The sequence below is a fragment of the Bradyrhizobium sp. USDA 4474 genome (assembly GCF_054057515.1).
In genome coordinates, this window is sequence record NZ_JBSRZJ010000002.1 from 1,244,016 (window position 1) to 1,299,490 (window position 55,475).

Here is a 55,475-nt window from a genome sequence, read left to right on the forward strand (position 1 = left end):
CCACATCAGGCACGAACCTATCCGGTATCGCCGGCGGCACCTGGCTCAGCTCGTCGACCACCTCGCGATGCCGGACCATATGCATGAAGCCGCGCACCGCGTCGTCTTCAGTCGGATAGTTCGGGATGCCAGCGGCGGACAGCGTCGCGATGATGTCCTGATCCGCGCCGACCCAGGCCGCAAGCACCGGCTTGGCCCAACTGCGATGTTTCTCACGATATTTGACAACGAGCTCGGTAACGGTCGCCGCGATCGCGTTGGCCGATGCAATCGCGGTCTGCACGTTGAGCACGAGGATCGCATCATTGCCAGGATCGTCGAGCAGGACCTCCAGTGCCGCAGCATAGCGCGAGGCATCTGCGTCGCCGACGATGTCGACTGGATTGGTGCCGGACCAGGTCGGCGGCAGCACCGCAGCGAGCTTCTCGCGCGTCTCCGGCATCATCGGCGCGGGAATTCCGCCGAGCTCGGCCAGCCGGTCGACCGCCAGGACGCCGATGCCACCGCCATTTGTCAGAATCGCGAGTCGTTTTCCCGCCGGCGCCCCGATCCTGCCGAGCGTCTCGGCACAATCAAACAGCTCGCGCAGATCGGACACCCGAAGAACACCGGCGCGGCGGAAGGCCGCGTCATAGACCGCATCCGCACCGGCGAGCGCGCCCGTATGCGTGGCAGCCACCGTCGCCCCCTGCGTCATGCGCCCCGACTTCACCACGACAACGGGCTTCACACGCGCCGCGGCACGCGCTGCCGACATGAACTTCCGTGCGTCCTTGATGGCCTCGATATAGAGCAGAATCGCACGCGTTTTTTGGTCCATCGCGAAATAGTCGAGCAAATCAGCGATATCGACGTCGATCTGATCGCCGATCGTGACGATGCCGGAGAAGCCGACGCCACGCTGCGCAGCCCAATCCACCATGCCGGCCGCGATCGCGCCCGATTGCGAGATCAGAGCGAGGTTTCCGGCCCTCGGCATGTGCGCGGCGAAACTCGCGTTGAGGCTTGCGCCGGGCATCATGATGCCGAGGCAATTCGGGCCGATCAGCCGCATGCCGTATTTGCGGGCGGTCGCAACGGCGGTCTCCTGGAGCGATCCCGATCCATGGCCGAGTCCCGACGAAACGATCAGGGCCCCGGCCGAGCCAACGCGACCAGCCTGGTCGATGATCGCAGGGACCTCACGCGCCGGCGCAGTAATGACGATCAGCTCGGGCACGAACGGCAGGTTGTCCAGGCTGCTCACTGCCGCGATACCGCCGATCTCGGCATGGCGCGGGTTGACCAAACCGAACGGCCCCTTGAACTCCGCCTTACGAATGTTCTCCAGGACCGCCCGTCCGACGGACACCGGGCGAGCGCTTGCGCCGACGAGTGCGACCGACCGGGGCGACAGCAGGGTTTTCAGGCGGTAGGTCGACATGATCACACCAGTCCGATCGGGCAACGGGGCGACAAAAGCTAACCCAGACCGGGATTGAAACGCACCTAGTGCGACATCATCACCCAGCATGGTGGCTGACCGATGACGGTCTTGGTCACGCCGCCCCAGACGGTCTCGTTCAGGCGCGAATGTCGGTAAGCGCCCATGACGATGGCGTCGACGGCGTGGGCCTCTGCCCAACTCCCCAGTACCTTGCCGATCGAGCTCCCGCTGTCCTTCACGGTTTCGAAGGACGCATAGACCCCGTGTTCCCTCAGGTGATGGACGAGGCTGTCGCCCGATTGCGTGATTGCGTCGCCCTCGTCACCGGCCACCGTGATCACCCGCACCACGGCGGCGGTCTGCAGGATCGGCAGCGCGTCCCCGACCGCGCGTGCGGCGCGCGCCGAATGGTCCCAGGCAATCACGACATTCTCGAACTCCGGCCGCAGCCTCTCCACATGCTGCTCTGGACATAGCAACAGCGGCCGGCCGGACTGGAACAGGAACGTTTCAACGATGTTTTCGGTTCTGCTGTCGTGTGGCCTCACGGGGATCAAACTGAGATCGCTGACGCGTGCCTGCTCCGCCAGGGTCGACGCGATCTGATCCGCCGGCACCTTGCCCGATCGGCCTTGGGCACGAATGCCGGCACGGGAGGTCGCGTTGGTGAATGCATTCACGAGCTGCTGCATATCTCCCGCTTCGCCCATATTGCTGAGTTCGGCAGGCTTGGGGTCATCGGGAAACACGACCGTCGGCCGCACGAAGGCATCGTCTTCGAGCGCGAGCCCCGTGATCCGGGCGCCGAGGTCGGCGGCGACTGCGACGCACTTCTCAATTGCGGCTAGCGTGGGCGCACGCGGCTCGCCAACGAGCGGCAGAAAGACGTCCTTGATGGGCATCGGATTCTCCTCGCACGCCAGAATAGGCCACCTCCGGTCCGGATGCTTGATCCTCCTCAAGCCGGGAAAACTCCGCCTCGCCAGCCCACGACAGCATTTGATGGAAGTCAAGCGGCGGTCACGACTTAGAGGTTACCCTGGCTTGCGGCCGGACCGCTTGGTGCTACCATCTGCAACATGCCGGCAGGGATGACGGACAGTTCTGCGACCCAGGAACGGATCTTCGCGGCTCTGACCGCGCACGCCGGCGTGAAGCGGATCGACACGCACGCGGCTTCGGTCTTCCTCGACGGAAGGCGTGCGCTGAAGATCAAGCGCGCGGTGAAGTATCCATTTCTTGACTATTCGACCCCCGATAAACGCAAGGCGGCCTGCGAGGAGGAAGTCAGGATCAACAGGCCACACGCGCCGGAGATCTATCGTGGCGTCGTCGCCGTCACGGAAGAACCCGACGGGTCCGTGACGATCGACGGCAACGGCCGGCCTATCGAATATGCAGTCGATATGTCGCGTTTCGATGAGAACCGGACGCTCGATCATCTGGCCAAGGCGGGACGGTTCGACGCGGACCTTGCATCGGCGGTCGCCGACGCGATCGTGGCTTCACACGCGGCAGCGTTTCCCATCGACGGCAAAAGATGGGTTGCTTCGATCCTCGCCCTGATCGACGGCAACAGCAATGGCCTGAGAAAGGGCAATCATCTCCCGACTGCGGCGATCGAGCAGCTTGGGCAGGCCTCGCATGCAGCGTTCCTGCGTGTTCGACCTTTGCTTGAAGAGCGCGCCCGCCGGGGTTTCGTGCGCCGTTGCCATGGCGATTTGCATCTTGCGAATATCGTGTTGATCGAGCAGCAGCCCGTGCTGTTCGATGCCATCGAGTTCGACGCAGAGATGGCGACGGTCGACGTGCTGTACGACTTCGCTTTCACGCTGATGGATCTGTTGCGCCACGATCAGCCGCTGGCCGCAAACAGCATGTTCAACCGATACCTTGCCACGACGTCAGTCGACAATCTCGATGCGCTCCGCGCGCTGCCACTTTTCATGTCCATTCGCGCGGCCGTTCGCGCCCAGGTGGCCTTGGCACGGCTGAAGCCAACGCATTCCCAAGATGTCGGCGTTCTTGACCAAGCGCGTCGCTATTTCGACCTTGCCCGGGCGCTGATCCAACCTCCCCGTCCCCATCTTGTCGCGGTGGGCGGCCTGTCGGGTAGCGGCAAGACCGTCTTGGCACGGGCGCTCGCGCCGACCGTAGCACCAGAGCCAGGCGCCGTCGTATTGCGCAGCGACGTCATTCGCAAGCAGTTGTTCGGGGTCCCCGACACAGAGCGGTTGCCGCCGACTGCATACACGCCCGAGCTTGCCGAGCGGGTCTACGCGACTTTGGCCGAACGCGCCCGGCGCGTGCTGGCCCAGGGCCATTCGGCTGTTGCCGAGGGTGTGTTCGCTCGTGATTTTGAGCGGGATGCCTTCGCCGCCCTCGCCCGCGACTGCAACGTGCCTCTCACCGGACTCTTCCTGGTCGCCGATCTGGCAACCCGGCAGGCTCGCATCGGCGGCCGCCGCGGCGACGCTTCGGATGCCACGCAAGAGGTTGCCGCGTTGCAAGAGCGCTACGATATCGGCCATATCGGCTGGGCGACCATCGATGCATCCGGGACACAAGCGCAGACGCTCCAGAGCTGCCGGGATGCAATCGCCAAGGGCAGGTAAGGCAATCTGATTGGCGCGGACAAGGATGGCGCGACCCACCAGGAGTTCGACGGCGACCGCCCGCACCAAGACGGCGGCGAGCCGCAATATGCTGCCCGGCCGCCTCAGCTCGGGCATGGCTTGCGACACCGCCTTTCGAATCATCGCCCGCCGTCACCTCGCCGCCGTCCTCGCCCAGCATGCGGGCACCTGCCGAGGCGATCCCGAAGCGCTGCATCAGATCCGCATCGCACTAACCCATCTGCGGACCGCGATCCGCTTCTTTTTCCCAATGCTCGACGATGCGCTGCGCCCCAAAGTCTGGGCCGAGCTGAAATGGCTGAACAGCCAGCTCGGCATGGTGCGGGATCTCGACGTCGCGATTGAACGCGTGGTGGCCGAAACAGGTGACGAGCTCGCCGTGGTTGCCGAACTGCAGCACTGGGACGACAAACGCGCCGAAAGCCATCGCCTGTTGGCTCGCGCTCTGCAATCGGCGCGCTATCGCCGCCTGGTCGAACAGACCTCGAGCTGGATCGAGAGCGGCCCCTGGTCGACAAGGCGTAGCAAGGAGGCCATCAGACTGCGCCGCTGTCCCCTCGCCGAGCACGCGACGGCGCAGTTGACCGATTGGGAAAAGACGCTGCTCAGAAAGGCCCGGAAACTGCGCAAGCTCGACGTCGGGAAACGGCACAAGTTGCGGATTCTCAACAAGCGGCTGACCTATTCGATCGAGTCGCTGGAGGATTTATTCGCCGACAAGTCGCTGACGAAACAAAAATCGATCCTCAAGCAATTGCGCAGGGCACAAAAATCCCTTGGACAGCTGAACGACGATGCGCGCGGTCAGACGCTGGCCGCTTCACTGAACGAGGCAGTTCCCGGAGCCGGGATTCGCTTCCTCGACCGCAAGCGGGAAAAGAAGCTATTGCGAACGGCTTCGACGGCCTATCGCAAGGTCGAGAAGAGCAAGCCGTTCCGCGTCTCCGACCTGACACCGGATGCGCGAGCAGAGGATTAGGCATTCGCAAGCGCGGCTTGACCTGGGTCAACTTCCACCTTCGCCGCTGATCTAGACCTCGGACATCGATATTCATGCGAACCTGCGGAGTTCTCCCATGCGCGCTCACCAGATCATGACGCGATCGGTCATCTCGGTCACGCCGGACACCAGCATCGTCGAGGCTGCGAACATCATGCTGAAGCGCCACGTCAGCGGCCTCACCGTTGTCGACAACAGCGGCAAGCTGATCGGAGTGGTCTCGGAAGGTGATTTCATCCGGCGCAGCGAAATCGGTACCGGTCGCAAGCATGGCCGCTGGCTGCGCTTCATTCTCGGGTCCGGAAAATCAGCCAGCGATTTCGTCCACGAGCATGGCCGCAAAGTCGCGGAAGTCATGACTGTCTCACCTGTGACCATCACCGAGGATACCGCGCTTCCCGAGATCGTCGATCTCATGGAGCGGAACAACGTGAAACGCCTTCCGGTGGTTCGCGGCGAGAAGATCGTCGGTCTCGTGTCGCGCACCAACCTTCTACAGGCGGTAGCGGGTCTCGCCCGCGACGTGCCGGATCCGACGGCCGACGACGATCACATCCGCAGCCGCATCATCAATGCCATGGAGACATACGACTGGTGTCCGTTCGGGCTGAACGTGATCGTGCGCGACGGCATCGTTCATTTGAACGGTGTCATTACCGAGGAACGGGCGCGGCAGGCCGCGATTGTTGCCGCTGAGAACGTCGAAGGTGTCAAGAAGGTGCACGACCATCTCTGCTGGGTCGACACGATGTCGGGCGTTTATCTGAACTCACCCGAGGACGAGAATCTCTCCAAGGCGAGCTGAGCGCGGCCTAGCGGGGAATGACAGCGGTGGCTTCGATCTCGACGCGCGCCGCTTTCTCGACGAGACGAACGACCTGGACCAGCGCCATCGCGGGATAGTGCGCGCCGAAGACGACGCGGTAGATCCTGCCGAGCTCCTTCAGGTTCGTCAGATACTCCTCCATGTCGACGACATACCAGGTCAGCCGCACGAGATGCTCGGGCCGCGCACCGGCCTCGCCAAGAATCTCGGCGATATTGCTCAAGGCCTGATGCACCTGCGCAACAAAACCGTCCGCAAGACGTTCCTGGGCATCCCAGCCGATCACGCCGCCGGTGACGACAATGCGTCCCTCGGCAGCCATTCCATTGGCATAGCCCTTCGGCATCGGCCAACCGGATGGCTGGAGCACTTGCGCCCTGGGACGGGCGTCATCCTCGGCAGCGGTCTGCAGCACAGCGAGCTGGGGGCCTTTCGGCGTCGTCACGGACAATTCTCGATCCTCATCTCATTCCGCCGCGACGCCTGAGGACGTCACCGCCGCCTGCGCAAATTGCCGCAAGGCGAAGCGCTTCAATTTTCCGGTCTCGGTCTTCGGCAGCTGCGTCACGAACTCGATCGCGCGCGGATATTTATACGGCGCAATCTCACGTTTGACGTGCTCTTGCAACTCGGCTGCGAGCTTTGCGTCCGGCATCACGCCGGCGGCGACGATGACGTAAGCCTTCACGATCATCCCGCGCGCCTCGTCCGGCGCACCGACGACGCCGCACTCGGCGACCGACGGATGCGTGAGCAGGGCTGCTTCCACATCCGTGCCCGCGATATTGTATCCGGATGATACAATCATGTCGTCAGAGCGCGACTGGTACCAGAAATAGCCATCGCCATCCATCAGATAGGTGTCGCCGGTGATATTCCAGCCGTTCTGAACATATTTCCGCTGGCGTTCGTCGGCAAGATAGCGGCAGCCGGTCGGCCCGCGCACCGCGAGCTTCCCCATCGTCCCCGGCGGCAAATCATTGCCCTCATCATCGACGATCTTCGCCTCATAGCCGGGCACCGGCTTGCCGGTCGCGCCCGGACGTATTTCGTCTTCAGTCGCGCTGATGAAGATGTGCAACAACTCTGTCGAGCCGATCCCGTCCATCAACTTGATGCCGGTTGCCTTCAGCCAGGCATCGAATGTCGGCTTAGGCAACGTCTCGCCCGCGGATACGCATTTGCGAAGCGAGGAGATGTCGCGGCCCGCGAGTTTGCTTATCAACGCGCGATATGCAGTCGGTGCCGTGAAGCAGACTGTGGTCCTGTATCGCTCGATAGCGGACAGCATATCGTCCGGGGTCGTCTTCTCCAGCACCACGAAGGAAGCGCCGATGTGCAACGGAAACAGCACGCCGCCAAAGCCGAAGGTGAAGGCCAGGGGCGCGGAGCCAATGAATCGATCCTTCTGCTCGGCTCGCAGAATATTGCGCGCATAACCGTCGCACACCGCCAGCATGTCCCGGTGGAAATGCATGGTGCCCTTTGGATCGCCCGTCGTGCCCGACGTGAACGCGATCAGGCAAACATCGTCCGCGGCGGTATCGACCGCGGTAAACTCCGGACTTGCATCCGCGATCAGCGCCTCGAGCGAATCGGAAGCGCCATTGCCCCAATACACCACGTGCTTGAGACCGGGCGCCGCCAGCTTCGCTCTTTCCATCTCATCGGAGAGTTTTCCGTCGCAGAGCGCGAGCGTGATCTCCGCCTTCAGAATTGGATAGGACAGCTCCTTGGCGCGCAGCAGCGGCATCGTCGCCACGCAGATACCACCGGCCTTGATCACCGCTAAATACGTCGCAACCATCATGGCGCTATTGGCGGAGCGCAGCATCACGCGTCCACCCGTGACGAGACCGAGCTTGCCAACGAGCACATTGGCAATGCGATTCACGAGCTCTTGTAGTTCGCGATAGGTGTAGCTCACGGCGGGACTGATGACGCAAGGCGCGTCGCCGTGGCCCTGCTCGATCCAACGGTCGAGGAAATAGGTCACACAGTTCAGTCGCGGCGGATAGCGGAGTTCCGGCCGCGTGAAGATGAACTCCGGCCAGAGCTCGGGCGGCGGCAGATGTTGCCGCGCAAATGTATCGACATGGGCCGTCGCGGCGTCGCCGTCATGCGAGCCTGAGACTTGCACCTTGGCAGCGTTGGCCATCGCACGCTCCTTTCAGCATGGAAAGCACCCGGCAGCACTCAACGAAAAACATTTTAGGCTTAAAACAATTCGGCGCAATAGCGGATTTGGGCATCCTATGCATTTTCGTCCGGCAAGGTGGAATTGGCGGCCGGGGAACCCGCAACGTCAGGGGCGGCGCCGTGCGGCGGATTTCTGCGCAGACCCCTTGGTCTTGGCCAGGAGCCGCATCAGCTCGCGCACGTCCTTCGGGGTCAAATCGGCGAAGAGATCGGCGATCCAGGTCTCGTGCTCTGCGGCCATTCGGCGGAACTCCGCGCGGCCGACCTTTGTGAGGCGGATCACCTGGACCCGACGGTCGGTCTCCGAGGTACGGCGGTCGAGATGGCCGGATTCCACTAGGCGCTCGACGAGGCCGGTGACGTTGCCGTTGGACACCATCATGCGCTTGGAGACATCCGATAGCGTCATGCCGTCGGGCGCCTTGTCGAGCTGCGCCATCAGGTCGAAACGAGGGAGCGTGACATCAAAGCGCTGCCGCAGGCGACCGCGGACCTCACCCTCGATCAGGGTCGTGCAGGTGAGCAGGCGCAACCACAGCCGAAGTTCTTCGGCGTGGTCCTCAGGCGTTTCGACGGCCTTGGTCTCGGAATCGAGCATCTTGGTGCAATCACTCACGGCCGGCATTGGCGCCGCCCCGGATTCCCTAATGTTTTGAGCTTCAAGTAAATCCGCGCCGGCCGCAAGCCTAAAGCTGTAACAATCGATCGCACAGCGATCTCTTTAAGGTTGAAGCAATTTGGCGCGCCGCTTGCATGCTCCGCTGCGCGCATCAAGGTGACGCCGTGAGCTTGGCTTGCCGCGTGCGCCGTCATCGGCATAATCTTCGATCGGAGTACGCGGCTTGCAACGCAGCTCTGATGTCACGGTGGAGAAATCATGAAAATGCAACGGACCTTGGCTGCGGCCGCCTTGCTGCTCGGTGCCGCGATGAGCCCTGCCCTGGCGCAGGAAAAGATCAAGCTGGGCGTGATCGTGACCCTGTCGGGGCCGGCCGCCGCGCTGGGCCAGCAGGTTCGCGACGGCTTTGCGCTCGCGATGAAGGATCTCGGCAATAAGATGGATGGTCGCGATGTCGAGGTCGTCGTGGTCGATGACGAACTGAAGCCTGACGCGGCGGTAACCAAGGTCAAGGGTCTGCTCGAACGCGACAAGGTCGACTTCGTGGTCGGACCAGTGTTCTCCAACGTCCTTCAGGCCATCCACCGGCCCGTGACCGAGGCGAAGACCTTTCTGATCAGCCCGAATGCCGGCCCGTCGACCTATGCCGGCAAGGACTGCAACCCGTTCTTCTATGTGACATCGTACCAGAACGATCAGGTGCACGAGATCCTTGGCAAAGTGGCGCAGGATCGCGGCTACAAGCGGATGTACCTGATGGTGCCGAACTATCAGGCCGGCAAGGATTCGGTTGCCGGCTTCAAGCTCGACTATAAGGGTGAGATCGTCGAAGAATCCTATATGCCGCTGAACACGCTGGATTTCCAACCGGAGCTGTCGAAGATCTCCGCGCAGAAGCCCGATGCGCTGTTCACGTTCATGCCGGGCGGTCTCGGCGTCAACCTCGTCAAGCAATACAAGCAGGCTGGCCTTGCCGACAGCATTCCGGTGCTTTCGGCTTTCACCGTGGATGAATCGACTCTGCCCGCTCAGCAGGATGCCGCCGTTGGGATGTTCGGCGGCGCGAACTGGGCGCCCAACCTCGACAATCTCCAGAACAAGAAGTTCGTCGCCGCCTACGAGGCCGCCTACAACACTGTGCCCGGCACCTACGCGTTCCAGGCCTATGACGCCGCGATGCTGATCGACAGCGCGGTCAGGGCTGTGAAGGGCGACTTCTCCAACAAGGACGCCGTTGCGGCTGCCCTGAAGAAGGCGGACTTCACATCGCTGCGCGGGTCGTTCAAGTTCAACACCAACGGCTATCCGATCCAGGATTTCTATCTGACCAAGGTCGCCAAGCGTCCGGATGGCAAATTCCAGACCGAGATCGTGCAAAAAGTTTTCGAGAACTACGGCGACCGCTATGCCAAGGACTGTAAGGCAAACTAAGGCTGCGCGCCGCGTGAAGGGAGGACGGCAATGAAGAGCGAGATCACCGGCATCACCCGGGCCAATGAGGGGATCCAGGGCATTTCCTGGAACATTCTCGGCCAGACTTATGTTCCAAAGAGCAACACCGAGAACAGCTTCTCCTGGCACGCGACATTGCCGCCGGGCACGTTCGTGCCCCCGCACATCCATCCCGACCAGGACGAATATCTCTACATGCTGGAGGGGAAGCTCGACTTCGTGCTCGGCAATTCGGAGGCGCAGGCCACGCCTGGCGATTTGATCCGGCTCGGCATGGGCGTGCCGCACGGCATCTTCAACAAATCAGACCAGACCGCGAAAGTGCTGTTCTGGGTATCGCCGACCAAAAAACTGTTCGACCTGTTCTGGGGCCTTCATAACATGAAGGAGCAGAAGCCGGAGGACGTGGTGGCGATGGCCGCCGAGTTCAACATCCACTTCCTGCCGCCGCCTCCCGGCGCCGGCTAGCGGATGCTTTAGGCCCGCACCGCGGCTAGGCCCGGCACCGCAGCGAACCCAGCCTTCGTGGCATAGCCACGCACGATCGCCTCGCGCTGGGAATAGCTCAAGACGTTGTCGATGTTGTCAAAGCCGTCGGGCGCAAGTTGCTCGACGGCGTCAATGACGCCTTCGGGGCCGCCACGGCGGTTGGAGCGGACGATATCCGCAGTCATCGGCAGGCGCTTCTTCTCATACTCGACCAAGGCCTGCCGCGGATGCTCGGCACGCACCAGGGTATCCGCAAGACAGCGCGCATCGAGGATCGCCTGCGAGGCGCCGTTGGAGCCAACCGGATACATGGGATGTGCGGCATCGCCAAGCAGCGTAACGCGGCCGGACGACCAATAGGGCAAGGGATCGCGGTCGCAGGTCGGATATTCATAAAATTCGGGCGTTGCCGAGATCAGGCTTCTTACATCGATGTAGGGCACCGAGAAGCGTGCGACATGCGGCATCAACTCCTCGCGCCGGCCCGGCCGCGACCAGTCTTCCTTCCGTGGCGGCGGGGCATTGCCCTCTCCCACTTTCACCAGCACCGCCCAGTTGGTCAGACGGCTCGCCGTGCTCGAACCCTCGGCGATCGGATAGATCACCACCTTGGCATTGAGACCACCGGCGACGATCATCGATTTGCCGGTCAGGAACAGCGGCCAGTCGCGCGCACCGCGCCATAGCATCAGGCCGTTCCAGCACGGCGGCCCCTCGTTCGGGAACAGAGTGTCGCGGACACGTGAGTGGATGCCGTCGGCGCCAATCAGGATATCGCCGCGCGCGGTGTGGATGTGCGAGCCGACCCGATCGAAGAAGTAGGCCGTGACACCGGCTTCGTCCTGCGTGAACGCGCCGAGCCGGCAGCCCGTGTGGATGGCATCTGCGCCGAGCCGCTCCTCGACGGCGCGATGAATCACACCCTGAAGACGGCCGCGGTGAATCGAGAATTGCGGCACGTCGTGGCCCGCGTCCACGCCGCGGGCTTCGCGCCAGACCTCCTGGCCGAGGCGATTGAGATAGTAGAGCTGATCGGTGCGGATTGCGACGTCGTCGAGCTTTTGCAGCAGACCAAGACTGGCAAGCTCACGCATGGCGTGCGGCAGCGTGTTGATACCGACGCCAAGCTCGCGGATCGTATCCGACTGCTCGAAAATCTCGCAGCCGATGCCGCGGGCCCGCAGCATCAACGCCGTGGTGAGACCACCGATACCGCCACCGACGATAATCGCCTTCATCGCCCTCAACTCCACTCAATACACAGGCAACGGGGGTTAACGTGGCACGGGCGCTCACTCCGCCGCAAGCGGCTTTATCGCCTCCGCTTTGAGCTCGGCCCGGGTCTTGGGCTTAGCCTTAATTCGAAGCTCCTCGAGATCCTGCCGATCGCGTACGCTATTGCGGAAAATCTGGTCCTTCCCGGGCAGATATTGCGGCGGGCAGAACGCGTCGGTTGCGCCATACCAGGCCGCCGCCTTCATGGTAAAGAAGGGGTCGACCAGATGCGGCCGCCCGAGCGCGACAAGGTCCGCCCGGCCGGCGGCCAAAATGGTGTTGGCCTGGTCCGCCGTCGTGATGTTGCCGACGCACATGGTGGCCACGCGCGCTTCGTTGCGGACCTGCTCAGAGAATGGCGTCTGGAACATGCGGCCGTAGAACGGCTGGGCGTCGCGAACCGTCTGACCCGTCGAGACGTCGATCAGGTCGACACCGGCCTCGGCGAAGGCCCGTGCGATGGCCACGGCATCGTCGCCGGTAATGCCGCCATCTGCCCAGTCAGTCGCGGAAATACGCACGGACATCGGCTTGTGCTTCGGCCAGGCGGCCCGCAATGCTTCAAAGATCTCAAGCGGGAAGCGCAGGCGATTTTGAAGCGAGCCGCCATATTCGTCGGTACGGGTGTTTGTCAGCGGCGAGATAAAGCTCGCGAGCAGATACCCATGGGCGCAGTGCAGCTCGAGCATGTCAAAGCCGCAACGCTCGCCGCGCGCGGCAGCAGAGACGAACGACTCTCTTACTGCATTCATACCCGCGCGATCGAGCTCTCGGGGGACCTGGCTGTCGGGGAAATAGGGCAGCGGCGATGCTGAAACCACGTCCCAGCCACCTTCGTCCAGTGGGCGGTCGATACCGTCCCACATCAGCTTGGTCGCGCCCTTGCGGCCGGCGTGACCGAGCTGCAGGCAAATTCTTGCGGCCGAGTTGCCATGAACGAAATCAACGATACGCCGCCACGCGGTCTCCTGCTCATCATTCCAGAGGCCCGCGCAGCCGGGCGTGATACGGGCCTCGCGGTTGACGCAGGTCATCTCCGTGAAGATCAGGCCGGCGCCGCCGATCGCGCGCGAACCGTAGTGCACGAGGTGAAAATCACCCGGGACGCCCTCCTTCGCCGAATACATGCACATCGGCGACATCACAGCGCGGTTGGCGATCTCCATATCGCGCAAGCGAAAGGGCTGGAACAGCGGCACCATGGGCTTGTCGATGCTGACATCGAAGCCATTGCTGCGCACCTGCTTGGCGAAGGATTTCTCGACTTCGGCCACGAAATCGGGCGCGCGGAGTTTTAGATTGTCATAGGTGATCGCCTTCGAGCGCGTCATCACGCCGAACGCGAATTGCACGGGATCGAAATCCCAGAAGCGATCGACATGCTCGAACCAGACCAACGAGACGTCGGCGGCGTGCTGCGTCTTCTCGACTTCCTCGCGGCGGCCGTGCTCATAAACATCCAGCGCGGCCTTGATGTTGGGCGCCTTCGCCATGGCCTCAGCCAGTGCAATCGCATCTTCCATTGCCAGCTTGGTACCCGAACCGATCGAGAAATGCGCGCTCGCCTTGGCGTCACCGAGCAGCACCATATTGTCCTTGACCCAGCGTTTGCTGCGGATCATGGGGAAGTTGCGCCACATCGAGCGGTTGGTGAGCAGCTTATGCCCATCGAGGAACCAGCCGAAGATCTCGGCCATCCGTGCCGCGGACTGGGTTTCGTTGAGGCCCGTCAGGCCCGCGCGCTCGAACGTCTCCGGATCGGTCTCGAAGATCCAGGTCGAGTGACCGGCTTCATACTGATAGGCGTGGGCGATGAATGGCCCCCACTTCGTCTCCTGGAAGATGAAGGTGAAGGCATCGAGTGGCCTGGTCGAGCCCATCCATGCGAACTTGTTGGTCCGAAGGTCGACCTCCGGCTGAAACTGATCAGCATGCTTCTCGCGGAATCGGCTGTTGACGCCATCGGCCAGCAGTATGAGATCGGCATCGGCAAAGCGCGATTCGTCGTCGATATCCACTTCGAAATGGAGGCTGACGCCGAGTTCGCGGGCTCGCTCCTGCAGGATCAGCAGCAGTTTTTGCCGCGAGCAACCGCAAAAACCGTTGCCGCCGACCCGATGCACCGTGCCGCGAAAATGCACGGCGATATCATCCCAATAGGCGAACTCCTGGGTGATCCGGCGATAGCTCGGAAGATCGTGCTTTTCAAAGTTGTCCAACGTGGCATCCGAGAACACCACGCCGAAGCCGAAAGTGTCGTCGGCGCGATTGCGCTCATATACTGTGATGTCGGCGCTCGGGCGCTGCTTCTTCAGCAGGATCGCAGAATAGAGACCCGCAGGTCCGCCACCGATGATCGCGACTTTCATGGGAGCCTCGCCAATTCAACCGGCCACGAAACTATTTTAAGCCTAAAATAATTCCTGGCAAGCCCCCGTTCGAGGCCTTTCGGCGGGAAAAGGCTGCTCAGTCGCCCCTGAAGACCGGCTTGACCTTGTTGGCGAAAGCCTCAAAAGCGCGCTCGAAATCGGCCGTCGTCATGCACAGGGCCTGGGCAACCGCCTCTGCTTCGATCGCCTCTTCCACCGACATCGCCCATTCCATCGCCAGCATCCGCTTGGTCATGGTATTGCCGAAGGTCGGCCCCTCCGCCACTTGCTTGGCCAGCAGCTGCGCCTGGAGCAGCACCTGCTCCGGTGTGACGATCCGGCTGAAGAAGCCCCAGCGCTCGCCCTCGTCCGTGGTCATGAACCGGCCGGTGTAAAGAAGCTCCGAGGCACGGGACTGACCGATGATCCGCGGCAGGATCGCGCAGGCGCCCATGTCACAGCCGCCAAGACCCACCTTGTTGAACAGAAACGCTACCTTAGCGCCGGACGCCGCAAGCCGCATGTCGGATGCCATGGCGATGATCGCGCCGGCGCCGGCGCAAATGCCCTCGACCGCAGCCACGATCGGCTGTGGGCAGGCCCGCATCGCTTTGACGAGGTCACCTGTCATCCGCGTGAACGCGGTCAACCCCTTGGTGTCCATCTTCACCAGCGGGCCGATGATCTCAAAAACGTCACCGCCGGACGAGAAATTGCCGCCGGCCCCGGTGATGACGATCGATTTGACCGCGTCGTCAAACGCACAAGCGCGGAAGAAATCCGTCAGTTCGCGATAGCTCTCGAACGTCAGCGGATTCTTTCGTTCCGGACGGTTGAGCGTCACGGTGGCAACGCCGCCGACCACGGCCAGCAGGAAGTGCTGTGGGGAATAGTCCGCGAGCGGCACGGTTACGGGATTAGCTGGTCTACTCATGCGATCTCCTTAGCTTCCTTTCCGCCTGCGCCACGCACGCTAGATTTCGCCACCGGCCACCGCAATCGCCTGCCCTGTGATCGCACTGGCGTTCTCACTACACAACCAAAGAACGGCATTCGCGACTTCCTGCGGCGCAATCAGCCGCCCCTGCGGATTGTGCTTGGCGAGCTCGGCGATCGCCTGTTCCCGGGTTCGCCCGGTCTTCTTCATGATGTTGTCGATGCTACCGGCAACCAGGTCGGTGTCAGTGAAGCCTGGACACACCGCGTTGACGGTCACGTTGCTGCCAGCCAGCTCCAGGGCAAGCGAACGCACCAGACCGACAACGGCGTGCTTGGCCGCCGCATACGCGCTAACATAAGCATAACCTTTGAGCCCGGCCGTCGATGCAACCGCAATGACGCGCCCATAGGGCCGATTCTTCATCCCTGGAAGCACCGCCTGGACGGCATGGACCACCCCCATGAAATTGACGTCCATCATGCGTGCAAAAAGAGCACTGTCCGATTTCGCGAACGGCGCAGATTCAGCACTGCCCGCGTTGGCGATCAGGATATCGATCGGCTTTCGCGCATGCGCGGCCGCGATCGCCGCCTTTAGCGCAGCTTCGTCCGAGACGTCGGCGAGGGCCGCAAAGTGCGCAGCACCTACGCTCACCGCCTGTTCGAGTGTAGCGGCATTCCGGCCAAGCACCGTTACGGTAGCGCCCGCGCCGACGAGAGCCGCAGCAATCGCGCGGCCGATGCCGCGACCGCCACCGGTCACCAGCGCGTGCGGCGAAAGCGGCAATCCGGACATGCGCTTGCTCCTGTGATCTGCTGATCGTCGTTCCGATATATTTTAACCTTCAAGCTTTTGCAACGAAAGCGCAGATCGACGCCGCGAGCGCCTGCCACCGCGGAGCGGCCCGAAAATTGCTTTAAGTATAAAATTATCTCTTCCCATCCCCTACAGGCCTGTTAGCATTGCTGGACCAAGCAAAAGGATGTCGCGTGTCGCAGCCTGCGCCAATGATAACAAGGGATGGACGTTTCGCCTATGAAGCCGCGGGCGAGCCGGGTGCGACGCCCCTGATTTTTCTGCATGGCATCGGCGGCGCGGCGCGGGCCTGGCGGCAGCAGCTTGCCACGTTCGGCAACCGCTTCCGCACCATCGCCTGGGACATGCCTGGCTATGGCGGTTCGGCACCGCTCGTCAGCGTCAGCATCGCTACCCTGGCAGATGCGCTTCAGCAATTCATCGCGCAGATCGGCGCGATAAAACCCATTCTGGTCGGTCATTCGATCGGCGGCATGATCGTCCAGAAATGGCTGGTGCAATCACCTAAGCTGGCGCGCGCGATCGTCCTCGCACAGACCAGCCCGGCCTTCGGCAAAGCCGACGGCGACTGGCAGAAATCGTTCATCGCGGCGCGGCTAGGCCCGCTCGATCGCGGCGAGACCATGAAGTCGCTGGCTCCATCGCTTGTGCAAGAGCTTGTCGGTGACGATCCGGACCCAAACGGGATGGAGCTTGCGCGCGAGTGCATGGAAAGCGTGCCCGAAGCCAGTTATCGCGCCATGATGCTCGCCCTGATCGGGTTCGACCAGCGCAGCACGCTCAAGGATATTTCCGTCCCGACGCTGCTAGTGTCCGGCTCGAAGGACAACAATGCGCCTGCGTCGATGATGGCCAAGACCGCGACTTACATTCCAGCGGCCGAATATGTGGAACTCCCCGGCGTCGGTCATCTTGCCAATTTAGAGCGACCCGATGCCTTCGGCCGAGCTCTCGATCGGTTCCTGGACTCTGTCGCTGCAAAACACGGGTGACCGCGCAATGACCATGCAAGTCCGCAAGAACATCGGCGCAACCGACAAGGTCGCGCTTGATGCGCCGATCTTCGATCCCGTGGCGTTCCGCCTGAGCGACGAGCAAGCCGGCATCATCGCGCGAGCGCGGGAGATCGGCCAGCGCGTGTTCGCCGGCCGCGCGGCGGTATACGATCGCGAGGCGATCTTTCCGACCGAGAATTATCGCGACCTGCATCGCGTCGGCCTGCTCGGCATCGCCATACCCAAAAAGCACGGCGGACTGGGAGCGAACTACCAGACCTACGCTCTCGCGGCTGCGGAGATCGGCCGTTACTGCGGCGCGACTGCGCTGACCTGGAACATGCATGTCTGCTCGACACTGTGGTCGGGGCCGTTGGCTGATGATCTCGACATGGACGCGGAGACGCGCGCGGAACACGAAAAGCGGCGGGCCGTCCACTACAGGCATATCGTCGAAGACGGAGCGATCTACTCGCAGCCGTTCTCCGAAGGCGGTGCGGCAGCCGCCGGCGGCGTTGCTTTCGGCACGGAAGCAAAGCCCGTCGAAGGCGGCTGGATCGTCAACGGCAAGAAAATTTTTGCGTCACTGTCCGGCCACGCGGATTATTACGGCGTTCTCTGCACGGAGATCGAGGAGGGCGAGAAAGCCTCGCGCCGCAACACGCTTTACCTCGCCATTCCCGCGAAGTCGCAGGGCGTCTCGGTCATCGGTGATTGGGACCCGCTAGGGATGCGCGGAACAGTCTCACGCACGCTGCTGTTCAAGGATGTGTTTGTTCCGGATGATTCTGCGCTGATGCCGCGCGGCGTCTACTTTCAGGCGGCGATGCGCTGGCCACATATGTTCCTGACGCTGTCGCCCACCTATATGGGGCTAGCGCAAGCTTCTTACGATTTCACGGTAAGCTATCTGCGTGGCGAGGTGCCGGGCATGCCGCCGGTCAAGCGGCGGATGTACCCCACCAAGCAGATCGCGGTCGCCCAGATGCAGATCAAGCTTGAGCAGATCAAGGCGATCTGGTTCCAGGCCGTCACGGAGGCGCGGGCCAATCCAAGCAAGGAGCAGGTGCTGCGCGCCTATGCCGCGCAATATTCGGTGATGGAGGGCGCCAACGAGCTTGCCGCGCTTGCGATCCGCACCTGCGGGGGGCAGGCCATGCTGCGGTCGCTGCCGCTGGAACGCATCTATCGCGACAGCCGGTGTGGCTCGCTGATGCTGCCCTGGACGGCCGAGCTCTGCCTCGACCGCATCGGTCGGGAGGCGCTGTACGACGCCGGCGAAACGGACGACTGACGGTGGATCTCTGCAGTCTGATCGATCGCAATGCGGCGTTTTCGCCAGACAAGACGGCCATTGCCTTCGAGGGGGAACGGCTGAGCTACGCCGCGTTCGCCGATCGCATCAAACGCACTGCAACAGCGTTGAAGCAGGAGTTTGGTGTCGGACGCGGTGACCGCGTCGCGATCCTGAGCCTGAATCGGCCGGACTACCTGGTCCTGCTCTACGCGTGTGCGCGGCTCGGCGCAATGCTGGTGCCACTGAATTGGCGGTTGGCGGTCCCCGAGCAGCTCTTCATCCTCACTGATGCCAGCGCCAACGTACTGCTGCTGGAGCAGGCCTTTGAGGGAGTTCTTCCCGAACTCGCGCCAGGGACTGTCGTCATCGGCCTGGATTTCGCACCACCGCGCGGCATAACCTTCGAAAGCCTGCTGGCGCGCAAGGGAAGCAGCGGACGCAATCCGCACACCGATCTCTCCTGTCCACTGCTGATCGTCTACACGTCCGGCACGACGGGACGGCCGAAAGGCGCGGTGCTGCGCCAGGAGGCGCTGTTCTGGAACGGCGTCATGAGCCAGCACATGCACAACATGACGTCCGACGATCATGTGCTGACGGTGTTGCCGTTCTTCCATGTCGGCGGGCTCAACATCCAGACGACCGCCGCACTCCAGCTTGGCGCGACCGTCACGATCCACGCCCGTTTTACGCCTGATACGGCGCTCGCCGCCATCGAGCGGGAACGGCCAACCTTGACGGTCATGGTGCCGGCAATGATCCAGGCGGTCAGCGAGCATCCCGCCTGGCCAGCGACGGATCTCTCCTCGGTCAAAGCGGTGACCACCGGTTCGACCATCGTACCGCTGCACCTGATCGATCGTTGCGTCGCGCGCGACGTGCCGGTATTGCAGGTTTATGGCTCGACGGAAACCTGCCCGATCGCCATCTATACTCGCCTCGGCACCGACCTCTCACCGTCGGGATCGACTGGACTTGCCGGTCTCTGCTGCGAAGCGAAGGTGATAGATCAGGAGGGCAACGAACTGCCGGCGGGCACGCCTGGCGAGATTGCAGTGCGAGGGCCCAATGTCTTCTTCGAATATTGGGGCAACGCGGATGCAACGCGCGATGCGCTGCACGACGGCTGGTATCGCACCGGTGATATCGGCCTGTGCGACGCGGACGGCTATTTCTGGGTCCGGGACCGCAAGAAGAATATGATCATTTCCGGCGGCGAGAACGTCTATCCGGCCGAGGTCGAGCGCGTCCTGCTCGAACATCCCGACGTCAGCGAATGCGCCGTCATCGGCCGGCCAGACCCGCGCTGGGACGAGGTCCCGATCGCCTATGTCATCCGGCGATCCGGCTGCCGTCTCGAAGCCGACGAACTGAGAGCGCACCTTCAGGCGCAGCTCGCCCGGTACAAGATTCCACGCGATATCATCTTCGTCACCGACCTGCCACGCACTGCGCTGGGCAAGGTCCAGCATTTCCTGCTGAAGCAACTTGACTCGCAATCGCGCGCGCAAGGAGAAGCATCTTGAAGATTGCGGTCCTGGGTGGAGGAAACGGATCATTCGCGGCAGCGGGCGATTTTGCGCTGTCCGGGCATGAAGTCCGGCTTTGGCGCCGTGACGCTGAGCAGGTCGAAGCACACCGTGCCGCCGGCTCGCGCATCTTGGTGAAGGATCACAATGGTCGCCACGACGTGAAGCTGAGGTTGGTGACAACCGACATCGCGGAAGCGGTCAACGGGGTCGAACTCATCCTGTGCCCGGCCCCCGCGTTCGCTCAATCGGACATCGCCCGCCTCCTCGCCCCCCATCTGCAGGACGGACAGGTCGTTTTCCTACCGCCGGCCACATTCGGCTCGCTCATCTTCGCGCAAGCCGCGCGGGACGCCGGCAATCGCGCAAAAGTGAGCTTCGCTGAAACCGGGACGCTGCCCTGGCTCACCCGCAAACACGGGCCATTCGAGGTCGCAATCACCATCCGGGCCAAGCGGCTGCCGGTCGGCGTGTTCCCGCTCGATCAGGCAGCACATGCGCTTGAGGTGATCGGACGTGCTTTTCCCGGAGTGATCGAGCCATGCGGTGACGCGCTGTCCGGCGCGCTAATGAATGCGGGCTGCATCATTCATCCACCGCTGATCGTGATGAACGCGGGCCCGATCGAGCATTTCGAAAGGTGGGACATTCACAAGGAGGGCACGCAGGCTTCGATCCGCCGGGTTACGGACGCGCTCGATGCCGAACGGATCGCCGTACGCACAGCGCTCGGCTACGGCGCACCGCATTTTCCACTCGCCCATCACTACGCGACGGAAGGCGAGATCTGGATGTATGGTCGCGGCTCGCATGATCGCCTGACCGACTCCGGCGACTGGCGGGAGCGGCTCGTGCTGACCGAGCACCGCTACATGCTCGAGGATCTGCGACTTGGGTTGTCGCTGCTGGTGTCCGTCGCCAGGCTAGCGGGCGTGGCCACGCCGCTGGCCAATGCTTTCCTGGCCATCGGTGGCGCAATCTGCGGCGATGATTTTGCGCAAGGCGGCCGCACGTTGGAGACGCTGGGGCTTGGGAAGCTTCAAAAGGCCGAATTGCAGAAGCTGCTTCGGGTGGGATTCTGATCGATGACCCGCCGCGCCAACATCGCCTGTCTCGGGGCCGGTCGCATGGGCCGCGGCATCGCCGTCGCGTTCGCCTATGCAGGGCACGCGGTCACCATGATTGATATCAAGCCCCGTTCAGCAGAGGATTTTGCAAGGCTGGAAGCTGACGCACTCGGCGAAGTCAGAAGGACCTTCGCCAGCCTGTCCAAGCTGGGACTGCTGACCGCGACCGATGTTGATCCCCTGATCGCGCGGGTTTCGGTGGTTTCGGCCGGCCAAAGCGGCGCTGCCCTGACCGAAGCTGGAATAGTCTTCGAGGGCGTTCCTGAGGTGGTCGAACTCAAGCGCGAGGTGCTTGGGGCGGCTTCTGAACAGATCGGCCCCGACACGATCATTGCATCGACCACGTCGACCATCCTCGTCGACGATCTCTCCGACGCAATCGTAAACCCTCGCCGCTTCCTCAATGTGCACTGGCTCAACCCGGCCTATCTGATCCCGCTCGTGGAGGTGTCGCCCGGCAAGCTCACCGATCCTGCCATAGTCGACGAGGTCAAGGCGCTGCTCGAAGACATCGGCAAGGTGCCGGTGGTCTGCGCGGCAACGCCCGGCTTCATCGTTCCACGCATCCAGGCGCTGGCGATGAACGAAGCCGCGCGCATGGTCGAGGAAGGCGTCGCCAGTGCGGAAGAGATCGACAAGGCGATCCGCTACGGCTTCGGCTTCCGCTACGCCGTGCTGGGGCTGCTCGAGTTCATCGATTGGGGCGGCGGGGATATCCTCTACTACGCTAGCAGATATCTGGAGGGCGCACTCGGGAGCGATCGCTATCGCGCGCCGGAGGTGATCTCCCGCAACATGCACGAAGGCCGGATCGGCCTGCGCACGGGGGCCGGGTTTCTCGACTATTCAGGCCTCGACGTCGACGCCTATCGTGTAAAGCGCCTCCAGGCCATGGTCGACCTGCTTCGGCACTTCGACCTCGCTCGTCCGCCGGTGCTCGACCGCAACTAGCCGAAAACATCCTGGAGCACACCGTCTCGAACCACGGCAACCCCATCGAGCTCGATGGTTGTCCCCATCATCGGCAGATCGAAGTGGCCAGCTGTATAGCGACCAGCGAATTCGTTGGCTCCGGTCGAGAACAGGAAATTGCCGGAGACGGCTCGGATCTCCGTGCCGTTGGTGTCGCGCTGGTCGTACATCGACAACGCCTCGTAGCGCGCGCCCGGATTCATGCCAAAGCCGACATGTGACACGGCATAGGCCTCCCGGTCGCCCCAGGCGGCGAGATAGGCACGCATCATCGCGGCATCCGCCCCCTCGCCTTCGAGCTCGGCAACATAGTCATTCTTCAAGGTCATCTTCACCGGCGAGGTCAGATAGCGCTTGAAGGTGAGATTGATATCGCCTGGCGCCATCACCAGCGTGCCGTTGATCGTCCCGCTCTTCGGGAAGCTGACGACGATGCCGCCCGGCCAATGCGCCAGCGTGCCGGGCTTGTCCGTCCACCCCCACACGCCCACCGTCGAAGCGCCCACCATGTCGACGTCGAGCGCCGTGCCAGCCTTCGAGGTAACCCGCATCCGCTTGGTGCCGCGCAGCATCTTCGCAGCCGCACGAACGCGCTTCTCGAGCGCGGGATCCGGCACCATCCGCTCCAGCGCTTCTGGATGCTCGTTGGAGATCACGAGGATGCGCGCACCGGCCTTCAAAATCTCGGGCGTCTCCACCGCATGCATCAGGCCCTCAATCGTGCAGTCCACCACGAACCCAGCCTGCTGAAGCGCGCTTATCACCGGGCCGACTCTTTGGATCGCTTCGCTGGCCCCGGTTGAGCGGATTGGAACGATGTTGCGGTTGCGCGGCGTTGGCATGACGACGTGAAACGGTTTCGCGCCCATTCGCAGCAGGGCCAGCTCTGCGAGATGCACATTCAACGCACGCGACTGCGTCTCCGAGAGGATGGCCGCGGTATCGCCGGCCCTGACGGCGCAACGCTCAAATATCTCGCAAAACGCGTCAATCCATTTTGCCTCGATGCGATCAGCCAGCATGATTCACTCCTGGTCTTCTGGTTTTTTTCAGGTCACGCGTCGGGGAAACCTCGTAGCAGGTACGACCGCACGGCGCCCAACAGGCCATTCAGAATCAACCCCAGCAGCGAGATCGCAATCAGCGGCACGAACATGTCGACGGCCTGGAAGGTCCGAGCCGCTGTTACCAGCGCATGTCCCAACCCGTCCGTCGACGTGATCATCTCGGCCAGAAACACCACGATGCAGGAAATGACAAGGCCAATCCGGCAACCGGTCAGGATCGACGGCATCGCCGCCGGCAATACGACCTTGAACAGGATCTCATAGCGCGGCGTTCCCGCCGCCATGGCAGACCAGACCAGCTTTTGCTCCACCGTCGAGGCCCCGTAATAAGTGGATAACAAAATGGGAAAGAGCGCGTCCGCGGCCACCAGCGTGATCTTCGATCCGTGGCCGAATCCAAGCAACAGCAGCAGTGCCGGATAGAGCGCGACCTTCGGTAATGGTGCCAGCACACGCACGATCGGCCGGACCACCGCATTGATTACGGGACTGGCCGCGGCCGCAAGGCCGATGCTGACACCAACGATGACTGCGATTGCAAAACCGGCAAACAGCCGGATCAGCGTGGCTACGATTTCCTCCTGAAACGTCCATGTCACGAGCTGCTGCAGCAGCCGGCTGAAGACGAGGCCCGGCGGAGGCAGCAAAACCATCGGCGCGACACCGAACGACACCAAGCCTTGCCACAGCGCAATCACCAGCACGATCGGCGCAAGCCCAAAGATGACGTTTGCTGAGAGATAACGGGGCATCATGAGAAGCTCATCGGCATGTCGAACTGAGGCTCGGACCAGCGCACGAGCCTCGCGCGGACGCGTTCAAAAACCGCATCGAGGCAGATGCCCATCGCACCGACGATGATAATCATCGCGTAGACCGTGTCGTATTGGCCCATATCAAGCGCATTGAACAGGATGTTCCCTGCTCCTGATTGGCGTGCGATCATCTCGCTGGTGATCATGGTGATCAGCGCCAGCACCAAGCCAGTGCGGCAACCGGTCAGGATCTCCGGAAGCGCCGCAGGCAGCACGATCCTGATGAGGCGTTGCAGGGGCGAGAGTCCCATCGCCGCGCCCGACCATAGCATCTTCTCTTCGACGGCTTTGGCGCCCTCGAAACTGTGATAGATCACGGGAAGACTGACGCCCAGGAAGATCACCAGCGTCTTTGTGATGTCACCGACACCGAGCCATAGCATGATGATCGGCATCAGCGCCGCTTTTGGCACCGGATAAATCACCATCAGAAGAGGGTTGAAGAAGGCCGCAACCGCGCGGCTACGCCCCATCAACAAGCCCAGCGGAATCGAGACCAGCACCGCTATACCGAACCCGACCGTCATGCGACGGAGCGAAGCGAGGATGTTGATCAAAGATTCCTTGTCCCCAAGGATATCCGGGATTGCGCGGAGCGCATCGGTCGCAGTTGGAAAGCTGTCGCTCTTCAGCGCAAGCGATGCAACCTGCCAAATTGCCAGCAATCCGATGCAGGCCAGCACGGGAGCAGTTCGCTTCACCAGGGCAGCCGGCGAGATCATACGGGCGACCCGGCTTCGTCGCTTTCGTCGAACATGCGCTCGATGTCGACGACGTATTTCTGGTAGCCCGGATCGAGCAAAAGCTCGTTGCGGCGCCGCGGTCGCGGCAGGTCGATATCGATGACCTCCCTGATACGGCCGGGAGAGTTCGACATCATCACGACCTTGTCTGAAAGGAAGACGGCTTCATCGACCGAATGGGTGACGAACAGGACCGTCTTGCGGTCACGCTCCCAGATGTTCAAGAGATCGTTCTGGAGACGCGTCCGGGTGTGAGCATCGAGTGCACCGAACGGCTCGTCCATCAACAAGACTTCGGGATGGTAGGCGAGCGTCCGGGCCAGGGCGACGCGCTGCTTCATGCCCCCCGACAACTCCTTCGGATAGAAGTTCTCATAACCCTTGAGGCCGACCATCTCGATCAGCGCGCGGCTCTCCGCTTCCGCTTCGGTGGCTCGCACGCCTCGCTGGCGCGGGCCATACATGACGTTGCCGAGCACGGTCTTCCACGGAAACAGCGCGAACTCCTGGAATACCGGCCCTCGATCCGGACCAGGGCCCGTGATCGCCTGTCCCTTCATCCTTGCCGCGCCTCTGGTTGGACTGACAAAGCCACCGACGATGTAAAGCAATGTCGACTTACCGCAGCCGGACGGACCGAGAATGGAAACGAACGCGCCCTCCTCGATCGTCAAGGAGATCTCCGATAGTGCCAAATGCTCCTTCCGCGCCGAGGTCTGGAAAACCTGCGAGACGCGGTCGATCTCGAGGATCGCAGAAGCCGGCTTTTGTGATGTCGCCGGTCTCACCCATCCGCTCGAAGGCATTATCTTCATCCCGCCTCTCGCTTCGCTCACGCGCGCAACGCTCAATCGAACCACGGCCACTGGGCCGGCCCCTCGTGAGTGACTGCTCCGCCGGGTGCCTGACCGACCAGGCGCGCATACTTTGCGAGCGCACCTGCACGATGACGCGGCGGCCGTTGCTTCCAATCGCGTCGGCGTCCAGCGAGTTCCTGCTCATTGATCAGCAGGTCCATGCGGCGACCGGCAGCATCGATCCGGATTCTGTCGCCGTCGCGAACGAGCGCCAGCGGACCGCCGACAAATGCTTCCGGGGATACGTAGCCGATGCACATACCGCGGGTGGCGCCCGAGAACCGGCCGTCAGTGATGAGGGCAACCTTCTCACCCATGCCTTGACCGTAAATGAGCGCGGTGACGCCGAGCATCTCACGCATGCCGGGACCACCGACCGGCCCTTCATTGCGGATCACCAGCACTTCGCCGGCCTTGTAGCTGCGGTCCCGAACAGCCGCCACACAGGCCTCCTCATCCTCGAAGACTCTCGCCACCCCCTCGAAAAGCAGGCTCTTCAAACCCGCAACCTTGATGACCGCGCCGTCGGGACAGAGATTGCCCTTCAGCACAGCAACACCCCCATCGGGCATGATCGGCGCGCGGGCGGCATAAACCACTTCACCATCGGGCGCATTGGCCGCGCCATATTCTTCGGCGAGCGTACGGCCGGTGATGGTCAGGCAGCCGCCATCGATATGGTCGCTTTGGATCAACTCGCGGATCACAACGGCAGCGCCACCGATGTCGTAGACATCCTTGGCCGTGTACTTCCCGCCCGGCCGCAGGTTCCCGATCAGCGGCGTCCTGGCAAAGACTTGGCCGACATCATCGATCGTGAATGCAATGCCCGCCTCGTTCGCGATCGCCGGCAGATGCAGTGCGGCATTCGTCGATCCGCCCGTCGCGGCAACGATCGCCGCGCCGTTTTCCAGGGATTTCCGAGTCACGATGTCGCGCGGCAGCGGCCCGCCTCGCTCGAGCATCTCAATGATCAGACGCCCGGCTCGGCGCGAGATCTGCGCGCGCTCGGCATAGACTCCGGGCACCATCGAGACGTTGGCAATCGTCAGTCCCATCGCTTCCGATACCATCCCCATCGTGTTCGCGGTGAATTGGCCGGCGCAGGCACCCACGGTCGGCAAGCAGGCGCGCTCGATCCGCTCAAGCGTCGCAGCGTCGATCTCTCCGGTCATGAAGCTGCCGACGGCCTCGTAGGAATCGAGAACGGTCAGCGTCCGTCCGTCCACGCGGCCGGGCAGCGAGCTCCCGCCATAGATGAAGATGGAAGGCACGTTGCAGCGAACCATGCCCATCATCACGCCCGGGAGCGTCTTGTCGCATCCGCCGTACCCGATCAGCGCATCATAGGCGAGACCATGAACGACGGCCTCGATGGAGTCGGCGATCAGCTCACGCGAAAACAGGGAAAACTTCATCCCCTCATGATTCATGCTGATGCCGTCGGACACCGAAACAGTCGAGAACTCCCGGGGCGTTCCGCCGGCTTCCTCTATACCGAGCTTGGCGGCAGCCACCTGGAAATCATGGGTCATGTTGCAGGGCGTCTGTTCGCCCTTCATGCTGACGATGCCCACCATCGGCTTGGCGATCGCCGCGTCGTCCAGGCCCATCGCGCGCATGAAAGCGCGATGGGGGGCCCGGTCGAGGCCGTCAGTTGTGATTCGTGATCGCAGCTTCTTCATGCCTGCATCATCTTCATGCAATGTCCCGCTGCGGGGACATTTGCGACCTCATTGATCCGGGAAACCGTCCGTCGCTATTGCAGCGGTGCGACGATTGTCGGATGCTTGAACTGGGCCACGTCCAGCTTCGGCAGCATCCCCGTGTCCGCATAGATATCGAGCATCTTCTGGATTGCAGGGAAATTCGGCGCCGCACCGGGATCGCGACCGAAATCATTGTCCTTGAGCAGATAGGTATCGAGCACCGGAACGGGCGCCTTCAGCACCTCGGACACCACCTTCAGGGTCTCTTCGCGGTTTGCGAGTGCCTTCTTCATGCCCGACGTGATGTCGCGGACATAGGCCTTGACCAGGTCCGGGTTCTTGTCGACGAAATCGGCACGACAGGCTTCCAGAATGTGCACGATGTTCGGCATCGCCTGCGACAGCGAGAACAGTTTTCTGATGCCGCCCTTCGCCTCCGCGCGTGCCGCAAACGGCTGGTTCATGTTGACCGCATCGACCCGCCCCTGGCGCAGCGCATCCTCAGAGACGGCAAAACCGACTTCGACCAGCTTTATGTCCTTGGCGGGATCGACGCCGTTCTGCTTCAAGAGCAGATTGAACGGACCCTGCGTGCCGCCGCCGATCACCGAAATGCCAACCGTCTTGCCCTTGAGATCGGCGATCGTCTTGATCGGCGAGTCGTCCTTGACCGCCCAATAGACCGAGAAACCGCCGGGCTTCTCGAAGACGTGCTGCGCCACGATGTAAGCCTTGAGGTTGCCACCGACCACACCGTTGGCAAGCGACAGCGGCGCCTGAGTCGCGCAATCTAGTGCGCCGGCCGCTAATGCCTGCGTCATCGGCGCAGTACCTTGAAACTGGGTCCACTCGATGTTGTACGTCTTGCCGATATCGGGAAATTCGGCAGGCCGGCGCATCATCCAGTATTTGGATTCCTCGGCCGGGATGGTCCAGCCCACGCGGATCGTCTGCTGCGCGCGTGAGGGGCTTGCGACCGCGATCATGGCCGCCACAGCCCCGGTTGCCAGGATCCACTTCGAAACTGCCCGCATCGTGCCCACTCCACTGCTCCGGCGCCAATCGACGCCACCCAAACCCGACCAACCCCAAATGTTTCATGGTTCAAACAGTCAGGCAAGCCATGCATACCGGTCCGGTTTCGCTGCCAGATGCGTTATGATGTTGCGGCGGCGGTCGCGCACCGTTGCGCTGCGACAGAAGGAGGCAACCTGTGGCTGATGAGAGCAGGGCAAACCCGCAAGGCGTCGAGAGGCTTGGCTATCTCGGCCTTGGACTGATGGGGACGCCCATGACCCGACGCCTGCTCAAGGCCGGCCATGACGTCAGTGTCTGGAACCGCTCGGAGGGTAAAGTCGCTCCCCTCGTCGCCGCAGGTGCCAAGCGCGCGGGCACACCTCGCGACCTGCTGGCGAACTCCGATATCGTCTTTATGTGCGTGACAGATGCAGCCGCCGTCGAAGCGGTTATCTTCGGGCCGGAGGGTCTTGCAGCAGCTCCGGGCGCAGGCAAGCTCGTGGTCGACTTCTCATCGATCCATCCGGATGCTGCGCGCGAGCTCGCAGCGCGATTGAAAGCGGCGAACGGCGCCGGCTTGATCGATGCACCGGTGTCCGGCGGCACCAAGGGGGCAGAAGAAGGCACGCTCGCCATCATGGCTGGCGGAGCGGCTGACGATATCGAGAAAGTGCGGCCTTACGTGCTGGCTATGGCACGTAGGTTCACCCACATGGGTCCGACTGGGGCTGGCCAGACCACCAAACTCTGCAATCAGGTGATCGTCGGATGCGCAATGGCTGTCCTTGCGGAGGCAACGCGCCTCGCCTCGAACGCTGGAATTGAAGCAAGCCGTCTGCCCGAGGCGCTCGCCGGCGGCTTTGCGGATTCGATCCCGCTTCAGCTCTTCGTGCCGCGCATGGTCCAGGGCATCCACTCGCCGCCGCTCGGGCACATAGCGACAATGCTCAAGGACCTCGATACGGTCGCCGATGTGGCCCAGGCGACATCAACGCCGGTGCCGATGGCGACCCTCGCGGGCCAGATCTTCAGGCTGGCCAAGGCTGCACGCGGCCCGGACGCGGACGCTCTGGAAATCTACAAGCTCTCCGCCACAGACCGCTGAACGCTCTTAAGGAGACTTCTTGCGTTCATCGTCGGCCAGAAACCGGCCATACGTCCCCCGCGCAAACAGCAGCGGCTCTTTCGCGCTATAGGCATAGGCCTCGACCGCACCGAGAAAGATCACGTGATCGCCGCCGTAATAGCGATTGACGGATCTGCACTGAAAACTCGCCACACTCTCTGCAAGCACCGGCGCATTGCCGAGGCCAGGCGCCCACTCCACGCCGGCAAACTTGTCTTCGGACGATTTTGCGAATTTGTTCGCCAGCGCCTGCTGCGAGGTGTCCAGCACGTGGACCGTGAAGTGGGTGGCATTCTGGAAAACGGTCAGGCTCGATGAGTAAACTCCGAGGCTCCAGAGAACCAACGGGGGGTTCAAGGAGACCGAGGCGAATGAATTGCAGGTGATGCCATACGGCTTTCCATCGGAAGCCGTAGCCGTGATGATCGTTACCCCAGTTCCGTAAGTGCCGAGAGCGTTGCGAAAATCACGTGGATCAATCTGCGAGTTGTCGCTCGCGAACTCGTTGGCTGGATCAGGAGCGGCCGGCTGCTTCGGCAGATCATTCATCGGCCGGCCTCACAAGGTGAGATTCTCGGACGGCAGGCCGAGGACCACGCGTCCATAATTGGTTCCAGCCGCATCGAAATTGAATGCGAGGTGCGAATTGATCGCATGCGCATCGCGAAATTGCCGCTGCAACCCCCCCGTCGTGAACAGGCCGCGCGCCCCGCTCGCGGCAAACAGCATCGAGACGGCGTCCGTACACAGATTGACCGAGAACGCCCCGTCACGGCGATATCTGGTTTTGGTGACCATATCGGGCGTGTGGCTGCGCCGTGCGTTCTCCATCGCCTCGGTGCAGGCCGAGCGCATGATGAGGCGCGCAGCATCGATCTTGGCGGAAGCTTCGGCGATCTTGATTTGCGTACTCTGGAAATCGCTCAGCTTGGCGCGGTTGTACGTCGAAATGCGGCGACGCGCGACCTCCGCATAATCGTCCAGACACGCCTGTGCATTCCCGAGCGCGACGCCGGAAAGAACATAAGGAAACAACGAGAACACCGGCAGCGCATACAGCGGACTGGGGTTCACCTTGCTTCCGGGCGTCGGACCTCCCGCAAGGTCCCCCACCGCGACCGTCATATAATCGGGTACAAAGGCATCCCTGACTTCGACATCCGACGACCCGGTCCCGCGCAGTCCCGCGACGTTCCAGGTATCGAGTATCTTGTAGTCGGCCTTCGGCAACAAAAAGATGCGATATTCGATGCCATCGGCCTCGTCGTCGGATGCGACGACGCTTGCGAGCATGTTCCACGCGCAAGACCCGACGCCCGACGAGAAGGGCCAGCTTCCGCGCAGCCGGTATCCGCCCGCAACCTTGCTGGCGCGGCCGGCGGGGAAAATGAACGATGACGCGATCAGCACGTCCGGGGTCTTGCCCCAGACCAGATCCTGTGCACGTTCTTCGAACATGCCGAGCATCCAATGATGGCTTGCCAGATTGGCAAGGTTCCAGGCCACCGATGCATCGGCTTGTCCGAGCAACTCCGCGCAATCGATCAGGGCGACATAGTCGAGCTCGGCGCCGCCGACGCGCTGCGGCTGAAGCATCCGGAACAGGCCGGCATCATGCAGGTCCTGTTCGGTTTCCGGTGGCAGATGCCGCAGCTCCTCGGTGCGAGCTGCGCGTTCACGCAATTGCGGCACGAGCGAGCGGGCCTTGGCAATCATCGTTACATAGGCTCTTTCGCCGGCCTCTACCGACTGCCCCATGCTCGGGTCTTGACCAGGCACCATTCGCGTCCCTCGCTCTCATGCATTTATGCGGCGGGAACCACTTCAAATCAAGCTGGCGCAGTGCTCAGTCCGACGTCGCGGCCTTGCGCAGGCCAAATGCCCCTTTTTGGGTCAAAGTGGCAATCCGGTCGGCATCGTAACCAAGCGTCTCGCGCATAACGCCCTCGGTATGCTCACCTAACAGCGGCGCGGCGACGGGATCAACTGCCGCTGTGAGGCTCATGCTGATCGGCGGCTCGATATTCGGCACCCACTGCGCCGTGCGATGCGGGATCCGGCTCAGGCGCGCGCGCTCGCGCGCCTCGGGCGCATTGAATCCCTCCTCCACGGTCCGGAGATAGCCAACCGGAATATTGGCCAGCTTCATCTTCGCCATCCAGTTCTCGAGTGTGTCGCTCGCGAACACTTCCGCGATGGCAGTGCGCAGCAACTCCTTGTTCTCGGAGCGCGCCTTCCGCGTAGCGAATTGCGGATTGTTGATGAGATCCGGGCGGTTCAGCACCTCCACGACCAGCCGGCGATACAACCGGTCATTGGCGCAAGCCATGTAAAGCGGACCGTTGGAGGCTTCGTAGACGCCGACTGTCGGAGACCCGCTCGGCGAATTGCCAAACCGGCCGGGATTCTCACCGTTGATCAGATAGGCCATTCCGTAGAAGCCAGTCATGCCCATGGCGACGTCGAACAACGCGACCTCCACATGCTGGCCGCGGCCGAGTCGATCCCGCGCCAGCAGCGCCAGCAGAATGGCATTGCAGGCGGACATGCCCGTCGCCATGTCGACAACAGGCGGTCCAGTGCGAACCGCCGGACCATCCGCAAATCCGTTGAGCGACATGAAGCCGCTCTCGGCTTGCGTGATGGGATCAAAACCTGGGCGTGAAGCGAACGGTCCGGTACGTCCGTAAGCCGAAATCGAGCAATAAATCAGCCGCGGGTTGAGCGGAGCGACAGCCTCGTAGTCGAGGCCGAACTTCTTCATGACCCCGCTGGAAAAATTTTCCACCACCACATCCGCCTTGCGGATCAGATCCAGCGCGACCTCGCGCGCCTCCGGCACCGAGAGATCGAGCGCAATGCCATTTTTGTTGCGATTCAGGCTGAGATAGGCCGCGCTCTCCCCGCCGATCTCGGCATGCTCATAGGCACGCGTGTCGTCGCCACCCTCAGGGTTTTCGATCTTGATGACGCGCGCACCGAAATCGGCGAGCGTTTGCGTGCAGGCGGGGCCCGCGACCACGCGCGTGAAATCAATGACCAGCAGACCATCAAGTGCAGTTGGCTTTCCCGCCGCCCGCAACGGACGTTCCGGCAATTGAGGCTTGGTGGACATCCTTGGCGCTCCCTTACATCGGCTTGTGCCCGCCGAATTTCCTGCTAGCGCACTTAAAGCCCGGCTGAGCCGACTGCGCAAGTGCTTCAGCCACGACGTTTCAAACCCAAAAGGGCATTCCAGGTGAACAGGGCCGGCTATATAGGCGCTGTGCAATTTGACGGTGCAAGGCCCCGTTCCGCATCACGGAAACCCGACTCAGCGAAGCGACCTTTGCCAATAGAGCGTATGGGACCAAGCCCAGGGCATCTCAGGTTCAAAGAGACGGTAACCCGCCTTGATGAAGTTGTTCGCAGAGAAACGATTGTCCGTTGTATCCGAAACGATACTCTCCCATCCGATGCGACGGCCCCGTGCTTCGACGGCCCGCATCAACCTCAGCTGAAGTCCCCTTCCCCAATGCCGCTGCAAGACACCGACCCTCGAGAGGTAGCCGCTGTTTCGCGCCCGGGTGGACGGCACGACGCCTGCGAAGGCGACAGGATCATCATCGCGATAGGCAAGCCACCACACCCCGAGATCGAAATCCGGGACGGCCGCGGCATCGAAGAACGTCTGCCGATGCAGATCTGTCAGGGTCTCGCCAACATCGTCGTCGGACCCGTCCACCATACGAATCTTGTACATAGCATGACCCAACGCAATAGCACGACCTTGATTGGCCTCGCGGCGAGGCCATCGCCGCGAGGGGCTCACTTGCTCAGCACGACCTTCACGCCGAGCCAGACGGCCCCCATCAGGCCGGTGGCAATCACGGTGATCACAGCCTTGAAAGTATAGGTCTGCGCCTGCTCCACGCTCTTTCGCCACCGCCGAAGGTGCTGGAAATCCGCCCTGATTTCTTTCCGGTCATCATCTTCGATTCCAAAGGATGCCAGCACCGACGATACCGCCTTCAGCACGATTGCATCGATGCTGTCCTGCTGCAGTCGATGCTGTTCGGCCAGGGTCTCGGCCACAATCGCCCTGATCTCGTCATCTTGCATTTTCACCGCTTGATGATCCTTGCAACATTCTCAAAACCGCGCTTGGCGAAATAGAAGGAGACCACGAGATTGGCGGTGATCGCCGCAAAGCCCGCCAGGGGATCCGTCGACCCGAGGCCGAGAACCTTGTCCCAGACAAGGAGCTTGCCCGAGCCACGCCCACCGTAGACGCCCTTGTAGCGTGCGGGCTTGAGCAGCGACTCGAATATCTTGGCGGTGGGAATTTTGAGGATCGACAATGGATGCGCTCGCTCTCGCCCTAGGGCAGGCCGGTGCGCCTGCGCCATATCGCGGACCAGTCTTCGTTGTTCGGCGTGCCGGAGCCTGGCTCAGATCAGGAGAAACCGCGTTTTGTTCGGGCTTCCGGCAGGCACTCTCGTCAGTATCCGTACATCTTCCGGAGCCGCTGCAGGGACCACGCGGGCATCCCGCAAGCATTGGCGATGCTCTGGGACATGAGCTGGCGATGCCGGATTCGAATCGAATGGCCCCAACGCATCGGCAAAGGCGCTTGGATCCATGAGACGTCCATCAGTATCCTTGATTTGATAGTGAACATGTGGATCCCCCGGCTTCCCATCGCTGCGAAAGACGCCTGTATTCCCCATGGTCCCGATGAGCTGGCCTGCGGCCACTGGATCGCCGATCTTCACATGCCGGGCATTGGTGTGGAGGATCTGATGAAGGAGGCCGTTCCCACTCGATCTGATCGACACGGGAGACTCGTGTGAGAATGTTACCGGTCTTCAGGATTCTGAATCATGCGATGTTGGCGCTGATGCTGACCGCATTCGCCTCGAGAACCTGATGTTCAAGAAGATCGACGACAAGACCGTACTCTGGATCATCAACAACGGACATTTCACTGGCGAGGGCCGAAAGCTGTCCTATTGCAGCGACCAGGTTCAGCGCGCCTATGCTGCGCAGCGGCAAGGCCAGCAAGCAGACCAGGAAGAAGTAAGGTCCTGGAAGCATCACCGAAATGAAAAACCCGCGACCGTTTGCCCGGCGCGGGTTGAACCTGCATGTTTCGATGATGCCATTGTGCCGGTGTTTTGCCCGACGTGTCAAACGATTATCTAGCGGATTCTCAATCGAGCTTTCTGACGGCTCAAGTATCGGCGTCAGTCTCACTGACAGCGGCACTCTCCGGATGCACGATGATGCGTTCGATCCGGTGGATCAACTCCAGCACTCCGTCTTCGCTATTGTCGATCGGCTGCGCCGCCTTGCCCCAGCCGCGATCGAGGATCGCGTTGGCGGCGGAGACGCGGGCGGCCGGGGTCGCATCGCTGCTGCGCATGATGCCGACGAGCACGTTGACCGCCGTCCTGGTGTGACTGCGCGCGATCGACCGGATCTCGGTCAGCGTTCGCGCCTTCGATGGCTTCTTCGCGACAGGCCGGTAAACGTCCGCGATTTTTGGCTCGTATTCAAGACCGTCACTCAAGCAGAAATCTCCCACACGACAATTGCGACCAGCCCCGCAAGCGCGAGCGATATCAGATAGACCGTCATCGTTTCTCCAAGACGAACACGAGAAAACAACAGTGCGGCAGATCGCGGCACGAGGCGCGATCGTTTCGGCGCGAACCTTATCCCCGTCTTGCGGGGACCGCGGCGGCGCAAGCAAAGGCTCGCGCCGCGGGCCGGCACGTTCGCGCGTGCACGGCCAATAACCGGTTCGGACGGCGGCGCGCTGATCGGCGCTCCATGAACGCGTTTCAACGAGGGCGACGCCGCGATGCGCGGCACGCCGTCCGATCTCGAAATCGAAACGAAAAAGCCCGCAACGGATGCTTTCCGCGCGGGCCTCATAAACTCGTTTCGATGATGCCATTATGCCGGTGTTTTGCCCGACGTGTCAAACCTCGAATTGCAATAGCACGCGCTGCAATCTCGCGGCCAGCGCAATACCATGAAAAAAACCGCTCCGGATTGCTCCGTGCGGGCTGAACCAAACTCTCTCGATGATGCCATCATGCCAGTGTTTTGCCCGACGTGTCAAACGCGTTGCGCCAACTCAAAATCGCAGCCAAGCTTCAATCCCGGCGACGGAGCGGCTTTATCCGGCGGGAGAACCATTCTGCTGCAGCATCTCGCGGATTGGCTGAGGCTTCCGATTCCCAAATCGGCGGCGGAATGACATAGCTCGGTTCATCCGCGAATGCGCCGACTGGCCGTGATTGGTGAAACGGCGGGCCAAGAGCTGACCGCTAAATTCGCGCACGGCATGCAGATGCAGCCGTGCCGCGGATATCGCTACTCTGCGATCACGTGTTTGCGACGTCGCCTCTTAAGCCGACGGCATGGCGTCAGCGCTCCGCTCTGCCGCAAACCGGCAGCTGCTCTCTTGTGTTGATTTCGAGGAAGAGTCTCGATAGCGAACTATCTGTCAACGATCGACGAACGATCGACACAGGCTTTTCGCTCGTGAACAGGGATATTTTCCATCTGCCATCCCGGCGTCGTCTGAAACCTGAAATCGGGCCCGACGTGATAGAATTTTTTCGGCTTTGGCTTGCGCAAACGCTTCGCGATAGAGGATGCATGGGCATCCCGTGTGGCACTACTACAACGAGCCATCGGTACAGTGAAACACGGGCATGCCATTGAACCGATCGGAATTCTTGTAACGAACGACGATACGCTCCTTCGCATCGCCCCCGAATGTGTCGCCGTCTCTGAGCACTTGTCCGTGTTCGATGAGATAGACAACAAGGCCCGCCACCTTTTCGATCAAGGCCCCTAGCGCCCGCCTGGACGTCTCGAACTCAACCTCACGGCCGGCAAAAGCGGTCAGTCCCATCGTCACTGAGCCAATGCCTTTCTGCGAGCGGAAAGGCAGAACATCGACCCAGAGCTGGAACGGATAGACAGGGAACGGTGCATAGGATTGCATGGAAAGATGCAGCCAAAGATCAGCAGGTCGTGCAGCCTTGCCATCCCAGACCACAGCGCAGCATTCCGGCATGGTCGCTATCAAGGCACCAACAGCAGCGGTCATCAGGCGAGCCGTGGGCAACAATTGTTGGTTTTGTCCGAGCACCGAGACCATCAAATGACCGCTGTGCCGCGCCGCGACTGTGCTCGCCTCCGGCCAGGCCGTAGTTGCGCGCGACCATAGCCCGGGATCCCCTGGAATGGGCGTCGGCATCGACTTCACCGTAATGAGTTGATCGCCACAGCGGAGGACAGACGCACCCGCCGAATCCTGGCGGATACCCGCATCGCTTGGATGGATCTCCGCGGCCAGTTCAGGGTGCCGGGTGCGAAGCGCAGCGGCGAGCGCCGCCATGACAGGCGCTGCAGGACGTTCCAGCAATACAAAAGCAAGAAATGAATTCCTCATCGTCGCCTCCCAAGAGCGAACGGGCCAAAGTCGATCGAGGCTCGCTCACAGGTTGAGGGAACTCATTTAGAACAAAACGGGAACAGTGTCCAGGTCGTAATTTCGGACACTTAGGCTTTTGCGAACCGCTGGAGCGGGAGCGAACCCGGAAGTTCATTGTGCAAGCTCCGCTGACGACCTCCTCGGCAATCCACACGGGAGATGAGCAACTCCATTCGAGAACGAAAAAGCCCGCTACGGATCCCTCCGCGCGGGCTAAACCAAACTTTCTCTATGGTGCCATCATGCCGGTGTTTTGCCCGACGTGTCAAACGAACGATCGGGCGCGCGCGCGCGTTGGTCGATCAGGAGGATCGGCCATGACATCGAAGATCGGTTCGACAACAACGCCAATTTCGCGACACACTCCGGAGCCGCGCATCGACAAGACACGCGACACCCGAGAGGCTGTGATCGAAGATGCACCGAAGACGGACGACAAGAACCGCGATCTCGTTCACGGCGATGGCGGCACCATCGGCATTCCGACCAAGCCCGGCGATCTCTCCCGCGACGATTAGCGCTGCCGCGCATCTCGCAGCTCGTTGCGCGACGGAGGACGGCCCCGGCGCTGACGGGGGCTTGGGCGCCGGAGCCGCCATTCCAGACCGGTCAATCGGCGGCAGACCGGCCGCGTAACAAAGTCCGGCCGGAAAGCGGAAGTTCCTAAAAGGCGCAAGCGGCACCGCTTGCGGTCAGCGCTGCGGCCCCTCGCCAGCTTCACTCGGAAATGGATCGGGCGTCCTGCGCCGAGATTGCGGACGCCTCGTTGTGGACGCGGCGGATCGGAGAGTGACCGTCTCCGGCATGGCGATGCTGCTGGCTTGCCGGCGGGAGCACGCTCGGTCTCTCACCCACCGGCTCCCACTGGCAGAGCCTCGGCCGAGCAAACGACCCGACGCTGCCTTTGTTCAATAGTGAACTTTAGACCCGCAAAGGCGCGGCATGAGTAAGCGGCTCAAAACGCCGAAACTGCACCATCCAATCATCACGGATTTTTTTCGGCCATTTATCAAATGATACGGACTCCTCTTCAGTACGCGCCGTTCAGTTAACCATCACCACAAGGCCACTTACGTTCATCGGTGATAAGAGCGTCCGGTCGCGCTCCGTCTTCCTCGAACTTGGGAGCAGCGCCATGTTGAAGCGGCGTCGTTTCAAGCAAACCAAGACACTTCACGAGAGGCTAGCAGAAGAAGCGGCGCAATTGCGCGAGGAAGCCCGCACGCTTGCGCCGGGACGCCGCCGCGAGACGCTGTTGCGCCGCGCGCGGCAAGACGAGACGGCCATGCAGATCGATGCCTGGCTGCATTCGCCCGGCCTGAGGACACCGACATGAGCGCGCAATATCGTGCCTATCTGGTCGGCGAAGACGGCCTCTTCCGCAGCGCGGAGGCGCTTGCTGAAAGGATCGCCTGAGGCGAAGAACCTTGGCACAGGACCCAGGACGCAGGATCCGGGAACACAGAGCTCTCCGCTAGGCGGCTCGCTGCAGCCCCGTCGTCCGCTCGATCCGCGCCTCCAGCAGGGCGATCGAGGTCCGCAAATTATCGCGGCGGGCACGTAACGCCTGGGCAAGCATGGAATAGGTCGGACTGCCGGGATCGGTCGTCCCTGCGTTGCGCTCCTCCTCGGCAATGTCGCCCTCGAGCATCCGAACCCGCCAGCGCAGGTCGGAGATTAGAGCGTGGAGCTGCAGGGACGCGGTCGCTTCGAAACGGGACGTTGCTTGCATGTGGTCGCCTCAATCTGAAACGGCCCGACTGGCCGGGCCGGTATTGAGACATCATGCAGCAAGAGAGATGCCAGATCTTCAGGATGGAGCCGAAGCAGGAAACCCGAAGGCCTCACTCCTCCGCCAGCTTCCGCTCGATATAGGCGTCCACAGTCTCGGCGAATGAGCGCTGCACGCCGACCGACGTGACATGCAGCTCGATCGCCTCCTGCTGCAGCACGCGCAGACCGCGTCTGCGTGCGCTGGCCGGTGCCATCGCGAGATGGTCGTCGATCGTGCCCATGGCCAGCCTAATGCCTTTCCGGTCACCCCTGGCAATCAGCAAACGCAAAAAGCTCAGGCTATCGGCCAGACCCGGCATGGCTTCGCATCTCAGCCTTGCTGCGGCTTCGGCCTGGGCTTCCTGACCGGCTGGGCATGCGTCCCGAACAGCGCGAGCAGCAACGCGACTTCTTCCTTCGAACCAATCTGGATCATCGTGATCTCCTTTTCGCTCAGTTGGTCGGGGCCAGCACCGGCGGAGTTCAGGATGGTCTGGTTTCAGCCGTGTTTCAAAACGGTTTCGTCGCTGGTGCAGGACCTGCATTTTCCCGATGGGTCAAGCTTTAATCGAATGCACGCGGCCGGATTCGGCGGAAGGAAATCTGTTCGCGTCACGCTGGCACATGTCCGTGCTCAGGAGGGAGCCGATGTACTACGTCGCCGGCGTGTTGCTTGCACTTTCGGGATTGTTCTATTCGGCAGGCCGCCACGAACTTGGTTCGTTCGGCGCTGACGTCTGCAGCTACGGCGGGGCGTTCTGCGACAGGCCGCTGGTGGTCTTCACCGGCGCGGCGCTCGCGGCCGCCTGGGGCATGTTCGTCAGCATCAAGTAGATCGCGCCGGCCGGCTCACAGGGCCAGCTCCTTGCGGACGGCCGCCGCTGAATTGCCGACCTTGTCGACAGCCCGTTGCAGCTCTTCCCTGGAGACGCCGAGTGCATGGCTCCAGTACTTGACCTCCCGGGCCTCGTGCATGTTGATCTTGCTGCGATCCGGCTGTTCGCGCTTGGTCAGATGGTCCATCCCGACGTCCTCCTCCCAAAAGAACGTCACTGGCCACCGGCGGTTCCGAAAGCGAACGGCGGCCTATCGAGACCCGCGTCACTTAACATTTGTTGTATTTGACTCACTCGCTAACCCATCATCCACAATGTAGAGAAGCCGGGCGCGCGTCACTTAACCTTTGTTGTCCGCAGCGAGCCGGCGTCTGTGCTTTTTGGCCTCACGCGTTAAGGCGCGTGGGGGAATGAGAGACGTGACAAGCGACATGATCTGGGCGCCGCTGTTCCAGCGCCTGAAGACGACGACCGGTGCCGATGACCGGGACCTCCGAGCTCTCGCGGCGCTGCCGTTCACACTCCGCAACTTTCGCGAAAACCAGACCGTGCTGCGCGACGGCGAGCAGCCGAGCGAATGTTGCCTGATCGTGGACGGCTTCTGCGTTCGCTCCAAGACGATCGCAGACGGCAGGCGCCAGATCCTGTCGATCCACATTCCCGGCGATCTGCCCAATCTGCAAAACCTGCATTTCGCGACCGCCGACCATGACCTGATCGCGCTGTCCGACTGCACGTTGGCCTTCATGGCCAACAGGGCGCTCAACGACCTCATCCGCCAGCAGCCTGGTGTCGGCGATATGTTCTGGCGCGACACGCTGGTGGATGCCGCTGTATCCCGGGAGTGGATCGTCAATGTCGGCCAGCGCTCGACCTACAACCGGCTTGCCCATCTGATCGTGGAGTTGCGCGAGCGGCTGCGCCTGATCGGCCGTGTGATCGACAACACGTTTGAAGCTCCGCTGACGCAAGAGCAGTTCGGCGAAGCCATGGGCGTGACCAGCGTTCATACCAACCGCATCCTGCGCGAGCTGCGCATCGACGGCGTTCTGGAGCTTCAGCGCGGCACCGTGAAGATACTCAACGAATACAAGCTCCAGGAGCTCGCCCAGTTCGACGGCCGCTATCTGCATTTGTCGCCATCGTCCTGAGCGGGTCGTTCAGCGAACGAACACCTCGCTCATGTCCATGCACAAGCGGGGCAAGGCTCGTACCGCCCCAAAGTCTGAACGTGCTAGCAAGGGAATCACGCAAGGCACCGTCTCGTAAGCCGTGCGACGATGGAACTTTGCGGCTACGATCGCGCTTGATAGCTGAATTCGCAATTCCGGAAGGTGAGCCCTGTCGAACCGGTCCAAACGTCCAGCTGACAAACGCGACAGCGTCGTCGCACCGACAAAGTCGGCACCGATGCTGCTGCAGCGGCTCGGACCCGGCCTGATCACGGGCGCCGCCGACGACGACCCGTCGGGCATCGCCACCTATTCGCAAGCGGGCGCGCAATTCGGCTACGGGCTGCTCTGGACGGTATTTCTGACCCTGCCGTTCATGATCGCGATCCAGCTCGTCAGCGCGCGGATCGGCCGGGTCACAGGCAAGGGGCTAGCCGCCAACGTCCTGCAGCTCGCCCCGCGCTGGATCGTGATGGGGCTCGTGACGCTGCTCGTCGTGGCCAACACCTTCAATATCGCCGCGGACATCGCTGCGATGGCCGAAGCGCTCTCGCTGGTCATCGGCGGGCTCAACCACGAGCACGCGCTGATCTTCGCGGCAGGCTCGACCCTGCTCCAGGTGTTCGTGCCCTATCGCCGCTACTCGCCGGTGCTGAAATTCCTAACGTTGGCGCTGTTCGCCTATGTCGCCACCGCCTTCACGGTGAACATCCCCTGGGGCACGGCGCTGCTGGCCACAGTATGGCCGAAGGCGACGGTCAACAGCGACTATTTCATGATGGTCGTCGCAGTGCTCGGCACCACGATCAGCCCCTATCTGTTCTTCTGGCAGGCTTCCCAGGAGGTCGAGGAGATGAATCAGGGCCAGCGCGACAAGCCGTTGCGCGATCTGCCGAGCGGCGGCGATCCCGAAATCGCACGCATCAGGGCCGACACCTCCGTTGGCATGCTGCTGTCGAATTGCATCGCGTTCTTCATCATCCTGACCACGGCCTCGGTGCTGAACGCAAACGGCGTCACCAACATCAACTCCGCGACCGAAGCGGCCGAGGCGCTACGGCCGCTCGCCGGCGATTTCACTTTCGCGCTGTTCGCGCTCGGCATCATCGGCACGGGTCTTTTGGCGATCCCGGTGCTGGCGGGCTCGGCGGCTTATGGCGTTGCTGAAATCTTTGGCTGGCGCGCGACGCTGGAAGCAAAGCCAGAGAAGGCGGTCGGCTTCTACACCATCATCGCAGCCGCGACCGTGATCGGCTTCTGTCTCGGTTTCACGGGAATCGACTCGATTCACATGCTGGTGTGGAGCGCCGTTCTCAACGGTATCGTGGCCGTCCCGATCATGGCGATGATGATGCTCATCGTCTCGAACAAGGCGATCATGGGGCGTTTCAAGGCGCGGTCGTGGCTCGTCGTGCTGGGATGGCTCGGCACCGCGCTGATGGCGCTGGCCGTCCTCGCCATGCTCGGCTCGTCCGTGATGGGCTAGACTTCATGACGACAGGTGGTTATGGCGGTATCTGACCGGTCGAGAAAGCGCCATCCGCCAAAGGCGGCAACGGCTTCCTCAGCTGCGGCCGCAAGAGCTCAACGTTAGGGCGTCACCGGATTGACGGTCGGAGACGTCTTTGGCCCGGGCCGCTCCGGCTCAATCGGAGATTTTGGGTCGGTCGGAAGCACCTTGGCGCCCGCCGCTCGGGCGGCCTCGCCAGTGGTCGCATACATTGCGACATGGGCCGGCTGTGTCTTGGCCCGGCTCCAGGGACCGTGATCGACGACCAGCATCGCAGCAATCGTCAGGCCGGCCACAACCAACGCGATCACGCCGGGGTGGCGAAGCGCTGAGGAGATGGAGTTCGCGAAGCGGTCGGTCCTCATCGAATAACCCCTATTTTTCCTGTCGTGAGTTAATTCAAGCGCGGCCCGCGAGTTCCGCTCCGGCTCAAGCGAGTTCCCGGCCAATGCGGGCCTCTGGCTTAGGCCGGCCTCCTCCATTTCTTGCAACGCACGATGAGTTGCGTCACTCGCCCGGCGCGATCGCGTTGCTGGGCGTGGGCCGATCGGTGATCTGCTGACCGAACAGGCTGCCGATCAGTTCGACGACGGCGCGCGCGGTGCGGCCGCGCTCATCCAGGAACGGATTGAGCTCGACGATGTCGACCGATCCCACCACGCCGGAATCGTGCAGCAACTCCATGACCAGATGTGCCTCCCGATAGGTCGCCCCTCCGGGTACCGTGGTGCCGACGCCCGGCGCGACGCACGGGTCGAGAAAATCGACGTCGAAGCTGACATGCAGCACGCCGTTGCTTGCTTTGACGCGCTCGATAACGCGCCGGATCAGCACAGCGACGCCGAACTCGTCGATCTGGCGCATGTCGACGACCCTGATCCGACGCGCGCGCATCAACTCCTTCTCGAGCTTGTCGATTGAGCGCGCGCCGAACAGATCGAGCCTGTCCGGATCGATCGAGGCGCGTGGAACATCTCCCAACAGGCCATCGAGACCGGCCTCGCCACAAAGGAACGCGGCCGACATGCCGTGCATATTGGCCGTGATCGTCGTCTCCGGCGTGTTGTAATCGGCATGCGCGTCGAGCCAGAGCACGAACAGGTCGCGGCCGCGCTCCTGCCAATGGCGCGACATCGCATTGACGGACCCCATGGACAACGTGTGATCGCCGCCAAGGAAGATCGGCAGGGCACCGGTTTGCGCGACCTCATAGCCGCGCCGACTGAGTACGCGGGTCCAGCGCTGGATTTCGCGGTAATGATTGGCCTGCTGCGGCGGCCTGTCGGTGAGATCCCCGACTTCGGCTGTTGAGAGATCGCCGAAGTCGACGACTTCGAAATCCAAGCTTTCGAGCACTGTTGCGAGGCCGGCGGTCCGCAGCGCCGCAGGGCCCATCAGGGTACCGCGCTGCGAAGCGCCCATATCGATCGGCGCGCCCAGCAATGCGATGCGCCGGGCTCGATCCGTGATGGTTCGATCGGTCACGGCAATCTCCTGAGATCAGCAAGGCTGCACCAGCGTAACAGAGATTCGCACCCGCCGTTTCACGGGATGCCGGAACAAATTCCCGCGCGCCGCATTTTCTCCCCAAGGCCGGTACCCGCCGTTCAAGACGGCGCATGTCGCGGATAGCCAAAGGCCTTCGGGCCCGCTGTTCAAAACGAGCGCACGCGCGGATAGCCAAAGGTGCCGGCCTCAATTGTCGTCGGGTCTGGAGGTCGCGAGCTTGAGCATGGACATACCGCAGCCTAATCCCGAGCCCGGCATGGCCGAGCGCGCCATCGATGCAGCGACCGAGGTGTCCCGTACCTTCGGCGAGGTCGCCGGTGGGTTGCGTGCCGCCGTCGATCGCCTCACTTACGCCATCGATGAAGCACGAAAGCCGGGCCGGCCGCTCGCCACAGTCGCGGCGATCACGCGCGAAGCCCCCCTGGCCAGCCTCTTCGTCGCGTTCCTCTTCGGCGTGGCGGTTGCGCGCCGGCGCTGACGATCGAGCCAGCTCAGGCCGCGCTGACAGCTTCAGGCTCAGCCGCCAGGAACTGCTTTCCGAACGCCTCGGCAGGCATCGGACGGCCGAAGAAATAGCCCTGCCCTTCCTCGCAGCCCATACTGACCAGGAAGTCGGCCGTCGCGCCATTCTCGATGCCTTCGGCAACCACCGTCAGGCCAAGCTGCTTGCTGAGACCGATGGTCGAGCCGACGATCGCAGCATCGTCGGAATCCGAAAGCAAGTCGAGCACGAAGGAGCGGTCGATCTTGAGGCCGTCGAGCGGAAACTTCTTCAGATAGCTCAGGCTTGCATAGCCCGTTCCGAAATCATCGAACAGAATGCGGACACCGAGCTGCTGGATACGCTTGAACATGTCGAGGACCCGATCCTCGTCGTGCAGCAGGATGTCCTCGGTGACTTCGATCTCGAGCAGCGACGGACTGAGCCCCGTCGTTTTCAGCAACTGCGCAACCGAATGCGCGAGGTCGCCTGATTGGAGCTGCGAGGGCGAGAGATTGATGGCGACGCGGACAGCATTGCCCGACAATTCCCACGCGCGCGCCTGCCGGGCCGCGGTCTCCATCACCCAGTTCGCGATCCGCTCGGACAGTGCCGAGGTATTGACGACCGGCATGAACTCGCCGGGCGAGACGTAGCCACGCGCCGGATGCCGCCAGCGGATCAGCGCTTCGGCTCCGACCAGGCCGCCATCGACCAGGCGAACCTGGGGCTGGTAGAACAGCTCGAACTCGCCCCGGTCTGCGGCAAGCGCCAGTTCGCTCTCCAGCGTCAGCCGGCTTTCCAGCTCCTGCCTGATCGCGCTCTCGAAGATCACATGGCCGCCGCGTCGCGTCAGCTTGGCCTTGCTCAGCGCAAGATGGCCGTTGCTGAGGAGATCGTCCGCGCTTTGTCCACCGTCGGGATAGACGGCGACACCCATGCTGATCCTAACCCGATGCTGGCGCGTACCCGTTGCGAGCGGAGCCTCGAACGCGCGCGCAATCCGCTCGGCCAACGAAGCAATCGGTTCACCGAGACCGGCGCAATCCAGCGCAATTGCAAACTCGTCGCCGCCGAGCCGGGCGACGAGTGCCTTGCTATCGGCTTGGGTCCGCAGGCGCTCAGCCACCGCGCGCAGCACGAGGTCGCCGGCCGCGTGTCCAAGCATGTCGTTGATCTGCTGAAAGCCATCGAGCCCGAGCACGAGCAACGCGACCTCCGAAGGCCCGTCCGCAGCAGCGATCAGACCGATGAGTCCCGCGTGCAACGTGTTGCGGTTGGCGAGCCCCGTCAGCGCGTCATATTCGGCCAGATATCTGACGCGCTCGGCCGCGCGCTTGCGCACGGAAATGTCCCGCATGATCGCGCCATACTGGAAGCCGTCCGTTCCCTGCCAGCCCGAGAGGCTCGCCTCGACGGGGAAAGTTTCGCCATTCTTGCGTCGGCCCTCGAACTCGACGACGACGGCCCCGCCGGGAACCAGCAGGGCCTGGCGCGCTGCATCGCGCATGGCGAAAGTCTTGCCGCCGCCATCGGCCGCGATCGCGCAAAGCGTTTCAAACGGGCGCCCGATCATCTCGGTCGGCATATAGCCGAAGATCGCGCTCGCGCCGGGATTCCAGACCGTGATCCGATGATCTTCGTCGGCGCAGACCAGACCGTCGCCCAGCGACATCGCGATGCGGTGAAAGCGGCTTTCGGCGATGCGCCCCAGCAGGCTGCGGAAGTCGATCTCGTCCAGCGCGATCGCCGCCAGATAGGCGACGATCGCGATGTGGAACAGCGACGTATCAACGACAACCGGCCAGCGTTCCTGGACAAGGACGGCTGCGAGTTCGATGCCTGCTCCCGCTGCGACCAGGATCGCAACGCGAGCCCCCGGTGCGACACGGCGCCAAGTATACAACATGATGAGGCAGATCAGGCCGAGACTCAGTATCGTGCCGGCATCGGACGTCCAGCGCAGCATCCGGTTCTGAAGGACAGATTCCGCTGCCATCGCCTGCAGAACGGGTCCGGCGAGGATGCGGCCGTTCGGAACGCTGAAGCGGTCGCCCAGTTCGAGTGCCGTGGCACCAACGATGACCTTCTTGTCCTGCAGTTTGTCGAGCGCTGTGGCATCGCCGCGTAACACGTCGACATAGGAAACGACGGGAATCGAAGCCGCCCGGATGCTGAAGTCGATCAGAAAAGGCGGCCGTCGATTGGCGTCCTGTCCGGCCAAAACCACCGCCATCGACGGAATCTGCGCATCGCCGAGTTTCTCTCCGACGAGATAGCGGCGAACGAGCCCATCGGATTCAACCGCGACATTGACGACGGCCGGCCACGACTGGTTGCCGAACGGCTTCAGGGGACGATTGATGTGAGCCGCGCCACCATTTGGCGTCGGCTGCTTGAACGACGGCAGGATCGTCGAGCCGCCCACCTCGCGAAGCGCGGTGAGGAAGGCTTCATCGGCAACCGGATCAGACGGTGTGCTGAAATCGATGTCGAAAGCCACCTCCTGCACTCCGGCGGCCTCAAGCCGGTGCAGGAGATCGGCGTGCAGACTGCGTGGCCAGGGCCATACGCCGATCTGATCGATCGAAGGCGCGTCGATAGCGACCACGACGACCTTGCCGGTCGCGGAACGGGACTGCCAGGCGAAACGGAGATCCGTGAGCACGTTGCGAAGCGGGCCATGCCACCCGGTGGACAGCACGACCGCCAGAGCGATCACGACAAGGATATGCGGCCGATAGCGTTTCACCCGATCCTCCCCACACACCCGCATCAACGGGCGCGCCCCCTCGTCTTCTAGGAAATCGCCTCAGTGGTGATGGCCGTTCCCGTTCCCATTCCCGTTGCCGTTACCACCACCATTCCCATTGCCGTTACCGTTGTTGCCTTTGCCGTTGCCGGTGGCGCCGCCGTGACCTTTACCTTGATCGCCCCTGTCATCACCGTCGGTTTTGCTGTTGTCATTCCTGGTGCCGGAATTGCCGTTGCCATCCGACGGTCCGGCGGCCGCGTCGCCGCTCGAACCGGCGCTGGTCGCAACATTGCTTGCTCCTGTACTTGACGACGTCGACGCAGCGCCGGCACTCGAGCCACTGCCGCTGACAGTGACCGCCGTGATCGCGGAACTGTTGGTGGCAGTGGTCGTCGTGCTCGACTTGCTACCGCTCCACACCGTGTCGGTGCTGGCATTTGCATTTCGCACCTGTCCTGGTGCGATGGTGTTGTGGGCGAGCCCGTGGGTGACCTTGTGGAAGTTCAGCTTGACCTCACCGAGCGAGCCCGAGATGTGCACGGCGCCGATCTTGGGCGCGTGAGCGCTGGCTGTCTGATGCGAGTGCATCGGCGCACCAGCCACCTTGCTCTTGTCGGCCGTGCCGAGAGCGCGGATCGCACCACCATTCCCGGCGTTGCGCGGCGCCGACAGGCCTGACTTCGGCACTGGGACGCGTTCGACCGTCGAGGCACGCGGCTTGCCTTGCTCGATCGGATTGAGCGTGCCGGAGCCTCCCAGGCTGAGACCATGCTTGCCGTGCTCGAAGGCGGTGGCGACCTGGCCCGGCATGACCTGGGCAATCTGCCCGGTCTTGAAATCGGAGACCTCGACCTGACCACGGAGCACGCCGACCTTGGTGCTGCCTGCGCCTACTGTAACGCTGAAATGCGTTCCCTTGACCACGGCGGCGAGATAGGGCGTCTCGACCTCGAAATGCTTGACGTTACGCTTCTCGACCTCGAGCAGGATCGACCCCGCCTGCTGGATGATAGTGGTCGAAAGACCCTCCTTCTTCTCGGCCGGCACCCCGACCACCGAGTTGGGCGAGATCAAAATCGTCTCCTCGCCGCGAACCAGCAGCACGCGCCCGTTCCGCCCGGTTCGGATGGTGTCGCCCGGCTTCAGCGTTTCTTCCTGGTTTAACGAGACCTGTTGGGCGCCACTGGTGGAAAGCCAGACCTCCCCCGATGACTTGCTGACCGACCAGACGCCGTCATCCGCAGCGGATGCACCGGACGCGGCTCCCATGATCAACGCGGCGATTAGGGCACACCGCATTCCAACTCTACCCAGCATGATGATCCTCGGTCCGCATGACAGCCAGCCGCGAGGCGTATCCGAAATCATTCAACATAGACTTAGCCGGAAACGGTCAGCAGAGCGGTCGCATTAACGATTCATTGACCATAAAAAAATATGAAAAATCATGCAGCTAACGAAGTCTTACCGGCTCATCGGCACTCCTCCGTCAAACTACGGAGAACTGTTCGTTGCGCGCATTGAGAAGCGCCATCTCCTCACCGCGCTGGTGCTGGCGGCATCGATCTTCGCGGGAGTTCCGCAGAGTTTCGCGCAGCAGGCGCATGCCCCGGGCTTCGATCCGCGGCAGCCGGAGAAATATTTTGAAAACCAAAGCGAGCGGGAATCCCTGAGCCGGCCCCCGCTGAAGCTCCCTTCGGCCGGCCAATCCAATGCCGCGGGGGACAGCAAGGCGCAATTTGTGCTGCGCGGAATCAATATCAGCGGCGCCCACGCCATCTCCCCCGATCGCATCGCCGCGGCCTACCAGCCTTATCTCGGCAAAAGCGTCTCGCAGGCCGACCTTGTCGCGATTGCCGGCGCGATCAGCGATCTCTACCGTGCCCAGGGCTTCCATCTGAGCCGAGCAATCGTGCCGGCGCAGGATATCGCAGACGGCCGTGTCCGGATCCAAATCATCGAAGGCGCCATTGTAGAGACCGAACTGAAAGGCGATGGCGCCGAGCAATTCGGTATCAGGCCGATGCTCGGGCCGATCCTGGCAGAGCAGCCGTCGCGCCTGGCAACACTCGAACGTCAGCTCTACCTCATCAACGGCTGGCCGGGAGTCCGGATCACCGATACCGCGCTGGAGGAGATCGGCGGCGCGACCGGCCGTTTCCGCCTCACCGTCTGTTTGAAGTCCTGGCACGTCTTCACCTCGTTCGGGCTCGACAATCTCGGCTCATCGTCGGTTGGCCCGTGGCAGACCTATGCGACCGGCGCGTTCAACTCCTATCTAACGCCGGGGGACACCCTCGCGGTCAATCTGTCGACGGTCGCCAACGACCCGCGCGAGCTCGGCTTCTCGCGGCTGTCCTATGATGCTCCAGTCGGCGTCGACGGCGTACGGCTCGGCGGATCAGTGCTGTACAGCGCGGTCAGGCCCGGCGATGTGCGTCGGCTCGCCAGCGACATCACCACGACCGAAGCGTTCGAGCTGCGCGCCAGCGTCGTCCCGCTACAATCGCGATCTTCCACGTTGACCCTGACTGCGGCCACGACCTTCAGCAATGTATCGGAGCACGATCTGTACGGGCCCTGGTACAATGACCATATCAGGGCCGCGAGCCTCACCGCCGACTATCGGCTCCAGGACGGCCTCGGCGGCACCAACTTTGCGACGATGACCTTTCGCCAGGGCCTCGACGTCTTCGGTGCCTCGCATTTCGACGATGATCTGTTGTCGCGCGACGGCGCCTCCTCGAATTTCTCGGTGCTGAACTTCTGGTTCACTCGCTACCAGTCACTGACCGACACCTGGTCGCTCAAGCTGTCTGCAGCGAGCCAGACCGCGTCACGGCCACTGTTCACCTCGCAGCAATTCTATCTCGGCGGCGCAGCATTCGGCCGCGGTTATGGTGCGGCCGAGATCAGTGGCGACAACGGGCTTGCCGGCTCCTTCGAACTCCGCTTCGACCAGAACCTCAATTTCCGTTACTGGAGCGGCTACCAGCTCTACGCCTTCGGCGATGCCGGTGCGGTCTGGAACGACGGTTACCGGCTGAGCGACGGCCTCTCGCTGACATCGGCCGGTGCCGGCGTGCGGTTGTTTCTGTCCCACGATCTCCAGGCAGATTTTGGCGTGGCCGTGCCCTTGAGCTATCGGGCGCCGGACAATGAGCGCCGCAGCCCTCGCTTCCTGTTCACCCTGTCGAGCGCGTTCCGGCTGCGCCCTGAACGAAACGGCTGTCTCTAGCCCCGCGGGATCGCGACGCGGCCCTTTTGGGGCCACACTCGGAGACTTGCCTAAATTTAATCCTGTGAGGTGCTCACGATCGCTCGATCGGGCCGTTTCCAATAGCCATGTTCAGTCAAAAGTGATTGAGACGGAACCATGAAGAGGGTTTTTGGAATTCTGGCTTTTCTCTGCGTCCTTGCAGCCGGCGAATATGTCGTCGTCAGCAAGCTCGCGATCCGGCACGAGACGCTGTCGTTGTTCGACGCCTCGCGTCAGCGGCCGATCTCGGTGGATATCGCGGTGCGCCGCGACTATGAGACGAAGGCCAATCTCGGCCTCTGGAAACTTCCAGTAGCCATCATCAGCAATGGCAACACGGTCAAGGCGACCGAATATTCCTTCCTCGCCAATGTTCTGGCATCGCGTGGCTATCTCGTCGCCAGCATCCAGCAGGATCTGCCGAGCGACCCCCCCTTAATGACCCACGTCGGCCAGCCATATGTCGGCCGGCGCGAGGTCTATATGCGTTGCGAGGCCAACATCCTATTCGTGCTGAACACGCTGAAGGGGCGGCAACAAAACGCCGATTACGACCACATCACGCTGGTCGGTCATTCCAACGGCGGCGATGTCTCCATGTATGTCGCCCGGCAGCATCCCGAGCTCGTGTCGAAGGTCATTACGCTCGATAATCTCAGGGTGCCGTTCGTCCTCAATGACCACATGAAGATTCTGTCGTTCCGCTCCAAGGATCCGCACTTCGTGACCGATCCCGGTGTGCTGCCGACGCCCGAAGAGGCGAAGGCGCGTGGTATCGACATCATCCACACCGGCGCGCAACACACCGAGATGAGCGATCGTGGACCCGACTCGGTCAAGGAGAAGATTCAGGCGACACTTGACCGTTTCCTGCGCGACAGCGCCAGCAGCGCACTCGCTCCGGCCGATACGACCGCGCCGATGATCATGAATCCCGGCGACTACTGACCAAGAAGCTTTGCGCCCGAGCGAACGACACCCGAAAATGCAAATCCCTGCCGGTTGAACCGACAGGGATCAGCATGAGCGACACGCCAGATCAGGACTTGCCCTTGCCCGGCTGCATGAAGTTGCCGGTCATCTGGCGCATGTGATCGCCGGCATTGGTAAATTGGCTGCGCAGGAACTCGGACTGGATCCGCATCGCCTCCTGAAGGTCGGTTGCGTGAACCAGCTTGCGAGCATGCTCGAACGCTGCCTTCATGTTCTGCTCAGTAAAGGCGAGCGCCTGCTTGGAGACGTCTGCCCCCGCTCCCGGAACGGAGGTCATCGACTTGGTGGCGGCATCGAAAAACATCCCGAATGCCTTCTCAGCCTGGTCGATGGTTTTCTCGGCCAGGTCGCGCAGTTCAGCGGGAACTTCGAGCTTCGGTTCGATCATGGTCGCACTCCTCCCTCTTTTTCCTGACTGATTATCACATTTGTGGCACCGCATTCCAGCGGTCAGTCGCGCGCCAGGGCTGCAGCTTGGCGGTCTACCCGGTCCGGAAGATGGACAAAGCGGAACGTCGGGGCGCTGTCGGTCCTGCTAGGACACGGGATGTTCAGGGAGCGTTTCGTCAGTGACGAGGTCTTCGACAAGCCTGATCACCTCGAAACGCTGGCGGGGAGCGAGCTTGAGAAAGGCGCGCAGCAGACGGAGACTCTCGACCGTACCGGTCGCGGGGGCGCCGAGCTTGAGATGCAGTTCAGCCGCGAAATTGAGGTTTTTCATCTCGCACCTATGACAGGATCGGCCCTTCGGGTTGTACATCAGCAGCCCTAAAGGACCAAATGCCGTCACCGAACGCCATTGCGACGACCGACTCTCGGTAGGGCCATCTCAGCAGACCATCACGCCGAGCTGCAGATTTCGACAGACTCGGCTCGACCCGAGAAGTTGCAATCATGACAAGAAACAACCCATCGTGCAAGCCACTTAGCGATGCTTCGCCGACACCGCGCCACGGCAATTCCGAATGACAGGCATAGGGCGTCGTCGTCACCCACCTGCGTCAAGAAGCAGCATCAGTCACCACATGGCCCCGATCGCTGTCAATTCGACCAACGTTTCGGGTTGCTTCCGGCATGCTCGGAAACTGGCAAACACAGGGGCTGGACCTTCTTCAGCGTGCTCGTCGCACGCGTCCTGAAAAACCATGTCGGGAGCGTAGTCGGTCACCTTGTATTGCGGCTTCACGCAGGCAAATGGACCGGACCGGAGATTTCGCTGTCGCGACAAGCCGATGATGATCTCATCATTAACGGTGACGATCTTGCCCAGATTCATTTTGGTCTCCTGCGCCCATGCGCCCTGTGCCGAGAGTGTCGGAAGCGGAGCCGCGAGGCCAAGTGCCGGCGGCGAAAGCCGCCGGCACTTTCGCTCAACCGCGCCGGGCTGTTGTGTCGGTCGCGAAGCCGTAGACGAGCGCCAGCCGATCGAGGCATTCGCGAAATCGCCGGGCGAAATAGTCGTTCCAGCGCTGGGTGCGGACAGCGCGCCGCTGCCCGATCTGGTCCATGGTCAGGCCGTGCACCAGCACGTCGTGCACCAGAGCCGCACCGTCGGTGCCGAGCTCGTGCTCGATCCGATTCAGCCGCAGCACAGCCTGGCGCTGGCTGTCGCTCATGGGCTCGCGGAGGCGTGCGCCGTCGACATATTCGCGGGTCGGATCCATGGCCTGTGGGCCTCGCTCCGCCCTCTCCCAGTCGTTCTGATAGGCCCGACCACCCCGATATTGCGCCTCGTCGATCTGGTGGTGCGAGTGCAGCCGGCCGAGCGGATCGTTCCTGATCGACCGCATCACCAGGATCTTCTCGTCCCTATCCAGTGCCAGTGGATTATCGACCTCGATCTCCACGACCTCGGCGTTGAACGGCAGATCGCGCGACCGCCGGTCGTGAAGTCCGGTCAACTTGTAGGACATATTGCGTCTGGCACGTGTCACTCGGAAGCTCCTTTCGAATTGACATGAGACGGGACGGCGGTGCCGGTCAGGCGGCGGAAACCAGCCTCAGTACGACGGCACCGGCCGTACAGCCGGACGTTGCTCCAGGACCGCGAGTCAGGTGAGCATGCGGCGCGCAGTAGCCCGAACCAGGCTGACGCGGATGGCCGCAGAAACGGATCTCCTCTCCCTCCCTGTCACCCCCATAGGGATAGCGGCAGTCGCCTTGCTCGAGCTCGACCAGCGCGATCAGGCGCGGCCGGATACCAACACAGCGCAATTTGACCGGATTGACCGGCTTCAATGCTGACGGCGGCGGCAGGTTCAGGCTGGCTGACGCGGCACGATACGGCGCGACTTGGGAGGGCTCGCCCGACAAGGACGGCACGATCGACGGACTCATCACCCGTTCGGGCGCTGCGAGCCCCAGCCGCCTGGCCCGGCCGGCCACCGCATTGCGCGTGTAAACCGTTCCAAACCTTGCGTTAATCTTCCTTCCGATCTCCGCATACGACCACCCCTTGAAAAAATAGTCTCGAAGCGCGTCGGAATGCTCCGACGGCCAATAGCCCGGTTCCATGCTGCTGTCCTGTGATGCGCCCCGACCGTTCGATCCGGCGGCGGACACATACATTCCGTTATTCCGAATACGAAGTCAAGCAGGAATTCTGATATTCATAATTGCATCAATTCCGAATTTCGGATTACAAGAGCCACGTGCCACGGCAATCGAGGGAAACATCATGTTGGACGCTGCAATGATCGAGCGGGGCCTGGAAAAGACGGGCAAGAGCAAGGGCGGGCTGGCCGCGGCGATGGGCGTGCGTCCCGGAGCAGTGTCGGAAATCCTTGGTGGCGAACGCCTGGTGAAGGCCTCGGAAATCATTCCGATCATGGAATATCTGGAGCTCAACCTCGCGCCGATCATGGGCCGCGTCGGCGCCGGCGCCGTCATCGAGCCTGACGTCGAGCAGGTTCCGCCGGAGGGGCTCGGCGACGTCACGCTGCCCTTCCCGATTATGGAAGAAACCGTCGCATTCGAGATCGTCGGCGATTCGATGCTGCCCAAATATGAAAGTGGCGACGTGATCGTGGTCTACAAGGACCAGCGTCATCCGCTGTCCAGCTTCTACGGCGAAGAGGCCGTGGTCCGGCTCAAGACCGGCGAGCGCTATCTCAAGACCATCGAGCGGGGCAAATCACCTTCCGTCGTCAACCTCACCAGCTTCAACGCCAAGCCGATCGTCGGCGTCAAGCTCGACTGGGTCGGAGAGATCTGCCTCTCGATGCCGAAGGGCCAGCTCGAGCGGCTGCGCGCCAAGTCCGCCCGCCCGCGCAAGAAAGGCCGGTAAGGCGCGATTTCCGATTTTTGGAAATCCACCTTGACTTAATTCTTCTTTTCGGAAATACTCCTGCCGCACACCGATCATCGGGGCGCGGCAGGATCGTTTGATGCAGTATTTCGTCGTGATGATCGATTACGGGCGCCGCGGTCGCGAGGCGATTGTCGACCCTGAAATCACCAGGCGCGAAGTCATCTCCCGAGTCAGCTCCGGCGAATACCAGAACATCTCGTTCGTCCACGAAATCGCGGGGGATTCGGTCGAGGACGTGACCGAAGCCATTCTGGCTGAGGCCGCCCTCCCCGAAATTCCGCCTGAGGATATCGATCTCCAGGCGAACCGTCTCGATCACGTCCGCGACCTGCACAGGCACGACAAAATATGACGCGCGCCCAGGCCGCCTGCGCCACTGCTCCACCCGAAATCACACCGTGAGAACGGTCGATCCCGTGGTCTTGCGCGCGGCGAGATCGGCATGCGCCTTGGCGGCGTCCTTCAGCGGATAGGTCTGGTGCACCTCGATCTTGACCGCGCCGGATTTCACGACATCGAACAGCTCGTTCGCCATCGCGACCAGGTTCTCGCGCTTGGCGGCGTAGGTGAACAGCGTCGGTCGGGTGACGTAAAGCGAACCCTTCTGCGCGAGCAGGCCGAGATTGAGCGGCTCGACCGCACCGGAAGACGCACCGAACAGCGCGGCGACGCCGAGCGGCGCGAGGCAGTCCAGCGACCTCAGGAACGTGTCCTTGCCGACGGAATCATACACCACCGGCACCTTCTTGCCGCCAGTGATCTCGTCGACGCGCTTCACGAAATCCTCGCGCGAATAAATGATGACGTGATCGCAACCATGCGCCTTGGCGAGCTTGGCCTTCTCATCGCTGCCGACGGTACCGATCACGGTTGCGCCGAGATGCTTGGCCCATTGGCTCAGGATCAGGCCAACGCCGCCCGCCGCGGCATGCAGCAGAATGGTGTCGCCAGCCTTCACACGATAGGTCTGCCGGATCAGGTACTGCGTGGTCAGCCCCTTCAGCATCATTGCAGCCGCGGTCTTGTCGTCGACCCCGTCAGGCAGCTTCAGAAGCCGATCGGCAGGGATCAGCCGCGCCTC

The 55,475-nt window shown here is 62.2% G+C and carries 60 protein-coding genes (2 of these 60 cut by a window edge); 21 read left to right on the forward strand and 39 right to left on the reverse strand.

What is annotated here, in order from left to right:
- A protein-coding gene (locus ACVW16_RS07615; RefSeq protein WP_456735802.1) for a bifunctional acetate--CoA ligase family protein/GNAT family N-acetyltransferase crosses the window boundary here: on the reverse strand, nt 1-1,423 show its 5' portion. The gene continues 1,268 nt to the left of window position 1, outside the view; 1,423 of the gene's 2,691 nt are visible here — the first part of the coding sequence; it begins with the start codon at nt 1,421-1,423; the stop codon falls past the left edge of the window.
- Nucleotides 1,424-1,488: 65 nt separating this feature from the next.
- A complete protein-coding gene (locus ACVW16_RS07620) occupies nt 1,489-2,328 on the reverse strand; it encodes a universal stress protein (RefSeq protein WP_456735803.1) in 840 nt (279 codons plus the stop codon).
- A gap of 189 nt (nt 2,329-2,517) precedes the next feature.
- On the opposite strand from ACVW16_RS07620, the gene ACVW16_RS07625 reads away from it, so the two are divergent.
- The 3 genes from ACVW16_RS07625 to ACVW16_RS07635 all read left to right on the forward strand — a co-directional run bounded on the left by ACVW16_RS07625 (nt 2,518) and on the right by ACVW16_RS07635 (nt 5,867).
- The gene (locus ACVW16_RS07625; RefSeq protein ID WP_456735804.1) at nt 2,518-4,041 is read left to right on the forward strand and encodes a bifunctional aminoglycoside phosphotransferase/ATP-binding protein; all 1,524 of its coding nucleotides are present in this window, start codon (nt 2,518-2,520) and stop codon (nt 4,039-4,041) included.
- Nucleotides 4,042-4,066: 25 nt separating this feature from the next.
- Nucleotides 4,067-5,041 carry a CHAD domain-containing protein gene (locus tag ACVW16_RS07630; RefSeq protein ID WP_456704722.1) on the forward strand — a complete coding sequence of 325 codons (975 nt, stop codon included), beginning with the start codon at nt 4,067-4,069 and terminating at the stop codon, nt 5,039-5,041.
- 97 nt (nt 5,042-5,138) lie between these two features.
- Nucleotides 5,139-5,867, forward strand: a complete 729-nt coding sequence (locus ACVW16_RS07635) for a CBS domain-containing protein (protein ID WP_456704723.1) — start codon at nt 5,139-5,141, stop codon at nt 5,865-5,867.
- Between the two features lie 7 nt (nt 5,868-5,874).
- Here the strand turns inward: ACVW16_RS07635 and ACVW16_RS07640 are convergent, their stop codons facing one another.
- The 3 genes from ACVW16_RS07640 to ACVW16_RS07650 all read right to left on the reverse strand — a co-directional run bounded on the left by ACVW16_RS07640 (nt 5,875) and on the right by ACVW16_RS07650 (nt 8,712).
- On the reverse strand, nt 5,875-6,333 hold the full coding sequence (locus tag ACVW16_RS07640) for a RidA family protein (RefSeq protein ID WP_456704724.1): 459 nt from the start codon (nt 6,331-6,333) through the stop codon (nt 5,875-5,877).
- A 21-nt stretch (nt 6,334-6,354) separates the two neighbouring features.
- The gene (locus ACVW16_RS07645) at nt 6,355-8,046 is read right to left on the reverse strand and encodes a benzoate-CoA ligase family protein (RefSeq protein ID WP_456735805.1); all 1,692 of its coding nucleotides are present in this window, start codon (nt 8,044-8,046) and stop codon (nt 6,355-6,357) included.
- A gap of 147 nt (nt 8,047-8,193) precedes the next feature.
- Complete coding sequence (locus ACVW16_RS07650; RefSeq protein ID WP_456704726.1) at nt 8,194-8,712, reverse strand: MarR family winged helix-turn-helix transcriptional regulator; 519 nt, start codon at nt 8,710-8,712, stop codon at nt 8,194-8,196.
- Between the two features lie 252 nt (nt 8,713-8,964).
- Here ACVW16_RS07650 and ACVW16_RS07655 point away from each other — a divergent pair, with 252 nt between their 5' ends.
- A complete protein-coding gene (locus ACVW16_RS07655) occupies nt 8,965-10,137 on the forward strand; it encodes an ABC transporter substrate-binding protein (RefSeq protein WP_456738767.1) in 1,173 nt (390 codons plus the stop codon).
- Between the two features lie 30 nt (nt 10,138-10,167).
- Complete coding sequence (locus ACVW16_RS07660; protein ID WP_194481488.1) at nt 10,168-10,626, forward strand: cupin domain-containing protein; 459 nt, start codon at nt 10,168-10,170, stop codon at nt 10,624-10,626.
- A gap of 8 nt (nt 10,627-10,634) precedes the next feature.
- On the opposite strand, the gene ACVW16_RS07665 is transcribed toward ACVW16_RS07660, so the two are convergent.
- The 4 genes from ACVW16_RS07665 to ACVW16_RS07680 all read right to left on the reverse strand — a co-directional run bounded on the left by ACVW16_RS07665 (nt 10,635) and on the right by ACVW16_RS07680 (nt 16,026).
- Complete coding sequence (locus ACVW16_RS07665; RefSeq protein WP_456704728.1) at nt 10,635-11,885, reverse strand: flavin-dependent oxidoreductase; 1,251 nt, start codon at nt 11,883-11,885, stop codon at nt 10,635-10,637.
- Nucleotides 11,886-11,939: 54 nt separating this feature from the next.
- Entirely contained in the window at nt 11,940-14,291 is a 2,352-nt protein-coding gene (locus ACVW16_RS07670; RefSeq protein ID WP_456735807.1) for a bifunctional salicylyl-CoA 5-hydroxylase/oxidoreductase, read from the reverse strand.
- Nucleotides 14,292-14,388: 97 nt separating this feature from the next.
- On the reverse strand, nt 14,389-15,225 hold the full coding sequence (locus ACVW16_RS07675; protein WP_456704730.1) for an enoyl-CoA hydratase family protein: 837 nt from the start codon (nt 15,223-15,225) through the stop codon (nt 14,389-14,391).
- A 39-nt stretch (nt 15,226-15,264) separates the two neighbouring features.
- A complete protein-coding gene (locus ACVW16_RS07680; protein ID WP_456735808.1) occupies nt 15,265-16,026 on the reverse strand; it encodes an SDR family NAD(P)-dependent oxidoreductase in 762 nt (253 codons plus the stop codon).
- Between the two features lie 194 nt (nt 16,027-16,220).
- Here ACVW16_RS07680 and ACVW16_RS07685 point away from each other — a divergent pair, with 194 nt between their 5' ends.
- From ACVW16_RS07685 to ACVW16_RS07705, 5 genes are read left to right on the forward strand one after another with little or no spacing between them, the layout of a single operon-like run.
- On the forward strand, nt 16,221-17,039 hold the full coding sequence (locus ACVW16_RS07685; RefSeq protein WP_456735809.1) for an alpha/beta fold hydrolase: 819 nt from the start codon (nt 16,221-16,223) through the stop codon (nt 17,037-17,039).
- A 7-nt stretch (nt 17,040-17,046) separates the two neighbouring features.
- On the forward strand, nt 17,047-18,336 hold the full coding sequence (locus ACVW16_RS07690) for an acyl-CoA dehydrogenase family protein (protein ID WP_456735810.1): 1,290 nt from the start codon (nt 17,047-17,049) through the stop codon (nt 18,334-18,336).
- A 2-nt stretch (nt 18,337-18,338) separates the two neighbouring features.
- Nucleotides 18,339-19,865, forward strand: a complete 1,527-nt coding sequence (locus ACVW16_RS07695; protein ID WP_456802332.1) for a class I adenylate-forming enzyme family protein — start codon at nt 18,339-18,341, stop codon at nt 19,863-19,865.
- Complete coding sequence (locus ACVW16_RS07700) at nt 19,862-20,950, forward strand: NAD/NADP octopine/nopaline dehydrogenase family protein (RefSeq protein ID WP_456735812.1); 1,089 nt, start codon at nt 19,862-19,864, stop codon at nt 20,948-20,950. The genes ACVW16_RS07695 and ACVW16_RS07700 overlap by 4 nt, the downstream gene beginning before the upstream one ends.
- A 3-nt stretch (nt 20,951-20,953) precedes the next feature.
- Nucleotides 20,954-21,946 (forward strand): 3-hydroxybutyryl-CoA dehydrogenase, encoded by a 993-nt coding sequence (locus ACVW16_RS07705; protein ID WP_456735813.1) that lies wholly within the window; start codon nt 20,954-20,956, stop codon nt 21,944-21,946.
- On the opposite strand, the gene ACVW16_RS07710 is transcribed toward ACVW16_RS07705, so the two are convergent.
- From ACVW16_RS07710 to ACVW16_RS07735, 6 genes are all read right to left on the reverse strand, one after another.
- On the reverse strand, nt 21,943-22,989 hold the full coding sequence (locus tag ACVW16_RS07710) for a peptidase M29 (RefSeq protein ID WP_456704737.1): 1,047 nt from the start codon (nt 22,987-22,989) through the stop codon (nt 21,943-21,945). The two genes, ACVW16_RS07705 and ACVW16_RS07710, sit on opposite strands and share 4 nt — an antisense overlap.
- A 32-nt stretch (nt 22,990-23,021) precedes the next feature.
- Nucleotides 23,022-23,789 (reverse strand): ABC transporter permease, encoded by a 768-nt coding sequence (locus tag ACVW16_RS07715; protein ID WP_456735814.1) that lies wholly within the window; start codon nt 23,787-23,789, stop codon nt 23,022-23,024.
- A complete protein-coding gene (locus ACVW16_RS07720; protein ID WP_456704738.1) occupies nt 23,786-24,571 on the reverse strand; it encodes an ABC transporter permease in 786 nt (261 codons plus the stop codon). Before ACVW16_RS07720 ends, ACVW16_RS07715 begins: the two co-directional genes overlap by 4 nt.
- The gene (locus ACVW16_RS07725) at nt 24,568-25,407 is read right to left on the reverse strand and encodes an ABC transporter ATP-binding protein (protein ID WP_456704739.1); all 840 of its coding nucleotides are present in this window, start codon (nt 25,405-25,407) and stop codon (nt 24,568-24,570) included. The genes ACVW16_RS07720 and ACVW16_RS07725 overlap by 4 nt, the downstream gene beginning before the upstream one ends.
- 32 nt (nt 25,408-25,439) lie before the next feature.
- On the reverse strand, nt 25,440-27,134 hold the full coding sequence (ilvD, locus tag ACVW16_RS07730) for a dihydroxy-acid dehydratase (protein WP_456735815.1): 1,695 nt from the start codon (nt 27,132-27,134) through the stop codon (nt 25,440-25,442).
- Nucleotides 27,135-27,208: 74 nt separating this feature from the next.
- Complete coding sequence (locus ACVW16_RS07735; RefSeq protein WP_456735816.1) at nt 27,209-28,192, reverse strand: ABC transporter substrate-binding protein; 984 nt, start codon at nt 28,190-28,192, stop codon at nt 27,209-27,211.
- 179 nt (nt 28,193-28,371) lie between these two features.
- On the opposite strand from ACVW16_RS07735, the gene ACVW16_RS07740 reads away from it, so the two are divergent.
- Entirely contained in the window at nt 28,372-29,280 is a 909-nt protein-coding gene (locus ACVW16_RS07740) for an NAD(P)-dependent oxidoreductase (RefSeq protein WP_456704742.1), read from the forward strand.
- Nucleotides 29,281-29,286: 6 nt separating this feature from the next.
- Here ACVW16_RS07740 and ACVW16_RS07745 read toward each other — a convergent pair whose 3' ends face one another.
- The 11 genes from ACVW16_RS07745 to ACVW16_RS07795 all read right to left on the reverse strand — a co-directional run bounded on the left by ACVW16_RS07745 (nt 29,287) and on the right by ACVW16_RS07795 (nt 36,754).
- Nucleotides 29,287-29,850 carry a flavin reductase family protein gene (locus tag ACVW16_RS07745; RefSeq protein WP_456704743.1) on the reverse strand — a complete coding sequence of 188 codons (564 nt, stop codon included), beginning with the start codon at nt 29,848-29,850 and terminating at the stop codon, nt 29,287-29,289.
- A 9-nt stretch (nt 29,851-29,859) separates the two neighbouring features.
- Nucleotides 29,860-31,059 (reverse strand): acyl-CoA dehydrogenase family protein, encoded by a 1,200-nt coding sequence (locus ACVW16_RS07750; RefSeq protein ID WP_456735817.1) that lies wholly within the window; start codon nt 31,057-31,059, stop codon nt 29,860-29,862.
- Nucleotides 31,060-31,147: 88 nt separating this feature from the next.
- Entirely contained in the window at nt 31,148-32,416 is a 1,269-nt protein-coding gene (locus ACVW16_RS07755) for a CaiB/BaiF CoA transferase family protein (RefSeq protein WP_456738200.1), read from the reverse strand.
- 198 nt (nt 32,417-32,614) lie between these two features.
- Nucleotides 32,615-33,043, reverse strand: coding sequence for a GNAT family N-acetyltransferase (locus tag ACVW16_RS07760; protein ID WP_456735818.1), 429 nt, complete (start codon nt 33,041-33,043; stop codon nt 32,615-32,617).
- A 65-nt stretch (nt 33,044-33,108) separates the two neighbouring features.
- On the reverse strand, nt 33,109-33,408 hold the full coding sequence (locus tag ACVW16_RS07765) for a hypothetical protein (RefSeq protein WP_456735819.1): 300 nt from the start codon (nt 33,406-33,408) through the stop codon (nt 33,109-33,111).
- Nucleotides 33,405-33,641 carry a hypothetical protein gene (locus ACVW16_RS07770; RefSeq protein ID WP_456738335.1) on the reverse strand — a complete coding sequence of 79 codons (237 nt, stop codon included), beginning with the start codon at nt 33,639-33,641 and terminating at the stop codon, nt 33,405-33,407. The genes ACVW16_RS07765 and ACVW16_RS07770 overlap by 4 nt, the downstream gene beginning before the upstream one ends.
- 90 nt (nt 33,642-33,731) lie before the next feature.
- A complete protein-coding gene (locus tag ACVW16_RS07775; protein WP_456735820.1) occupies nt 33,732-34,118 on the reverse strand; it encodes a M23 family metallopeptidase in 387 nt (128 codons plus the stop codon).
- A 43-nt stretch (nt 34,119-34,161) separates the two neighbouring features.
- Nucleotides 34,162-34,536 carry a hypothetical protein gene (locus tag ACVW16_RS07780; protein ID WP_456735821.1) on the reverse strand — a complete coding sequence of 125 codons (375 nt, stop codon included), beginning with the start codon at nt 34,534-34,536 and terminating at the stop codon, nt 34,162-34,164.
- Entirely contained in the window at nt 34,514-34,852 is a 339-nt protein-coding gene (locus tag ACVW16_RS07785; RefSeq protein ID WP_456735822.1) for a hypothetical protein, read from the reverse strand. Before ACVW16_RS07785 ends, ACVW16_RS07780 begins: the two co-directional genes overlap by 23 nt.
- Nucleotides 34,849-35,157, reverse strand: coding sequence for a hypothetical protein (locus tag ACVW16_RS07790; protein WP_456735823.1), 309 nt, complete (start codon nt 35,155-35,157; stop codon nt 34,849-34,851). The genes ACVW16_RS07785 and ACVW16_RS07790 overlap by 4 nt, the downstream gene beginning before the upstream one ends.
- An 817-nt stretch (nt 35,158-35,974) precedes the next feature.
- Nucleotides 35,975-36,754 (reverse strand): DUF4261 domain-containing protein, encoded by a 780-nt coding sequence (locus ACVW16_RS07795; RefSeq protein WP_456735824.1) that lies wholly within the window; start codon nt 36,752-36,754, stop codon nt 35,975-35,977.
- Nucleotides 36,755-37,113: 359 nt separating this feature from the next.
- On the opposite strand from ACVW16_RS07795, the gene ACVW16_RS07800 reads away from it, so the two are divergent.
- Together ACVW16_RS07800 and ACVW16_RS07805 are read left to right on the forward strand one after the other, a co-directional pair.
- Nucleotides 37,114-37,314 (forward strand): hypothetical protein, encoded by a 201-nt coding sequence (locus ACVW16_RS07800; RefSeq protein WP_456735825.1) that lies wholly within the window; start codon nt 37,114-37,116, stop codon nt 37,312-37,314.
- Nucleotides 37,315-37,931: 617 nt separating this feature from the next.
- Complete coding sequence (locus ACVW16_RS07805; RefSeq protein WP_456704747.1) at nt 37,932-38,132, forward strand: hypothetical protein; 201 nt, start codon at nt 37,932-37,934, stop codon at nt 38,130-38,132.
- A gap of 138 nt (nt 38,133-38,270) precedes the next feature.
- On the opposite strand, the gene ACVW16_RS07810 is transcribed toward ACVW16_RS07805, so the two are convergent.
- The gene (locus ACVW16_RS07810) at nt 38,271-38,528 is read right to left on the reverse strand and encodes a hypothetical protein (protein ID WP_456704748.1); all 258 of its coding nucleotides are present in this window, start codon (nt 38,526-38,528) and stop codon (nt 38,271-38,273) included.
- 112 nt (nt 38,529-38,640) lie between these two features.
- Nucleotides 38,641-38,889 (reverse strand): hypothetical protein, encoded by a 249-nt coding sequence (locus tag ACVW16_RS07815; protein ID WP_456735826.1) that lies wholly within the window; start codon nt 38,887-38,889, stop codon nt 38,641-38,643.
- 328 nt (nt 38,890-39,217) lie between these two features.
- On the opposite strand from ACVW16_RS07815, the gene ACVW16_RS07820 reads away from it, so the two are divergent.
- Entirely contained in the window at nt 39,218-39,403 is a 186-nt protein-coding gene (locus ACVW16_RS07820) for a hypothetical protein (RefSeq protein WP_456704750.1), read from the forward strand.
- Nucleotides 39,404-39,418: 15 nt separating this feature from the next.
- On the opposite strand, the gene ACVW16_RS07825 is transcribed toward ACVW16_RS07820, so the two are convergent.
- Nucleotides 39,419-39,592, reverse strand: a complete 174-nt coding sequence (locus tag ACVW16_RS07825) for a DUF3606 domain-containing protein (protein WP_456735827.1) — start codon at nt 39,590-39,592, stop codon at nt 39,419-39,421.
- Between the two features lie 223 nt (nt 39,593-39,815).
- Between ACVW16_RS07825 and ACVW16_RS07830 the strand changes: the two genes are divergently transcribed.
- Both ACVW16_RS07830 and ACVW16_RS07835 read left to right on the forward strand, forming a co-directional pair.
- Nucleotides 39,816-40,556 carry a Crp/Fnr family transcriptional regulator gene (locus ACVW16_RS07830; RefSeq protein WP_456704752.1) on the forward strand — a complete coding sequence of 247 codons (741 nt, stop codon included), beginning with the start codon at nt 39,816-39,818 and terminating at the stop codon, nt 40,554-40,556.
- A gap of 259 nt (nt 40,557-40,815) precedes the next feature.
- Entirely contained in the window at nt 40,816-42,063 is a 1,248-nt protein-coding gene (locus ACVW16_RS07835; protein ID WP_456704753.1) for an NRAMP family divalent metal transporter, read from the forward strand.
- A gap of 104 nt (nt 42,064-42,167) precedes the next feature.
- Here ACVW16_RS07835 and ACVW16_RS07840 read toward each other — a convergent pair whose 3' ends face one another.
- Both ACVW16_RS07840 and rocF read right to left on the reverse strand, forming a co-directional pair.
- Entirely contained in the window at nt 42,168-42,452 is a 285-nt protein-coding gene (locus ACVW16_RS07840) for a hypothetical protein (RefSeq protein ID WP_456704754.1), read from the reverse strand.
- A 142-nt stretch (nt 42,453-42,594) separates the two neighbouring features.
- Nucleotides 42,595-43,572, reverse strand: coding sequence for an arginase (rocF, locus tag ACVW16_RS07845; protein ID WP_456735828.1), 978 nt, complete (start codon nt 43,570-43,572; stop codon nt 42,595-42,597).
- Nucleotides 43,573-43,819: 247 nt separating this feature from the next.
- Between rocF and ACVW16_RS07850 the strand changes: the two genes are divergently transcribed.
- Nucleotides 43,820-44,074 carry a hypothetical protein gene (locus ACVW16_RS07850; protein ID WP_456735829.1) on the forward strand — a complete coding sequence of 85 codons (255 nt, stop codon included), beginning with the start codon at nt 43,820-43,822 and terminating at the stop codon, nt 44,072-44,074.
- A gap of 13 nt (nt 44,075-44,087) precedes the next feature.
- Here the strand turns inward: ACVW16_RS07850 and ACVW16_RS07855 are convergent, their stop codons facing one another.
- Nucleotides 44,088-46,829 carry an EAL domain-containing protein gene (locus tag ACVW16_RS07855; protein WP_456802333.1) on the reverse strand — a complete coding sequence of 914 codons (2,742 nt, stop codon included), beginning with the start codon at nt 46,827-46,829 and terminating at the stop codon, nt 44,088-44,090.
- A gap of 60 nt (nt 46,830-46,889) precedes the next feature.
- Complete coding sequence (locus ACVW16_RS07860; protein ID WP_456735831.1) at nt 46,890-48,149, reverse strand: FecR family protein; 1,260 nt, start codon at nt 48,147-48,149, stop codon at nt 46,890-46,892.
- Nucleotides 48,150-48,279: 130 nt separating this feature from the next.
- Between ACVW16_RS07860 and ACVW16_RS07865 the strand changes: the two genes are divergently transcribed.
- Complete coding sequence (locus tag ACVW16_RS07865) at nt 48,280-50,070, forward strand: ShlB/FhaC/HecB family hemolysin secretion/activation protein (protein ID WP_456735832.1); 1,791 nt, start codon at nt 48,280-48,282, stop codon at nt 50,068-50,070.
- A gap of 138 nt (nt 50,071-50,208) precedes the next feature.
- Nucleotides 50,209-51,039, forward strand: coding sequence for an alpha/beta fold hydrolase (locus ACVW16_RS07870; RefSeq protein ID WP_456704759.1), 831 nt, complete (start codon nt 50,209-50,211; stop codon nt 51,037-51,039).
- Nucleotides 51,040-51,130: 91 nt separating this feature from the next.
- Here the strand turns inward: ACVW16_RS07870 and ACVW16_RS07875 are convergent, their stop codons facing one another.
- From ACVW16_RS07875 to ACVW16_RS07895, 5 genes are all read right to left on the reverse strand, one after another.
- A complete protein-coding gene (locus ACVW16_RS07875; RefSeq protein WP_092228872.1) occupies nt 51,131-51,472 on the reverse strand; it encodes a phasin in 342 nt (113 codons plus the stop codon).
- Nucleotides 51,473-51,619: 147 nt separating this feature from the next.
- The gene (locus ACVW16_RS07880) at nt 51,620-51,805 is read right to left on the reverse strand and encodes a hypothetical protein (protein WP_456704760.1); all 186 of its coding nucleotides are present in this window, start codon (nt 51,803-51,805) and stop codon (nt 51,620-51,622) included.
- 297 nt (nt 51,806-52,102) lie between these two features.
- Nucleotides 52,103-52,360, reverse strand: coding sequence for a hypothetical protein (locus tag ACVW16_RS07885; RefSeq protein WP_456735833.1), 258 nt, complete (start codon nt 52,358-52,360; stop codon nt 52,103-52,105).
- 94 nt (nt 52,361-52,454) lie between these two features.
- On the reverse strand, nt 52,455-53,018 hold the full coding sequence (locus ACVW16_RS07890) for a hypothetical protein (protein ID WP_456704762.1): 564 nt from the start codon (nt 53,016-53,018) through the stop codon (nt 52,455-52,457).
- A gap of 46 nt (nt 53,019-53,064) precedes the next feature.
- Nucleotides 53,065-53,598: a GcrA family cell cycle regulator gene (locus tag ACVW16_RS07895; protein WP_456735834.1), complete on the reverse strand. Its 534-nt coding sequence runs from the start codon at nt 53,596-53,598 to the stop codon at nt 53,065-53,067.
- Between the two features lie 163 nt (nt 53,599-53,761).
- On the opposite strand from ACVW16_RS07895, the gene ACVW16_RS07900 reads away from it, so the two are divergent.
- Nucleotides 53,762-54,370, forward strand: coding sequence for a S24 family peptidase (locus ACVW16_RS07900; protein ID WP_456735835.1), 609 nt, complete (start codon nt 53,762-53,764; stop codon nt 54,368-54,370).
- Between the two features lie 100 nt (nt 54,371-54,470).
- A complete protein-coding gene (locus ACVW16_RS07905) occupies nt 54,471-54,746 on the forward strand; it encodes a hypothetical protein (protein WP_456735836.1) in 276 nt (91 codons plus the stop codon).
- A 39-nt stretch (nt 54,747-54,785) separates the two neighbouring features.
- Here ACVW16_RS07905 and ACVW16_RS07910 read toward each other — a convergent pair whose 3' ends face one another.
- Nucleotides 54,786-55,475 carry the 3' portion of a quinone oxidoreductase family protein gene (locus tag ACVW16_RS07910; protein ID WP_456735837.1) on the reverse strand. 285 nt of this gene lie beyond the right edge of the window, so 690 of the gene's 975 nt are visible here — the last part of the coding sequence; its start codon lies off the right edge, out of view; its stop codon occupies nt 54,786-54,788.

What these genes read in the sequence shown, in the direction of transcription:
- ACVW16_RS07620 (WP_456735803.1), bottom strand. Translation starts at nt 2,328, where the DNA reads ATGCCCATCAAGGACGTCTTTCTGCCGCTCGTTGGCGAGCCGCGTGCG.
- ACVW16_RS07625 (WP_456735804.1), top strand. Translation starts at nt 2,518, where the DNA reads ATGACGGACAGTTCTGCGACCCAGGAACGGATCTTCGCGGCTCTGACC.
- ACVW16_RS07630 (WP_456704722.1), top strand. Translation starts at nt 4,067, where the DNA reads ATGGCGCGACCCACCAGGAGTTCGACGGCGACCGCCCGCACCAAGACG.
- ACVW16_RS07635 (WP_456704723.1), top strand. Translation starts at nt 5,139, where the DNA reads ATGCGCGCTCACCAGATCATGACGCGATCGGTCATCTCGGTCACGCCG.
- ACVW16_RS07645 (WP_456735805.1), bottom strand. Translation starts at nt 8,046, where the DNA reads ATGGCCAACGCTGCCAAGGTGCAAGTCTCAGGCTCGCATGACGGCGAC.
- ACVW16_RS07650 (WP_456704726.1), bottom strand. Translation starts at nt 8,712, where the DNA reads ATGCCGGCCGTGAGTGATTGCACCAAGATGCTCGATTCCGAGACCAAG.
- ACVW16_RS07655 (WP_456738767.1), top strand. Translation starts at nt 8,965, where the DNA reads ATGAAAATGCAACGGACCTTGGCTGCGGCCGCCTTGCTGCTCGGTGCC.
- ACVW16_RS07660 (WP_194481488.1), top strand. Translation starts at nt 10,168, where the DNA reads ATGAAGAGCGAGATCACCGGCATCACCCGGGCCAATGAGGGGATCCAG.
- ACVW16_RS07665 (WP_456704728.1), bottom strand. Translation starts at nt 11,885, where the DNA reads ATGAAGGCGATTATCGTCGGTGGCGGTATCGGTGGTCTCACCACGGCG.
- ACVW16_RS07670 (WP_456735807.1), bottom strand. Translation starts at nt 14,291, where the DNA reads ATGAAAGTCGCGATCATCGGTGGCGGACCTGCGGGTCTCTATTCTGCG.
- ACVW16_RS07675 (WP_456704730.1), bottom strand. Translation starts at nt 15,225, where the DNA reads ATGAGTAGACCAGCTAATCCCGTAACCGTGCCGCTCGCGGACTATTCC.
- ACVW16_RS07680 (WP_456735808.1), bottom strand. Translation starts at nt 16,026, where the DNA reads ATGTCCGGATTGCCGCTTTCGCCGCACGCGCTGGTGACCGGTGGCGGT.
- ACVW16_RS07690 (WP_456735810.1), top strand. Translation starts at nt 17,047, where the DNA reads ATGACCATGCAAGTCCGCAAGAACATCGGCGCAACCGACAAGGTCGCG.
- ACVW16_RS07705 (WP_456735813.1), top strand. Translation starts at nt 20,954, where the DNA reads ATGACCCGCCGCGCCAACATCGCCTGTCTCGGGGCCGGTCGCATGGGC.
- ACVW16_RS07710 (WP_456704737.1), bottom strand. Translation starts at nt 22,989, where the DNA reads ATGCTGGCTGATCGCATCGAGGCAAAATGGATTGACGCGTTTTGCGAG.
- ACVW16_RS07715 (WP_456735814.1), bottom strand. Translation starts at nt 23,789, where the DNA reads ATGATGCCCCGTTATCTCTCAGCAAACGTCATCTTTGGGCTTGCGCCG.
- ACVW16_RS07720 (WP_456704738.1), bottom strand. Translation starts at nt 24,571, where the DNA reads ATGATCTCGCCGGCTGCCCTGGTGAAGCGAACTGCTCCCGTGCTGGCC.
- ACVW16_RS07725 (WP_456704739.1), bottom strand. Translation starts at nt 25,407, where the DNA reads ATGAAGATAATGCCTTCGAGCGGATGGGTGAGACCGGCGACATCACAA.
- ilvD (WP_456735815.1), bottom strand. Translation starts at nt 27,134, where the DNA reads ATGAAGAAGCTGCGATCACGAATCACAACTGACGGCCTCGACCGGGCC.
- ACVW16_RS07735 (WP_456735816.1), bottom strand. Translation starts at nt 28,192, where the DNA reads ATGCGGGCAGTTTCGAAGTGGATCCTGGCAACCGGGGCTGTGGCGGCC.
- ACVW16_RS07745 (WP_456704743.1), bottom strand. Translation starts at nt 29,850, where the DNA reads ATGAATGATCTGCCGAAGCAGCCGGCCGCTCCTGATCCAGCCAACGAG.
- ACVW16_RS07750 (WP_456735817.1), bottom strand. Translation starts at nt 31,059, where the DNA reads ATGGGGCAGTCGGTAGAGGCCGGCGAAAGAGCCTATGTAACGATGATT.
- ACVW16_RS07755 (WP_456738200.1), bottom strand. Translation starts at nt 32,416, where the DNA reads ATGTCCACCAAGCCTCAATTGCCGGAACGTCCGTTGCGGGCGGCGGGA.
- ACVW16_RS07760 (WP_456735818.1), bottom strand. Translation starts at nt 33,043, where the DNA reads ATGTACAAGATTCGTATGGTGGACGGGTCCGACGACGATGTTGGCGAG.
- ACVW16_RS07795 (WP_456735824.1), bottom strand. Translation starts at nt 36,754, where the DNA reads ATGAGGAATTCATTTCTTGCTTTTGTATTGCTGGAACGTCCTGCAGCG.
- ACVW16_RS07800 (WP_456735825.1), top strand. Translation starts at nt 37,114, where the DNA reads ATGACATCGAAGATCGGTTCGACAACAACGCCAATTTCGCGACACACT.
- ACVW16_RS07805 (WP_456704747.1), top strand. Translation starts at nt 37,932, where the DNA reads ATGTTGAAGCGGCGTCGTTTCAAGCAAACCAAGACACTTCACGAGAGG.
- ACVW16_RS07810 (WP_456704748.1), bottom strand. Translation starts at nt 38,528, where the DNA reads ATGCAAGCAACGTCCCGTTTCGAAGCGACCGCGTCCCTGCAGCTCCAC.
- ACVW16_RS07815 (WP_456735826.1), bottom strand. Translation starts at nt 38,889, where the DNA reads ATGCCGGGTCTGGCCGATAGCCTGAGCTTTTTGCGTTTGCTGATTGCC.
- ACVW16_RS07820 (WP_456704750.1), top strand. Translation starts at nt 39,218, where the DNA reads ATGTACTACGTCGCCGGCGTGTTGCTTGCACTTTCGGGATTGTTCTAT.
- ACVW16_RS07825 (WP_456735827.1), bottom strand. Translation starts at nt 39,592, where the DNA reads ATGGACCATCTGACCAAGCGCGAACAGCCGGATCGCAGCAAGATCAAC.
- ACVW16_RS07830 (WP_456704752.1), top strand. Translation starts at nt 39,816, where the DNA reads ATGAGAGACGTGACAAGCGACATGATCTGGGCGCCGCTGTTCCAGCGC.
- ACVW16_RS07835 (WP_456704753.1), top strand. Translation starts at nt 40,816, where the DNA reads ATGCTGCTGCAGCGGCTCGGACCCGGCCTGATCACGGGCGCCGCCGAC.
- ACVW16_RS07840 (WP_456704754.1), bottom strand. Translation starts at nt 42,452, where the DNA reads ATGAGGACCGACCGCTTCGCGAACTCCATCTCCTCAGCGCTTCGCCAC.
- ACVW16_RS07850 (WP_456735829.1), top strand. Translation starts at nt 43,820, where the DNA reads ATGGACATACCGCAGCCTAATCCCGAGCCCGGCATGGCCGAGCGCGCC.
- ACVW16_RS07860 (WP_456735831.1), bottom strand. Translation starts at nt 48,149, where the DNA reads ATGCTGGGTAGAGTTGGAATGCGGTGTGCCCTAATCGCCGCGTTGATC.
- ACVW16_RS07865 (WP_456735832.1), top strand. Translation starts at nt 48,280, where the DNA reads ATGCAGCTAACGAAGTCTTACCGGCTCATCGGCACTCCTCCGTCAAAC.
- ACVW16_RS07870 (WP_456704759.1), top strand. Translation starts at nt 50,209, where the DNA reads ATGAAGAGGGTTTTTGGAATTCTGGCTTTTCTCTGCGTCCTTGCAGCC.
- ACVW16_RS07875 (WP_092228872.1), bottom strand. Translation starts at nt 51,472, where the DNA reads ATGATCGAACCGAAGCTCGAAGTTCCCGCTGAACTGCGCGACCTGGCC.
- ACVW16_RS07880 (WP_456704760.1), bottom strand. Translation starts at nt 51,805, where the DNA reads ATGAAAAACCTCAATTTCGCGGCTGAACTGCATCTCAAGCTCGGCGCC.
- ACVW16_RS07885 (WP_456735833.1), bottom strand. Translation starts at nt 52,360, where the DNA reads ATGAATCTGGGCAAGATCGTCACCGTTAATGATGAGATCATCATCGGC.
- ACVW16_RS07895 (WP_456735834.1), bottom strand. Translation starts at nt 53,598, where the DNA reads ATGGAACCGGGCTATTGGCCGTCGGAGCATTCCGACGCGCTTCGAGAC.
- ACVW16_RS07900 (WP_456735835.1), top strand. Translation starts at nt 53,762, where the DNA reads ATGTTGGACGCTGCAATGATCGAGCGGGGCCTGGAAAAGACGGGCAAG.
- ACVW16_RS07905 (WP_456735836.1), top strand. Translation starts at nt 54,471, where the DNA reads ATGCAGTATTTCGTCGTGATGATCGATTACGGGCGCCGCGGTCGCGAG.